Genomic DNA, 57,671 nt, shown 5'->3' on the forward strand with positions numbered 1-57,671 from the left:
CAATGTGCTTTCTTGCAATCCGACATCCAGAATATTCACCATAAAACTCATACAGCTCTGACAAATGTCCAATTAAGACATCCTTAACTTCTTGAATAGATGGTGCATCCAAATGCTCACCATGCTCTAAATAATGAGCAATTTCTCTAAAAATCCATGGACGTCCTTGAGCGGCGCGCCCAATCATCACCGCATCTGCCCCAGTATAATCCAATACATATTTTGCTTTTTCAGGACTGTCGATATCCCCATTAGCAATCACAGGAATAGCAATGCTTTGTTTAACTTCTTTAATTAATTGATATCGAGCAGTATTTAAATACATATCTTCGCGCGTTCTGCCATGCAGCGCCAAAGCGGCAATTCCTGCCTGCTCTGCACGTTTAGCAACGCGTAAGATATTCTCGTGACCATTTAAATAACCCAGTCGTGTTTTTAAGGTTACAGGCACATCTACAGCTTCAACCACTTTATCTAAAATTCTGGCAACCAGATCTTCATCTTGTAGTAAAGCTGAGCCTGCCAATTTATTGCAGACTTTTTTTGCAGGACAGCCCATATTGATATCAACAATTTGTGCGCCATTGGCAACTTGGTATTGGGCAGCTGTTGCCATCTCAAAAGGGTCTGAACCTGCGATCTGTGCAGAAATAGGCGCAAGCTCACCATCAAAATTTGCCCGATATAAGCTTTTTTTGCTCATCCGTAAGGTTTGATCTGAAGTCATCATTTCACTGACTGCATGTCCAGCACCAAAATACTTACATAGCGTTCTGAATGGGCGATCTGTTACACCCGCCATCGGTGCAACAATTAAATTATTGGAGAGTTGGTACGGACCGATATACATATATATTCATACAATTTACGACTGCCACAGTATACTTCATCCTATTGGCACAGCTCATCTATTTATCTGGGCATTTTTATTGTGTGAAAATTTTTAGCTTCAATTTCTATGCTTCAATTTCTATGCTTCAATTTTGTCTTTTATATTCAAAATGTATGACAAAAACGAATTCTTTGTAGATATTAAAATATAATTTATGATCAATGAATCGTTTACTCTATATGCGACTCCAACACATGGAGAAACCAATTCAGCACAACTACACTTTAAACATATAATTCAAACAAAAAATGAAAAATTTGACTGCTCAAGCTGAGCAATGTACATATATATTAATATTATTTTCGAGCAGCATAGTATACTCCGGCTATTGTTCTCGACCCACTCTTCTCTAAACGCGTTTCTACTCTATGAAAAAAAGTTTTCACCCAAATTTTATTTTTAAAGCGAGCACTATAGCTGCACTTAGTTTATGCATCAGTGCTTGTGATGATATTTCATGGTGGAATGATGATGAAAAAAAATTAGATGCGAAGCAAATCAGCACAATCATTCCAACGCGTGTAAAAGATCGTAAGTCCTGGGCTGAGGATATCTATTCTATTACTGATGAACTTCGCATTCCGCAGACCAAAGAAAATATTTGCTCAATCATCGCTGTGGTAGATCAGGAGTCTAATTTTGTTGCAGACCCTCACGTCCCCGGCTTAGGCATTAAAGCGGTTAAAGAAGTAGAAGATCGATTTGATGAGAAGTTTAAAGATAAGCTTGGCGAAAGTATTGGTGGCACTGTAGCTGAATATTTCCAACAAGTTTTACGTAACCAGCCTACGCCTGAAGACAACTATTTAAAACAAATGCGCAAAGTCTCTACAGAGCGTCAGTTAGATGAGCTTTATCGTGAAATATTTGCGCATATGTCTAAACACTATCATGTGAGCGCACTTACAGGTGCAGCAAAAATTATTGGTCAAGATATTGGTGAAAAATTAAATCCAATCACCACATTGGGTTCAATGCAGGTGCATATTAGCTATGCAAAAGATCATAAACGTCAGAGTGGCAATATTGCTGCACTCAGAACAGACTTATATAGCCAATATGGTGGATTATATTATGGAATACATCGTTTAATGATGTATCCAGCCCAATACGATAAATCGATTTATAGATTTGCGGATTATAATTCAGGTATGTATTCGAGCCGAAACGCTGCATTCCAAAGTATGTTAAATGATTTAACAGCCGCTGAATTAAGTTTGGATGGTGACTTACTGCTGTATAATAAAAATGGTGGAATACGCGCCGAAAAAAGTGAATCAGAACGTGAGTTAATTAATGTATTTGCTTCAAATAACGTTTTAATTACGCCGAGACAAATTCGTTCAGATTTAAAAAGTGAAAAAGAGGCGAAGTTTGAGAAAACCCAAACCTACAAAGCTGTGATTGATCTTTATGAAACAAAAATCGGAAAGAAGTCATTCTATGCCATCATGCCTGAAGTCATCATTTCTGGTCCTAAACTTAGCCGAGATTACAACACCAATTGGTTTGCCACACGTGTAAATGGACGTTATGAAACATGTATGCAAAAAGCGAAACGCATAAAAATTTAGCTTTATTCGACTTTGATGGAACACTGTGCACGAAAGACAGTTTCACAGGGTTTATTTTTTATGCTTTGTCTAAACGGCATATAGTTAAACAAGGTATTAAGTTACTCCCTTGGATTCAAGCCTATTATCTTAAAATCTATCCACCAGATGCAATGCGCATCAAGCTGTTTAAAGCCATGTTTTCTTACATGTCTTCAACTGAGATTCTAGATTTAGCGCTTGAGTATTCACATCAACTCCGTAAAAGCTTATCTCCTGATCTTTATCAGCAACTTATTAAGCATCAAAACAATAATGACGATGTGGTGATAGTCTCCGCATCCATCAACATTTATCTGAATGATATTGCACAGTTACTTGATGTCGATTTAATTTGTACAGAAGCTGAAATTCAGGATGATAAATTCACAGGTTTATTTGCGACGCCAGACTGTAGTTCTGAACAAAAAAAAATTCGTATTTTAGAAAAATATGATTTAGATCATTATAATTTAGTTTATGCCTACGGAAACTCTAAAGAAGATCTTGCAATGTTCTCACTGGCAGATCACACCTATATGGTCGGGGAACAATACCCTCTCCCTCAGATCGAAGTACAAAAAAAGCTCGCATAAGCGAGCTTTTTTTTAACAGTTTTAAGAAATCGCCATATGATTGCGATATATATACACTATAAGATATTTTTTTAATTTAATTAATAAAAAAGAATTTAACCCTTAACCTCCCATTTAACCTCTAAACAATGCTTACACCCCTTCTTTATGCCCTTAAACCAAGTAACCAAAAATAAAAACTAATCAAAGTATAGGTAAACTGATTACTTATTTACCCCTCCTCAATTTTGAGAACGTGATACTTGTCTTATTATTCATTTTATGACTTTCTCGTAAAAGTTTCTTTCATCACTTACGATTCGTACGCAAATAAGTGTGCACACTATCGTGCGCACCGAAATAGTATATTTCAATTGGTATAATTTATTCACCTTAATGGGATGAGTCAAATTTATTAAGTTCTCAAACTTTTGAAACACCACCAAGTTTTTAACTAAGCGTAATATCTTTATAAATAAGGGCGAAATTATTATTTTCACAAATGAAGGCTTGGCGAACTAAAATCTCTGGATCATCTGGTGAGAGTTTACTGTTTAAAGACTGCACAATATTGCCTATCAATTTCTTTTTATCCTCTGGAAATTGCAATCCCAAAGTAATGCTTTTAACCCTTGCATTAATTTTACTTCGATCAAGATTCAAGTAGTTAGATCTTGTGAATCCGACTTTATTTTCTAAAAAAGAAAATATCCTAACTTCATTCTCATAATCCCAGTCTTTATTTTTGGTTAATAAAAACTGATTAAAGACATAATTATCTTTTTCCTTAAGTCTTTTTTGATCAGTAGAATAGTTTACTGGACCTATCCCCACACTATTAGGCATTTCCCCAGCAAACCAATATTCGACCATAATTCCTTTGTGTTGTTCAGCATAGTGTGACCACATAAGCATTGAATTTTCATTCTTAGAAAAGGAACAAATATAGTAGTTTTGATAAATAAAGGTATTGGCACGAATCTTCGTTAAATCAGGCAATTCAATAGGATCATTTAGCTGTTTTTTACTTGGTAGATAAAAATATTGGTTAGATAGTGAATCAATTATGTTGATATTAAAAGGTGAGTATTTAAATAAAGTTTTGGAGCCACCTGACCATGAATAATCCCATTTAAAATCACTCACTAAACATAGATTATATTCATGTTTTAGTTTTTCGAACTCCTCAATAAGAAGTTTCTCAATAGGAAGTTTCTCAAAAGGAAGTGTCCTATAACAATATAAATAGTTTTGGATAATCTGAAAATTTATTTCCTTTGAAGAATGCATGATATCTAAAGAATTCTTATAATGAATAACCGCATTTTCATAGTCTTTTTTATGTTCATAGCAAACACCAAGACAATTCATGGTATTCATCGAAGGGGGATTTTTCTTATGAAAATGAAGAATGGTAGCGATCACATCATCGTATTTTTCAACTTTAATGTATGTATTACAGTATTCGTTTAAATCTGAATAATTTGTAATAAATTCTGGTTGAAAATTTTTGAACTGATCTAGTGCAAGGCTGCCTCTATTAAGAGTATTTTTTTCTCGCAAAGATAAAAGTTGTTGTTTTAAATCGTCATATAAGTTGTGTCCCACTATTTCAGGTTTATCTAAAATTTCTAATGCTTTTTTATAGGGACGGCTGATTTTTAGTGAAAAACCTACTTTATTATCTGAATAATTTTTTTCTATATTTATACAATGCAATTTGAATATCAATATTAAATTAAGAGCATCTATCTCTTTATCAGAATGATTAAATACTGATAAATATAAGTCTTCTTTGATATATTCATAAATATTCTTGTCAATTTCTTGCTTAAGTGCAATTTGACTCAGTAGGTAATGCAAGGATGGTTTTAGTTTATTAAATATGTCCGTTGCTTCTTGATAGTATGTTATGACATCCATAAATTCATCAGCTAAGAAAGCTTTATGAATTAATACATCCTTTATTGGGTTAGTTTTACTCTTTTTTGCTTCTTCTTTATAAATTTCATAAATTCTTTTATGATCTCCTGATAACAACCTTTCTCTGTTATAAAAGCTAACTTTTGACAAAGCTAGATCTAAATCAATTAAACCTCCGTCTAAATATTTCTTTATAATCTCAAAATCTAGTTCATCTGAACTTACAATAATTTCTCTACCTAAATCAGATTCATCAAGATAAAAATAAAGCGAGGCAAGTATATTCTGTTTCTTTGTATCTTCTGGTAAGTCGGGAAGCGTATATATTTCTTTTAAAAAAAGTAGATCCTCCTTCGACAACTTATCCATACCAATCGCACTAAAAGTTTGACTTACTTGCATTATATGTTCATTAATATTATTTTTTTTAAATTCAACTTTAAGAAGTTCAACTAAATACTTTAGACTGCGCGTATAGTAATAAAGCTGAAAATAAGCCTCAGAGTTTTGGTCATCTTCCTTAACAGCCTTGCTGAAAAACTCCAAAGAAATATATTTCAACTCAATATCAGTAAAAATATCTCTGGCAATATTCCCTAAGTACAAGTAAGCCTTTGATAAAGATCCTTCCCGATTGATAATTTCATCAAAAACATGCTTATTATTCTCGTCTTTTAGATGCAAAATAAAATAATAAAAGCCAATATAATCCTTATTGTCAGAAGTTGACCAAACATCATCTAAAAACGAAAGATGTGATAATTTTTTATTCCTAATAAATTCTTTAATTTTACTCTGCTCTTTGTCAAGCATCTTTTTTTGACCTATTGCTATAATCTAATCATTCAATAATATAGCTAATTACATTAAAAATCATATAATTAGCTATTTATAATTTTAGATAAAGCAGATCTTATTTTGCATCTATCTAAGGGCGATAGATTTCACAACCGATTGATCCATTTAACTATCTAGAATTAAATATAAAAATTAATAAATTATATTATGATATAAAACAATCACTTTATGTTAATGATCTATTTATTATCAATAGATCTCTTTCATAACTCAAAAAACAGTCATCTTTTTGGTGATTATATGTACCCTTAACTTTGTGAAATTGATGCATAATTTTAGTATGAAATATATCGACTCAAAAAAGCTTTCTGACCCGCAGTTTAAGCGTTATACAGGCACCTCGCATTTGCACTTCATCTTTAATCTCATACTAAAACTATTGCATGTTCAATAAACACACAAAAAAGGCTCAATCCCTTGCAGAATCAAGCCTTAATATTATGTTTTGTTATGGTGTGTATTTGCTAATATATCGCCATATGGTTGCGATGAATCATTTCCAACGATCGTGCCTCACCTAAAACTTGATGTACTTTGTCAGAAGATAAGCCTTTGACGATTTCTGCTGAGCGCGAACTAAAGTTCACACGCCCTACAGCAACTCGACCACCTTGAGTATCAACACATTCAACCACATCACCACGTTCAAAATGACCTTGAACTTCTTTCACACCAACTGGCAATAAACTACGATGATTATCTTTGATTGCCTTAACTGCGCCATCATCAATAACCAATCGCCCAGCTGTTTGAAGGTGTGCTGCCAACCATTGCTGGTGTGCAGTGATGCGATCATTATCGGTAATGAACAAGGTTCCCAGCATTTCACCAGACATCAAGCGAGCAAGTACATGGTCACTTTCTCCACTGGCGATCAGTGTTGGACAACCTGATTTTGCAGCTAAACGAGCAGCTCGAACTTTGGTCAGCATCCCCCCACGCCCGAACTTTCCACCACCACCCGCCATATCAAATAGACTTTCATCTAAAGCGCGAACAGTCGAAAATAATTTAGCGTTGGGGTTTGAGCGAGGATCAGAATCAAACATGCCTTCTTGATCTGTCAAAATAATGAGTAAATCCGCATGTACTTGACCTGCAACCATTGCAGCTAAAGTGTCATTATCACCAAAGCGAATTTCATCCGTAGACACGGTATCATTCTCATTGATGACTGGAATTACCTTCCAATCAATCAGATTTTGCAGCGCATCGCAGGAATTTAAATAACGACGACGATCAGCGAGATCGTCATGTGTTAACAGTACTTGCGCAGTTTGAATTTGATGCTTTTCTAATACACTTGACCATGTATGGATTAAGCCCATTTGTCCAATAGCTGCACACGCCTGAAGACTGGGTAGATCGGTGGGTCGATGCTCAAGTTTCATGCGAACCATACCTTCAGCCACAGCACCAGAAGACACTAATATAATTTCATGTCCTGCTTGGTATAAATCTGCAATTTGTTTCGCCCAATGCGAAATTGCATTTAAATCCAAACCTTTTCCATTTGCTGTGAGTAAAGATGATCCGATTTTAACAACGATTCTTTTGCAAGCCTTAAGCTGCCGCTGCCCATCTACCACTTCTATCATCTTGTCCTCAGTAACTCTTTTTCAAGAGCTTAACGTACGTATAACACTTCCATATCGCCATCATCACCGTCTTCATCTTCATCGTCATCACCCAACAACCCTTCAAGGCGTTGTTTACGGCGCATTTCACGATAAGCTTCTTTCGCTGCAATGGTTTGTTCACGTGTTTCAGCTTCGAGCTGATCACGGAATGCTTTCATCTCTGCTGCGTATTCAGGATCTTCATTTTCACGTTCAAGCTGTTGCTCGATTTGATCCATCAAATAATAAACAACATCTTTTGTTCCTTCAGACATTAAACCTGAAGTTTTGAATACTGGACCATCCCACTGAATTTCATCAAGAATATGCTGACACCACTCATCACGAGTCGAATCTTGTAATTGATCTACTTTATTCAACACCAATACAATCGGAAGTTTAGACAATGTTGGTGAGAATTTTCTTAATTCTTCAACAATTGCTTTCGCATTATAAGCTGGATCTGAACCGTCAATCGGTTGTACATCTACAATGTGCAAGAGAATACGAGTACGTGCCAAATGTTTAAGGAAACGAATACCAAGACCAGCGCCGTCAGAAGCACCTTCAATTAATCCTGGAACATCTGCCATCACAAATGAACGATGACTATCCGCATCGACAACACCAAGGTTAGGCACCATAGTTGTAAATGGATAATCAGCTACTTTTGGTTTTGCTGCAGAGACCGCACGAATAAAGGTAGACTTACCTGCGTTTGGCATACCCAACAAGCCGACATCAGCAAGTACTTTCAACTCTAAGCGAATTTCTCGGTATTCACCTTTAGTACCGGTTGTGCACTTACGCGGAGCACGATTGGTCGATGATTTGAAATGGGTATTACCTAGACCACCTTCACCACCAGCAGCCACTTTAACGCGCTGACCTGCTTCAATTAAATCCCCGATAATATCGCCAGACTCTGTATCTACAATCGTTGTACCTACAGGAACTAACAAGATTGTGTCATCACCGCCACGACCTGCACAGTTTGCACCACGTCCATTTTTAGCACGTTCAGCACGGAATCGACGTGTATAACGGTAATCTACCAGTGTACTGGTGTTCTCATCTGCTTCAACATATACGTTACCGCCACGGCCACCATCACCACCATCAGGACCACCAAATGGTACGAATTTTTCACGGCGAAAACTGGCTACGCCATTGCCACCGTCGCCAGCCTCTACGGTAATGACTGCTTCATCAACAAAGCGCATGCTGCCAATCCTCTAAATACTTTAAAACCGCATATTATGCCATATTTTGAAGAATTTCTCGAATAGTATTATTCAGCTTATGCTAAATATATCTCATCATTTCCAAATAATCGTGTGAATTTATATCAATCCTCTCGCCTAGGCATCAAATCCACATCAATGAAGCGGATCAAACGGACGATCAGCTCAGGATTATTTTTCTAAAGTTTGTTTATTTTCTAAAATTTCTGGCAAATTCTTTTCAATCCAACCCACGAGCGCCACCATTTGATGCGCTGCTTGTGAACCCATGAGCGTGAGTTGATATTCAACTTTTGGCGGGACCACAGGATAAACCGTTCGAATAACAAAACCGTCGCCTTCAAGTGTCTTTAAAGTCTGTGAAAGCATTTTTTCACTGACGCCTTCAATACGCTGCTTCAGCTCACTAAATCGATGCACCCCTTCGCTTAAGCAACGCAATACCAATACAGACCACTTGGTGGTCAGGTGTTCTAAAATTTCACGAGAAGGACATTCATTTGAAAGTACCTGTCCTAACAACTCGCTATTTGCATATCGACTATTCATCAACACTCCAAATTAAAATATTAATTTAATTCTAAAATAATAAAACTTACCTTTAGGTACGTACTTACTTTTTGTAAGTCTATATAATAAGATGCGTTTGGTAAGTATACAAATTAAACAATCAAATAGGTATTAAAAATGAAAATTGCAATTACTGGCGCTACAGGTCAACTCGGACAATTCGTAATTGAGGCTTTATTAAAAGAAATAAATCCATCAAGTATTGTCGCATTGGTTCGTCATGAATATAAAGCAGCTTATTTAAAAGAAAAAGGAATCGAACTTCGTCATTTTGATTATGATCAACCCGAAACTTTAATTCCTGCATTACAAGGCATCGATAAAGTTTTACTCATTTCTGCCAATGAAATTGGCCGCCGCACCCCACAACATAAAGCGGTGATTGAAGCAGCACAAAAGGCGGGCGTAAAATTTATTGCCTATACCAGCCTACTCCACGCTGACACCTCACCATTAGGATTAGCAGAAGAACATCGTGAAACTGAAGCACTCATTAAACATAGTGGTTTAGCCTATACTTTTTTACGTAATAACTGGTATAGCGAAAACTATTTAGCAAGTATTGCACACACTGCTGAAACTGGAACTTTATATGGTTCAGCGAACAACGGTAAAATCAGTTCTGCTTCACGTCATGATTATGCTGAAGCTGCGGCTAAAGTCTTAATCACTCAAGGTCATGAAAATAAAATTTACGAACTCACTGGCTCGAATAGTTTCACACTAACTGACCTCGCGTCTTATATTGCAAATGCATCAGGTAAAGATGTGAAATATCAAAATATCAGTCCAGCTGATTACACAAAAGCGTTGAATGATGCAGGTTTACCAGCAGGTTTAGTCGAGGTGATTGTAGATGCCGACATTCAAGCTGAACAAGGCGCAATGTACAGCGATAGTAAGGATCTTGAACAATTAATTGGTCGTCAATCCACACCAATTGAATTGGCTATTCAGCAGTTATTAAATCACTAAGAGCTTTGTTCTAATGTTCATAGATACGAGTTTCATGTTTTAGGATTTATGTTTTAAAATTTACGTTTTAAGATTTACATTTTAAGGTTGATTTTCTAAACATTTATTTTAGCAACTGTGGAATTTAAGATACAAGCTGATGATGCATTCAGCTTGTATCTTAAGGATGAATATTTTTGATTGGTAGATTCATCTTCATATCTAAGTTAGCCTTAGTATCCCGCTCACTGTTGTACATCGTTGCTTTAAAAGTCGCGATCTTTTCTAAGGTAATTGGGTCTTTCAAATTAAGTCGCGGTTTAAATTGATGTACGACATTCAAATTAACTTTTTCATTGAAAGCCAAATCGACTGGACCATTAAAATTTATTTTAATTGGTACACGATACGTTTCCTTCAAATGAAAAGGCACTTTCAATTTGACTGGAATGTCTATATTTAAAGGAAACTTGGGCAACCATTTCTTTTGATAAACCAGATCAGTAGTGGCACTCAGTGGCATTAGTTGATCGATTATCACCTCTGTTTTGTAATCCACTGAAACCTCAACAGGCACTTCAACACTGAAGGTCAAGTTAGCCAGATATTTTCCAGTCAGAGGTAATTCTAGATTTTCATTCACGTCAATTTGAGTGTCTAAGACCCCTATGGCTTGTGCTTCTAAAAAATTACCTACCTCAATTTTGGTCGGTAATGAATGCGAAAGTTGAATATCTGCTTGTTGTGCAGATACCTGCATTGAGGCCACGACATTGAGATATAACCAAAAAAGTATCGCCACCAAAATAACGATCAGAAAAAAACTCATCAAAAACCATTTTAATGAATAATAAACTTTCATTCACTAACCTGCTTGGAAGCTGTATTTTTCTTCACATTATTCGACTTTGAATCTTGTTCAATATGACTGCTTTCTGCAAAACTACTTTCTGACAATTCCTCTTGTTCACGCTTTAATTGAACACTATTGAGCGGAATAACCAATTCACCCTTTTTAATTTTAACTGGCAACGTATTTTGAACATCAACTGACGCATCTAGCGCTGTCTTAATCGGGACATTTAGATGCCCTTGAATCGGAATATTGGCTTTCAGAGATGTATTTAAAGGGATACGTAAATTTTCTTTTAATACCGTTTTGATCGGCGCATCAAATTTTAAGTGAATATCTTGTTTCAGTGGTACATCCATCTGAATAGGAACATTCAACTTAATCGGAATAACCCCTTTCAACGGTAATGTAATATCCCTGCCCAAAACTTTAATTTTTACTGTTGTATCTACAGGCATATCCTGATTTACAATCAATGTTTCGCGTACAGGAATAGTGGTTTGAATCGGCACCTGACTATCAAAATAAACCCGCGGAGTTAAAGTTTGTGTAAGCGGAATATCGAGAACCTCATTAATCGGAATCTCAGTATTAATTCTTCCCGTCACATCAACATCTAAAGCATCATGAATTTGAACTTTGGCTTGCAAGGGTTCTTGAAGATCAATATTGACCTTTTGATCTTCCAAAGGAATATAGATATTGAAATGTTTGAAAACCCAGATCGCGAGTAAGACACCACACACAGTAGCGATGACAATAAAAGTCAATCCAATGACGACATGTTTGAGTTGCAATTTAACGATCCTTATCCACTATTATTTTTATAACTGTTTATTCACATCAACTGATAAAAGCCAATATGAATGAATATTAAATCACTTAATTATTCAAACTAATATAACCATTTGAGAGATATTTGTTAACTATTAGGCAAAAAAAAGCGCTTCATCAGAAGCGCTTTTACATAATTTGAACCGTTATGCAGTCGTTTCAGCAGGAACTTTTGGATAGCTTACGCCACCCATTTGCTCAGCGATACGTAATACTTGGCAACTATAACCCACTTCATTGTCATACCAAACATATGCAGTTAAGCGGTTACCAGAAGTGATCGTTGCTTGTGCATCAAATACACCCGCTGTACGAGAACCAATAAAGTCAGAAGATACAACCTCAGTAGAGTTGGTATAACCAATTTGACCTTGAAGGCTTGAGCTGATTGAAATTTGACGAATATATTCGTTCACTTCTTCGCGATCAACTTCTTTATCTAACGTTAAGTTAAGAATAGCCAATGAAACGTTTGGTGTAGGTACACGAACAGAGTTACCTGTCAATTTACCTTGAAGTGCAGGAAGCGCTTTAGCAACAGCTTTAGCAGCACCTGTTTCAGTAATCACCATATTTAACGTTGCAGCACGACCGCGACGATCTGCTTTATGGTAGTTATCAATTAAGTTCTGATCATTTGTGAATGAGTGAACTGTTTCAACGTGACCATTCAACACTGTATATTTGTCATGTAAAACTTTCAGTGTTGGTGTAATTGCATTTGTGGTGCAACTTGCAGCAGAGATAATCGTATCTTCATCTAAAATATCTGTTTGGTTCACACCAAATACAACGTTCTTCATCTCACCTTTACCAGGTGCAGTTAGAACAACACGCGCAGCGCCTGGGCATTTAAGGTGTTGTGCAAGACCTTCAGCATCACGCCATTTACCCGTATTATCAATAACTAAAGCATTGTTAATACCATACGCTGTATAATCAACTTCGGCTGGGCTTGATGCATAAATTACTTTAATGAATTGACCATTTGCAATAATCGCTTCATTTTCTTCATCTACAGAAATCGTACCTGCAAATGGGCCATGAATTGAGTCACGGCGTAGCAATGATGCGCGTTTTTCTAAATCACCTTCAGATGATTTACGAACGACGATTGCTTTCAAGTTTAAACCACGACCAAGACCAGATTGACCAATGATTAAACGAGCAAGAATACGACCAATACGACCAAAACCGTAAAGAACAACATCTTTATGTTCTACAGAAGTCGCGTTACCTTCTAAAGACTGAACAGCGTTTGCAACAAATGCATTGATATCGCCGCCTTTTTCTTTAAATTCAACAGCTAGCTTGCCTAAATCAACTTCAGCAGAACCAATGTTCTCAACTTTAGCCAATGCTTCTAAGATTGGGAAAGTATGAACAACTGAAAGTTCTACATCCATCATACGAGTACGACGGTGAGCTTTCAGAATTTGAATTACTGAACGGTTAATTAAAGAGCGACCATAAACTGAAGCCACAATGTTTTTTTCACGATATAATTGACCCAATAAGGCAATCATACGTTCCGCAAGTTCTTCGCGGTTTTTCCAGCGACCTTGGTGCTCTGCATGTAGGGCAACGATAGTGTCTTTGCTCACAGATACTTCCTCTAGTTTATATATCTAGGCGTAAATTTTTAAACCCGATAATTGTAATGGAATTAGCTGAGAGTTGAAATCAAAACTCAGCTTATTTTTACGCTATCGGTCTTTAATGCACTTAAATCAAACTTAAGTCTTTGATACATTATAAAATTCAAAAAATAAATAACATCATTTTCTAAAACTATTAATGCTTACACCTTAACACTAATTAAGAATAAGCTGATCACACCGACCTTAATCCATTATAAAACTCTCTCTATAACTTTTATTGATTTCTCATTTACAGTAATGCAGTTATTGAGCTCAATTCAAAACCTGCTTTATAAACTCATCTGTAAAATAAATTCATCTGTAAAATATAAATTAGTAGATCTCTTTCATAACTCAAAAAACAGTCATCTTTTTGATGATTATATGTACCCTTAACTTTGTGAAATTGATGCATAATTTCAGTATGAAATATATCGACTCTAAAAAGCTTTCTGACCCGCAGTTTAAGCGTTATACAGGCATCTCATACTCAACTTTTTATTTAATGGTTGAGCAATTGAAAAAGCATTTACCAACTACGGGTAGACCCGCTAAATTAAGCTTAGAAGATCAAGTTCTTTTGAGTCTAAGCTATTGGCGTGAATATCGAACCTTATTTCATGTTGCGACCAGTTATGGTGTTTCAGAGCCGACGGCTTCAAGAATTGTTCGGCATGTTGAAGACTGCTTAATCCAGTCTAATCTTTTTAATTTACCGAAGGATTTGCCTCAAGGTGAAGGCATTGATTGGAATGTTGTCATCATCGATGCAACAGAAATACCCATTCAACGGCCCAAAAAAACAGAAGAAAAGCTATAGCGGTAAGAAAAAGACACATACCTTTAAAGTACAAGCGATTATTCATGCTAAAACACGAGAAATACTCAGTTTATGTATGTGTAAAGGTGCGGTGCATGATTTTGAGTTATTCAAAAGAAACTTAAATTTAATTCCTAAGCATTCATTTGTATTAGCGGATAAAGGCTATCAGGGTATTCATAATATTTACGCAAACAGTTTGCTTCCGTTGAAAGCAAAAAAAGGCTGTACATTAGATCCTGAACTTAAAAAGTACAATCGAGAAATCAATAAAAGAAGAATCCTTGTTGAACATGTTTTTGGTGCGCTGAAGCATTTTAAAATACTTGCTGAACGTTACAGAAATAGAGGAAAAAGACTCGGCTTAAGATTCAATTTAATTGCTGGAATTTACAACATGGAATTGAGTAAAAGTGACTTATGAAAGAGGTCTAGTAATCATTCATTCTTTTCAATCAATTTTTTAATTTTTTCAGCTTTGATTTGAAGTTCTGCACGTTTGTTTTTCTCTTTAACCAGATAAATAACACCTTCAATGATTAATAATAAAACAGCAATCCAAATTGGAATATAAGTAAACCACTCCGCGCCTTCTACACGCTCACCCAAGGCCATAGATGCAAAGGCCAACAATATCGGTTCCAAATAACTGAGTAAACCAAAAATCACAAATGGTAAATATCGACTCGCAAGAATATAACTCCCCAGCCCCAGTGCACTCAAGAAACCAAGTCCAATAATAGCTAAAATAAGATGAGGAAAATCAATAATCAACGATATTGAATCACTATGCAGCAGAGCCAAATAGACAGCAATGGGTAAAATGATACATAGATCCCACCAAAATCCGCCTAAATGATCTGTTTGAAACTTACGTCTTAGAAAAAAATAAATTGGATAAGCAACCGCGACATAGGCAGTTTCCCAAGCAATTGCACCTATACGCCAAATTTCATGCCCTACCCCAATAACTGCAAATAGAACTGCCGCCATCTGCCAGTAGCTCAGCTTTTCTTTGTATAAAACACAACCGAATAAAACCATAACGAGAGGAAGTAAAAAATACCCCAATGAAACCTCTAGTCCACGCCCATTAATAGGTCCCCACAAAAACAACCAAAGCTGCGTCGTACATAAAAAGGAGCTGATGAGCAACCAAATAAAAAGACTTGGTTTCTGTATTATTCGCTTAAAAATTGCAGTGATATATTTTAAATCACCTGACCACCACATAAATAACGTCAAAAATGGCAATGTGGACAGCATCCGCCAAGCAAACGTTTGCTCACTATCCAGCGGCTTTAAAAAATGGGTGAAAAAATACAACACACCAAAAGTCACTGATGCTAAAACAGATAATGCAACACCTTTATACATTTTATATTCCAACATCAGTCGAAAAGGCATTATACCGATTAGGCTTTAATGATGTTTTATAAAAAGCATTTTCGGCTTATCACTTCCATAAAAAAAGCCATGAAAACATGGCTTTTACAACTCTCATCTCTGTTATTCAGTGGTTTGTTTGGTATTAATGACATCTCCTAAATCATAACCCACTGATTTTGCATAATCTAGATACTCTTTGACCACTTTTTCATTGGGCTGATTTGTTCTAGACAGTACCCACATATACTTTCGGTCTGGCTCGCCCACCAATACAGTTTGATAATCTTCATCTATTTTCAAGATCCAGTAATCACCCCGACCAAATGGCAACCAGCGAATTGCACTCGGTAAAAAACTGACTTTCAATTTCGTATTAAACGGCGAATTTTGAATATATGCTTCGCCTAAAGATTGAGTTAAGGTACCATCTTTCATGACACATTTATTGTCTACATTTACGTTGCCATTTTCATTCAAGGTATAAGTAGCAGTTACATTACGATCACATTTATTTTGAAAGGAAAGTGGTTTTCGTGCGACTTCATACCAAACACCCAAATACCGATCTAATTCTACTTTATCGACTGTTTTTAAAGGTTTATCTTTCGCATACACCATCGTCGCAGCACCCAAACCGATGAGCAGTGCGCCACCCAATGCAATTTTACTCACCCTAAAGCTCGCTTTTGGGAGATTTTTAATCGTCATTATAGAACCCCTTTATGTTTATGCTTAAAAGTATCGAACAATAAATAAAGTAACGGCAAACAAAATTGAGAACTGTTGCCGTTATGTAATGATTTTGAAGCATTATTTTTAGAATACTATTGCAGCATTTGTGCTTTCAGGCGAACAATTTCATCTCGCAAGCGAGCTGCTTCTTCAAATTGAAGTTCTTTCGACGCCTTAATCATTCCCTTTTCAAGTTTTGATAAATGCTTCGACAATAGTTTAGGATTTGACAAAATATGAAGCTCATCAGCACTTAAAGCTTTACTTTGATCGACGATCTGACCTTCAATCTGATCATCAGTTAAATCTTCACCTGTATCAAATTCTTTAACCGCTTGTCTAACGGTCGAACGAGGGGTAATGCCATGCTCTAAGTTAAATTGAATTTGCTTGGTTCGACGACGATCAGTTTCACTGATCGCTCTTTGCATTGAATCAGTAATACGGTCCGCATACAAAATTGCCTTACCATTGATATTTCGAGCTGCGCGACCTATCGTCTGGATCAAAGATCTTTCTGAACGTAAAAAACCTTCTTTATCTGCATCCAAAATCGCGACCAAAGAAACCTCGGGCATGTCTAAACCTTCACGCAGCAAGTTAATACCGATAATGGCATCATAAATACCCGTACGAAGATCATGGATAATCTTCACACGCTCAACGGTATCAATGTCTGAGTGTAAGTAAGCAACTTTAATTCCATATTCCTTTAGATATGACGTTAAGTCTTCCGCCATACGTTTGGTTAGCGTAGTCACCAAGACACGTTCATTTTTTTCACGGCGATTATTAATTTCCGAAAGCACATCATCAACCTGCGTTAATACAGGACGAATTTCGATGACAGGATCAATCAAGCCTGTAGGTCGTACCACTTGCTCTGCGATTTGTACTGATTTTTCAAGTTCATATTTTGCAGGTGTCGCACTCACGAAAATCGTAGTCGGAATAATTCGTTCCCACTCTTCAAATTGCATTGGTCGATTATCTAATGCACTCGGCAAACGAAAACCATAATTAACCAAGTTTTCTTTACGTGAACGATCACCTTTATACATTGCACCAATTTGTGGAACTGTCACATGTGACTCATCAATAATGAGCAAAGCATCTTCTGGTAAATAGTCAAATAACGTCGGTGGCGCCTCACCTGAAGGACGACCCGATAAATGTCTTGAATAGTTTTCAATACCGTTGGTATAACCGAGCTGCTGCATCATTTCTAAATCATAACGGGTACGCTGCTCAATGCGCTGCGCTTCGAGTAACTTATCATTCGTTCTAAAGAATGCTAAGCGCTCTTTTAATTCAGTTCGAATCGTACCGATCGCACGCTCTAAATTATTCTTCGGCGTTACGTAATGGCTTTTAGGATAAATGGTAATCCGAGGAATTTTACGAACCATTTTTCCAGTTAATGGATCAAACCAACGAATAGAATCTACCTCGTCATCAAACAACTCAATACGCACTGCATTCTGGTCTGACTCTGCAGGGAAAATATCGAGGATTTCGCCTCTTATACGATAAGTCCCGCGTAAAAATTCCAATTCATTTCGCGTATATTGCATTTCCACCAAACGGCGTATGAGTTCATCACGGCTGATTCTGTCACCCACCACAATATGCAATAACATATTCATATAGGCATTTGGATCGCCCAAGCCATAAATCGCTGAGACGGAAGCCACAATAATAGAGTCTTTACGCTCTAACAATGCCCGTGTCGCAGATAAGCGCATTTGGTCGATATGATCATTGATGGCAGAATCTTTTTCGATAAACGTATCAGAGGAAGGCACGTAGGCTTCGGGCTGATAATAATCGTAATAACTGACAAAATATTCGACAGAATTATTCGGAAAAAATGTTTTAAATTCACCGTATAGCTGGGCTGCCAAGGTTTTATTATGCGCCATGACGATGGTAGGACGTTGTAATTGTTGAATGACATTCGCCATGGTGTAAGTCTTCCCAGAACCCGTAACACCCAAAAGCAATTGGTCGTGATACCCCTTCTTTACACCTTGCACAAGTTTTTCAATGGCCTGAGGTTGATCACCCGCAGGCTTATAATTGGTGACCAATTCAAAAGGAAGGCTATCGCTCACAAATGCAATCTCACAAATAATTTAAGTTTTATTTTAACAGAACTCTAATCAGCTACTGTTGAACTACGTTAAGAATATGGGGGTGTATTGTTCGGAATCAAATAAATAAGCTTGACCCTAACCGTTTTCAACTGCAACATGAAGTTAAACCGACTGTATTTGTGAACGCATATGTCTTATCAATATCATGATGAAAGTATCATTAAAAGTTTAACCGAAGACACTGTATTTGTTTTTGGAAGCAACTTGGCTGGCACACATGCAGGAGGAGCTGCAAAAACTGCACTACTCCACTTTGGTGCAATCAAAGGTGTCGGCCGTGGATGGTCAGGTCAAAGTTATGCCATCCCAACGATGAACGAACATTTGCAACAAATGCCTTTATCTCAAATCCAACATTATATTGAAGACTTTAAAATCTATACCAAAAACCATCCTAAAATAAAATATTTTATCACCTCGCTAGGTTGTGGCGTCGCAGGCTATAAAGTTGAAGAAATTGCACCAATGTTTAAAGGAATTTCTAAAAATGTGATTTTTCCTGCTAGTTTTAGACCTTTTGTGGAAAGAACTCTACCTCGATTAACGCAAAACTTATTACACGCGTTTATTTCAGAAGATGTAATTTTCAACACTGAGCCCAATGACGTCATTCAACAACTGCCATTAACCGATGCAGAAAAGAGTTTAGCAACAATAGTTTTAAATACGCCGATGTATCCAATTGACAGTAATGGTCGTGACAGAGTCTTTGAAATTCAAGATATTCTTTACAAACTGGAATCTAAAATGATCCAACTTGAACAAAACCCAGATGGATCAATCATCTTCGGTGGCGTCATTTTGGCATTACTCGAACTCTACAATATTAATGAGCAGGATTTTATTGATGTTTGGCATGGCAAGAAAACGATTGCAGCCCCTAGAGCAGAGCATCGTGCTAAAAAATAATCGCGCTTAAAAATGATATTATTTGCTCATCTTGGTGTAAATCTATTATATTAATCAAAATCTTGTTCAATTATTGATTAACACCTTAGCAAATTGAGTAGAAATATGGAGCAGTTGGATCTACGTATATTTGATTTATCTCCAATTCCAATGTGGATTCAAGATTATAGTGGTGTCAAAAAAATCTTTGAACAATGGACAGCTCAAGGCATCGTCGATATTCGATCCTACTTACTTGAATATCCAAATCGAATGCTACCCTGTTTAGCCACGATTAAAACATTGAGTATTAATCAGAGCACTTTAAAACTTTATGAAGCCAAGAATTTAGAAGAAATTTTAGCTAATTTTGCAAAATTTCATTTTGAAGAAATTACAATTCCTCAGGTTCATTTTTTTACAGGTTTATGGCAAAAAATACCCGATTGTGTTTTTGCTCCTGTCAATTACACCTGTACTGGCAAGCAAATTGATGTCCAATTAAAAGCCAACATTATTCCTGGTTATGAGCAGTCTTGGGAAAGGATATTATTAACAACTGAAGATATCACGCCTTATCAAAATGCTAGACGTTATGCCGAGTCAATTTTCACATATAGTCCAACCTCATTGTGGATTAATGATTTTAGTAAAATAAAACAGCGCTTTAACACGCTACGTCAAAATAATATTTTAGATTTAAAACAATATTTGACAGATCATCCTGAATATTTACAGCAATGTTTTGATGACATTACCTTTATTGATATTAATCATTCAGCGCTAAAATTATTTAAAGCAAGAAGTAAAACTGAGTTCTTAGACAATATTCATCAAATTTTCTCGATCTATAATCATCAAACATTTACTGAAAAATTATTAAAGCTTTGGGATGAAAATTACGATCAGCAACATGAATGTACTTACTACACGATGGATGGTCAAACGATTCATGTCGTCGAGCAATTTAATATTTTCCCACAAAACAAAAATGACTGGCGTGTGACTCAAGTCGCTTTAACTGATATTACAGAACGCAAATTTATGGAAAGTCATTTAGAGTTTCTGGGTAAGCATGACATCTTAACCAAACTTTATAATCGAACATTTTTTAATGAAGAAGTTTCTCGCTTAGCTAAAAATTCAATTCATCCTATATCTAGTATTTATTTAGATGTGAACGGCCTGAAGGCTATCAATGATCGTTTTGGTCATGGAGCTGGTGATCAACTCCTTGAACGATTAGGTGAAATATTAATTAAGAGTACTGTAAATACGGAGTATTCTGTTTCCAGAATAGGTGGTGATGAGTTTGTAATTTTGATGCCTCAGGCGGGCAAAGCGCAAGTACAACACATCGTTCAACTTTTAAATCAATATATTCTTGATGACAATCATCAAAATGAAAATTTTCCAATCAGTGTTTCAATTGGACATTCCACCATACAATCTAATGAAAGCATTGAAGATTTAATCCGTAGAGCTGATCAGACGATGTATGATGAAAAGCATAAGCATTACCAATTAAATACTCATCCTGAAATTTCAATTGAAGTGTAAAATTGATATTTCCAACACTCAAATTAATGCGACAAAATTAACAAATATTCAGTATTTGACATTATGAATCACGATACTTAATATTATATTATACAAATAATTACGAATGAATATACATAGGATGAGGTTATGGAGTTGTTGGAGTCATCAATTTTCGAGCTATCTCCTATTCCAATGTGGCTAGAAGACTATAGTGAGACAAAAAAACAATTAGATATTTGGAAATCTGAAGGCGTAACTGACTTAAAAAAATTTCTAGAAAAAGATCTTTCTCGCGTAACGCTCTGCGCACATAAAATTAAAATTCTAAAAGTAAATCAACAAACATTAAAATTATTTGAAGCTCAAAGCCTAAAACATTTAACTCAAAATTTAGATATTGTTTTTCAACAAGATATGTATAAGTCTCATCTTGTAGAGTTAGTTGCACTCTGGGAAGGTAAAACTGAATTCAGTAGCACTGCTGTCAATTACACACTGTCTGGAAAACGCTTAGATATAAAGCTAAGAGCGATTATTCTACCAGGTGCTGAAGAGAGCTTGGATCGTTTATTAATTACCACCGAAAATATTACAGACTATATCAATGCCAATCGCTTAGAAGAAAAAAACCGACTTTTAGCTGAGGCACGATTTGATTACTCACCCACTTCTCTGTGGGTAGAGGATTTTAGCCGTGTCAAGAGTCGTATGGATTACCTTAAATCCATAGGGATTGAAGACTTTAGAACTTTTCTTGATGTACACCAAGACTTTGTAGGCCAATGTGTTGAAGATATTATTTTACTGGATGTAAACCAAGCAACTTTGGACTTGTTTAAAGCATCAGACAAAGATGTGATGTTTAAAAGTTTAAAGCAAATTTTCTCTAAAGAGATGCATCAGACGTTTAAAGAACAGTTAATCGAGCTTTGGAATGGAAAAATCCATCACAGCCGAGAAGCCATTAATTATGCTCTAGACGGCACCATCCGTCATGTATTATTGCAATTTACCGTATTCCCAGGTTATGAACATGATTGGGGGCTGGTGCAATTGGCTTTAACCGATATTACAGCACGTAAAAAGGCTGAAAATTATTTAGAATATTTAGGTAGCCACGATGTTCTCACCAAACTCTCTAATCGTTCATTTTTTACAGAAGAACTCAATCGTTTAGAACGTTCACTGGTTCGTCCAGTTTCTGCAATTTTTATCGATATGAATGGCTTAAAACGCATTAATGATCATTATGGACATGATGCTGGAGATGAAATTTTACGTAGAATGGGCAATATCTTAAATCGAACCATTAACAAAACAAATTTTACTGCCTCTCGCATTGGAGGTGATGAATTTGTCGTGTTGATGCAAGGTGCCACTGATATGACAGTTCAATCTACGCTGCTCACCATTCAAGAATTACTGAATATTGATAATCAATACTATTCTGGTCATTGCATGAGTTTATCCATGGGTTATGCATCAACTTATGAACATGAATCAGTTCAAGAAATGTTAAAACGAGCTGATCAAGCCATGTATAAACAAAAAAAAGACTATTATGATTATTTTAAGCAACAAGACAGTATGGCACCCACAACACCTTAGTTAGGGTCATTTCGCCTATTATCGAATCCAATGAAAGTAATTCATTTTTTATTCAAAGCATCTAGGCTCTCAATTTTCAATGAATGTGAACTGGCTTTGAGAAAGTTAATTTTATCGGGAAAAATTTCATTACCCAGTAAAGTGTGATAAAAATCACTTTTAAATTTTAAACAATTTTTATTTATAAAAAGTCATTCGTAAATACCAAAACAATCATGAAGAGACCAATAAACAAGAGATAAAAATAATGGCCTTATTCAGTTTTAAATCTTTAAACTTTCTTCCCAACTTTAAATTTAGCTCAGTACTGTCTATTCCTGCTCAACTGATTGGCAATGGATTAGTGACCGTTGCCAATGTTATAAAAACAGCCGTTGACGACGTTGTTGCTCCTATGACTTTAGTTGGAAATGCTCTTGTGGGTAAGCCCTTTGATATTGTGCATGCGCTTGCGGACACTATCATTGATACCGTCACATCAACATTAAGTGATGTCGGCAGCACTTTAGGTGCAACGGTCAATCTAAATGATAGGCGTCTCAAGAGTGAGACGATTAATACTGAGTTAAAGCTTGATCATCTATCGAAAATTACGAATTTTAAAACATCTCATCAAATTGATGATGCAGTTACCGATCAACCATCAGACACTTCAATCACTTTAAGCCAAGGACTGAAAGTAAGCGCTAAGAACGATCCTGTGTCTCCTCGTCATGATTGGCAAAATTTTAATCATAAAACAGCACCATCATCTTTCTCAAAAGCTTTCCATGCAGTTGAATTAAGTGGTCAAAAAAGTTATCGGGTGAGTGACGATACTTTCCGTCAAGTCCAAGAGTTGTATCAGCAGTTTTCTGAAGCGCCATCACTTCAAGTAAAAAATCTCTGGCGTCCAATTTATAGCGCGATTAAAAATGATCTTTTATCAAATAATGCTGTTGATAAAGGCACAAGAAACTGGTTAAAAGTAGCTGAGGCTGTAGCAACAGCAAATCCAAAGAGTTTCCTTTATCAATATGTGCGTTTAGGTACAGAAAAATCATTGGCTGAAAAAGGTATTCACTTTAGCAATGAAGATTTTTATCAAGCATCCAACATTCTAATTAAGACATTAGCAGACAACTTCATTAACGTTGTCAAAGACGCAGCAGGAAATATTGTCGTACCTATAGGCTATTTACCTAGCTCTGATGGTCAATATGGCCTCGTTCATATGGATGCCACACAAGCACTGAATAATTTAGGTGGTACTTTGGCAGATTGGTCGGGTATTACACCTGCGGGTCTTTTAGATCACTATTTAGGAGTAGATACGTCTAAATTGAATGGTGGAGCAAGTCGCCCATTTTCTTGGTATTTGGAATTATTTGGCGATGTGGTTAAAGCCAACTTTAAAGCTGGTGCAAGTTTAATAGATGTGGTCAGTCAAATTGCTAACGAAGGTCTTAATTTTATAGGCCAATTCATCAATGGTGAATTATTCCATCATGGATTTTCTTCTAAAGATCAATTGGTCAATACCTTGACCCAGCTCGCTTATACCTACGCAGGTGATTTTGCAGGCTCCGTTGCGATTGCTACTAATTTATTTAATCCCAAGACCAATATCATTACCACTCTTATTCCTTTCGGAACCACATTACATGGTAAGGCGGGCAACGATGTCATTAAAGGTGGGATGGGTCACGATAAAATTTATGCTGGCAATGGTGATGATCTGTTATTCGGTGGACTGGGGAATGATATTTTAGATGGCGGTGATGGTATTAATGTTTTGGTTGGGGGTCGTGGCAATGACACCTACTATGTGAATTCAAACCATAATTTTGTTCTAGAACATGCTCAGCAAGGAATCGATACCGTTTTAAGTACGGCAGAACACTTCCATCTTAGCAAGAATGTTGAAAATCTCATCTTGAGTGGTCAAGCAAACATCAGTGGTACAGGGAATGCTGAAAATAACATGATCACAGGTAATCTGGGGAATAACAGCCTATTTGGGGGCGCTGGAAATGATACTCTTGAGGCGAAAGGTGGACTGTTTAATCTTCTCAATGGTGGAACAGGGAATGATACGCTCATTGGTAGTTTAGGCAATGAAACCTATGAGTTTGAACTTGGCTTCGGTCAAGATCTCATTCAAGAAAAAGGCGGTAATGACATTATCAAATTTGGACAAAATATCAATATCGATGATTTACTCATTAAAAACACTGGCGTAGATAAAATCATTTCAATTCAAGGTACGACTGATCAAATTAAGATAAAAGACTGGGAATTAAGTGTGAGTCATCAAATCGAATCGATTCAATTCCATAATGGTGATCGATTTGACTTACAAAAACTCGAATACCATACCAATTTCTACGCTTAACTCATTAATATCTACACTTAAATCAACGATTCTTGTTAAAAAATAGGTGCCTATGCACCTATTTTTTATTTAACCATTAACGCTTACCAAATGAACGTCTTGTACCACGCGGTGGCATCCAAGTACGATCAGCATAAGGTTTTGGTTTTGGGCGTAAATCTTCTACTTCTTCATCCGCAGCTTTCGCATCATTCACTTGCTTTACTGGAAATGGAAGTTTAAACATCGGTTTTTTTTGCGGAGGATTTTGCGCACTCATTAGCCATAACTCAATTCAATCTTTCTCTATTGTACGAAAAAAACGATGTTTTTGCGAGTCTATCCAAAATACAATAGCTACAAGCTTTAACGTTTTTCAATATTTTAATGTTTTTTCGATATTTTGCGCAAATATTGAACGACGCTGTCATCAAAATTGAGCTAAGATAGTGTGCTTTTTTATTTTTTTAATCCCCCATAAGAAGGAATACTGCCGTGGACGTACGTCTCTCTGATCGTGTCAATGCCATCAAACCGTCCCCAACGCTTGCTGTAACAAACAAAGCGGCTGAACTTAAAGCTGCTGGCAAGAATGTAATTGGTTTAGGTGCAGGCGAACCGGATTTCGACACCCCGCAACACATCAAAGATGCTGCAATTGCAGCAATTAACAACGGTTTTACAAAATATACTGCTGTTGATGGTACGCCAGGTCTAAAAAAAGCAATTATTGCCAAATTCAAGCGTGACAATAATCTCGATTATGCTGCAAACCAAATATTGGTCTCTTGTGGTGGTAAACAGTCGTTCTTTAACTTAGCTTTGGCTTTGTTGAATAAAGGCGATGAAGTAATCATTCCTGCACCATTCTGGGTAAGCTATCCAGATATGGTCATCATCGCTGAGGGCGTGCCTGTTATTGTAAAATGTGGTGAAGAACAACGCTTCAAAATCACGCCTGCGCAATTAGAAGCGGCAATTACTGATAAAACACGTTTAGTGGTTTTGAACAGCCCATCAAACCCTACAGGTATGATTTATACCAAAGCTGAACTTGAAGCTTTAGCTGAAGTTTTGCGTAAATATCCTGAAGTTTATATTGCGTCTGATGATATGTATGAACCTATCCGTTGGGATGACGAGTTCTACAACATCGCCACTGTAGCGCCTGATTTATATGAGCGCACCATCGTATTAAACGGTGTGTCTAAAGCTTATGCAATGACTGGCTGGCGTATTGGCTATGCAGCGGGCCCTGCAAAGCTCATCGGTGCAATGAAAAAGATTCAATCTCAATCGACTTCAAACCCAACATCTATTTCACAAGTTGCTGCTGAAGCTGCATTGAATGGTCCTCAAGATGTACTTGAGCCGATGATTGAAGCATTTAAACGTCGTCATGATTTAGTGATGGCAGGCTTAAATGACATCAAAGGTATTTCTTGCTTACCTGCTGATGGCGCGTTCTATGCCTATGCCAACATCAAACCGTTAATTCGTGCCAAAGGCTTAAAATCTTGCACAGAATTTTCTGAATGGTTACTTGAAGAAACAGGTGTTGCTGTTGTTCCTGGCGATGCATTCGGTTTAGGTGGTTTCATGCGTATTTCATATGCAACTGCTGATGAAGTGCTTGTAGATGCCCTTGCGCGTATTAAAAAAGCTGCTGATTCAATCGAAGGCGTTGACGCTGCGATTGCATCAATTGCTGCTGAAAAATAATTTAGCTTGATTCCCAAGAAAAACCCCACGAATTTCGTGGGGTTTTTTTATGAAAATATGAGTTATTAAAACCAAATAACACAATATTAAATTTTAAGCTTTAATAACGCTACTTACTTAAAAACCAAAATAAATATTAATAAAATCAAAAAACTAACACTTAAATATTTTTTTATTTATGAATGAGATTCAATACAAACCGATTAAACACAATTCAAAAAAGAATCATTAAGCTCAATATAAACACTCAGTGGCAATTTTAAATCATGATGTTTAAAGTTTAGTATCAATATTATATTTTAAGCGCGAATAGCATCAATAAACACATCAGGTATTTCAGCTTCCGTCCAATCCCCACCCCACTTCACCATCGCTAAGAGAATAGGTTTCAGCGCTACACCTTTTTCAGTCAATACATATTCAAATCGCTGTTGACGCTCTGTATATGCTTGTTTCTCAAAAATACCTTGTGCAACCAGCCGTGATAGACGCTCAGCCAATACATGCCTAGTTACACCTAGATTTTGCTGAAATTGCTCAAAACGAGTCATACCTAAAAAAGCATTGCGAATGATTAACAATGTCCAGCGATCGCCAAAAACAGCTAAACCTTGTGCAATCGGGCAATTCTGCCCTGTAGCCTCATTCCATTTCATGACGACTCATTCCAAAATTTAAGAAATATTATATTGACTATAGTTTATACAAGTCGCTAAGATATTAACAAGTTCTTTTTTGGAACTTATTGATCTAGCATTTTAAATAGATATCCCATTTTGAATACAATAAGATGTAAAGGAAAAAAGATGAATCCAAAAGAAATGACAGGATTGCAACTTCTTCAGGCTATGGCTGCGGGCCATATTCCCCCTGCCAGTATCAGCCAAACCATTCCCATGCAACCTAGCGAGATTGAAGATGGAAAAGTCATCTTTAAAGTTCAAGCAGATGATCGTCATCTAAATCCGCTCGGTGGTGTTCATGGTGGTTTTGCAGCAACTGTGCTCGATACTGTCACAGGATGTGCAATTCATACTGTTTTGGAGGCAGGTGTAGGATATGGAACAATCGATCTGAATATCAAAATGTGCCGACCGATCCCTAAAGATAAATCTTTAACTGCTATTGGCACAGTGATCAATACCAGTAAAAATTTAGCCATTTCTGAAGGCAAAATTATTGATGAGAACGGTAAACTCTATGCACATGCAACAGCGACATGCATGATTATCCGTGGATAAGCCTAATTAAAATGATCTATAGCACCCTACTGGGTGCTTATGTTCATTCAAAAAAATCAGACAGTTTAAATCGTTGAATTAATCGATTTAAACTGTGAATTTTTCGGTTTTACGGAGCATTGGCAGGCTTTGAACGTACAGTAGTTTTGAAGCACATTATCTATGCTTAAGATTTTACTTTGTTTATTTTTGACAGACCAAGCCTGTGTTTCATTACGACCAGTTAATACATTGCCGGTAATTGCATAAAGATAGAGATCTTTCTCTTGATCTACATTGTCATCTTCAGCATTTAGAAATAATTCAAAATGATATCCGATCGGTGCTTTTGCCAACCATTTTTGTGCAAACCACAGTTGTAATAAGTCACCTAAACAAAGCGCTTCTTTTTTGAAAGGCCAAACTTCAATATAAGCCTCAGCCACAGGGGTTTGATACTGATTTGGATCAGAAAGAATGACGAGATAGTTTTCTTTGTAAAAAGAAAAATTAGAAAATATTTGAGAAATGCTAAGCGTATTCATTCGCTGTCTCCGAGTTTAGCCATTTTAGTGCTGGCAAGTTGGTTTAAATCCACACTGTTTAAGCAACCGCTTAAACGCTCTGTTATGAATTTAATCTAACAAGCTGAATCGGTTGGTGCAAGTTTTTTTCGCATTTTTTGGTATTTTGACCAAATAAAGAGCATATAAGCGCAAAGTGACGTCTTCGTGACAATTTAAGCTTGACCCTTGCTAAAATCCCCTTATAATCGCATTCAGATTCTCCAATAGCTCAGTCGGTAGAGCGACGGACTGTTAATCCGCAGGTCCCTGGTTCGAGCCCAGGTTGGAGAGCCAAATACTAAAAAGCCCACTCATTACGCAGTGGGCTTTTTTTATATTCGAACTTTTTACAAATACGTTCATGTATTAACATGTTCAAGTATTATAAAAATGAATAATATGAAGATGAGTACGTAATCAGTCTTTTTAAGAACATTGCAATGAAAGTAAAATAATCATCAAAGATTGAGATTTTTATCATTATCAAAACTAAAATATCAAAACTAAAACAATAGACTTTTTCAAAAGCCATTATTTACAAAACACTCTCATCAATAGTATTCCCTCATCCTGAACTCCTCCGACAGGGAGAAGGGATTTTTACGTATTAATTTATTGCTTTTTAATGAACATTTTTTGACTCATGAAAGAGATCTAATTAAATCTCCTTTTAAGCAATCATGCAGAATCATCAACATACTTGCATTCAAAGTAATATCAACGAGCCACACAACCAAGAGCAATCACTTGAAAATAGAAATAAAAAATCCTCCATTAAGGAGGATTTTTTCAATTAAGCGGCCTTTAATGGCGTTCCACTATGAAATCTAAATAATTCATCTGGAGCCAAAATTAGATTTTTTTCTACTTCACGAAAATGTGCAATACGCGCTTGTATATCTTCTGCAGGATTTTTCAATTTTGAGCTTTTGGCTACATCCAAAGCTAAAGATAGATAATCCTCAAAATGTCGAGATTCAGATTTAAGCAAGTAACGATAATAACGTCCTAGCTCTTCATCGACGATAGGTGCCAGCGCATAAAAACGTTCACAAGAACGCGCTTCTACAAAAGCACCAATCACCATAATATCAATTAAGGCCTCAGGCTCATAAGTACGAACTTCCTTACGTAAACCACCTGCATAACGCCCTGCACTAATTGACTGCCATTCCTGACCGCGCTTCTGCATTAATTCAAGGACTTGCTCATAGTGCAGCATTTCTTCACGTACTAATTGAGCCAGTTTAACCTGTAAGTCCGTGTAGAAATTATAGCGAAACATCAAATTCATCGCAGTACTGGCTGCTTTTTTCTCGCAGTTAGCATGGTCTTGCATCAGAATATCAAGATTGTCTTTTGCAGCATCTAACCAGGCTTGCGGTGTTTCACAGCCTAAAAAAGCAATGACTGGCTGAATCAATTGATCGTATTTAGTATTTGACATCATTTCACTTTCATTAAGATATAGCTTGAATCGCTGCTTTCATGTCTTTTACGGCTTGATCCAATCCCACAAAAACACTTTCTGCAATAATTGAATGCCCAATATTCAACTCATGAATGCCCGAAATAGCCGCAATAGGTGCGACATTTTTAAGGTTTAAGCCATGACCCGCGTTAACCACTAACCCTTTAGAGATCGCATAAGCCGTGCCTTCAACAATCCGCTGTAATTCAGCCTGTTGTGCTGCTGGCGTAGCTGCATCAGCATAAGCACCTGTATGAATCTCAATAGTCGGTGCGCCACATGCTACTGCCGCATCAATTTGTGCAAAATCAGCATCAATAAACAATGACACATCACAACCAATTGCAGTCAAAGTTTGAGTGGCTTTTTGAACATTTTCAAAATGGGTCACAACATCCAACCCACCTTCAGTCGTTACTTCTTGACGCTTTTCAGGCACGAAACACACATGATGTGGTTTGATTTCTTTAGCGAATTCGACCATTTCATCCGTGACTGCAATTTCAAGATTCATTCGAGTTTTTAAGACAGGACGCATACGACGCACATCATCATCTTGAATGTGACGACGATCTTCACGTAAATGCAAGGTAATACCTTCCGCGCCTGCTTGCTCACAAATGATTGCAGCATCTACAGGGTCAGGATAAGTCGTTCCACGGGCTTGTCTTAGAGTTGCAACATGATCAATGTTTACACCAAGCAATACAGCCATAACATTTTCCTAATTCGATTAATTTTTAGATTGAGAGCTTTGGATCCAAAGTTGACGGCTCTTTAAAGGACGATCACCCAATAAAGACGTGATCATTTGACGATAAAGTTTAGTTAACAATTGTAACTGTTCAGCATTAAAATCGACACTCTTTTCATAGCCCAACATGCTGTGAATTTGCTCGCCCGAAAGTGTTGACCCACTTGAATGCGCGACTGGAATAAATCCCTCACTAAGCTGGAATTGGTAACGCATATGAGGAAGAATTTCATTTTGTTTAGAGTCATTATTAAAATCTATGGCATACCCTAATTCTTGCAATAAAACATATTCAAACTTTCTCAGAATTTGTTTTAAAAAATAATTGGGATTTTCCTGCTTAGACAATTCCTGCAAATGTAATAACGTAATGTGATACTGCTGAAATGTTTCAGGCATCGCCTCTTCTAATGGGCATAAGCGTAAAATAATTTCATTTAGATAAAAGCCTGAAAAAAAGGCATCACCATAAAAAAATATTGGATGATTGAGTATTTCTAATTTGGTGAAATTTTTGAGTTCAGATTTACCCGTCGCCTGTAAGGTGATCGGCTGATATTGCGGCGGCGGCATCTGTCTGAGTATGCCGTCCACTCGACCATATTCTTCAGTAAATAGATGAACGATATGACTGCGATCACGATATTTACGATGATGTATTAAATACCCGTGTAGGATTTCATTACGCATTAATAAATCGCTGAAGTATCTTAATCATCCTTCTTTTTTTTCTTTTTATCGGAATCATCTTCCTCATCATCCCCACCTGGAATGACTGCACCAACAACAGCCGCAGTCCCTTTCACTACACCTTTTGTGGTTTTATAGGCAACTTTAACAGGAACTGTAACAACTTTATGGATACAACCTTGCAGTACGAACATACATGCCAATATCGCTACAACTTTAATCATTACAGTTCCTTCTTAAATTAATTGTTTAGATATCACTATAACCTAAACTTTTTAATGCACGCTCGTCATCAGACCAACCACCTTTCACTTTCACCCAAAGTGTCAGCATGATTTTCTCTTCAAACATTTTTTCCATGTCTGCACGGGCATCCATACCAATTTTTTTCAACTTCGAACCTTTATCACCAATCACAATGGCTTTTTGACTAGCTCGATCGACATAAATCGTGGCATCAATATAAGTACATGCTGGCTTCATACGACCGGTTTTTTCATTTAAGGTCGCATCTTCAGTTTTAAAGGTTTCAATTTGAACAGTTAAGTCATAAGGCAACTCTTCACCCAACTGACGCATAATTTTTTCACGAATGATTTCACTCGCTAAAAAACGCTCTGAACGATCAGTCAATTGATCCATTGCATAAAGTGGTGCTTGAAAAGGTAAATACTTTTCGATTGTATCTCGTAAATGATCGAGATTTGCGCCACGTAATGCTGATACAGGTACAATTTCAGCGAAATTCATCAACTTTTCGCGTTCAAGAATCAATGGCAATGTGCTGTTTTTATTTTCAAAAGTATCAATTTTATTGATAATTAGAATGACAGGCATCTCAGCATTTTTTAGTTTTTCCAAAACGAGTTCATCGTTTTGTGTCCACTTGTCTGCATCGATAACGAAGAGTACCAAGTTCACATCACGTAGCGCAGAAGAGGCAGCACGGTTCATCATTTTATTGATTGCGCGTACTTCTTTCTTGTGCATTCCTGGCGTATCGACAAAAACAGCCTGTGATTTTTCACGGCTATCAATACCGACAATCTTATGACGCGTGGTCTGCGGTTTACGCGAAGTAATTGAAAGCTTTTGACCTAAAATGTGATTCATCAATGTAGATTTACCCACGTTTGGGCGCCCTACAATTGCAACAAAACCACTTTTAAAGTCAGCAGGAATCGTCATTCCTTGCGTACTGAAAAATTGATTTAATAAGTCATTATTTTCAGGGGTCGTTGGCTCATCAATATCTTTAGGATCATTTTGATTCGACATAATAGGTTACTGCTCCAATAGCTTTAAAATTTCCGCCGCAACTGCTTGCTCAGCAAAACGACGACTCAACCCTTCACCTATGCATTTGTTTAGGCCAACCACTGTGCACTCGACTTTAAAGTGCTGATTGGGCGCATCACCTTGTATATCTACAACCTCGTAAACAGGGAGAGGTTTTTTACGTGCTTGTAGATATTCCTGCAAACGTGACTTTGGGTCTTTCAGTTGGTCTGTGGGTTCAATATTGTCTAAATACGGTATGTACCATTTTAAGACAATTTTTTGTAGTAAATTTAAATCATGACAATCAATGTAAATCGCACCGATAATGGCTTCAACCGTATCTGCCAATATTGACTCTCTATGGTGACCACCTGATTTTAATTCACCTGTACTGAGTATTAAACTCTGACTAAGTTTCAAATCTGTTGCAATCTTACCTAAGGCTTCCTGACGAACCAAAGTCGCACGCATACGCGTCAATCGACCTTCATTTTCAGTAGGATAAGCCTCGTACAAATAATTCGCAATGATCATACCTAATAACGAATCACCTAAAAACTCTAGGCGTTCATAATTATATTTATGACTTACCGATCGGTGAGTCAGCGCAAGTTGAAGTAACTCTAGTTTTTGAAACTGATAACCGATGCGACTGAGTAAGCGTGGATCACTTACTTTGAACTGACCTTTGATCAAAACTTTTCTCGAATGTGAGGACTAAATCAATATTAAGTAAGAAAGGTTTTCTGACTTCATATTTCTTTGTCACTAGTAAACCATTTTTTCCAGTTACATGCGCAATTTCGTCAAATTGGATTTCACGAATATTGTTCATACTGAAACTTTGACTCATACGAGTCGAAAACTGTGCTGGCGTTATTTTCGCCGGACTGATAACCACTTGTTCTTCAATCAACTGATTAATTAAGCGGTCATCCCAATAGGGAGGCCACACAGCAACTAAAACCTTTAAAACAAATGCTGCAAGCACTACCCCAAGTAAAATTGCAGTATACGACGCACCTCTTTGTCTATTACCCATTTTTTATTGTCCATATTATCGTTAATCAATTCGTCCATTACGACTGAACGACGGTAACTTTAAACCAGACTCTTTATGCATCCATACATAAATTGCTTGTCCAGTTAAGTTTTCTTCAGGTACTAATCCCCAGAAACGGCTATCGGCACTCTGATCACGATTATCACCCATCATGAAATAATGTCCGTCAGTTACAGTAACTTCCCAACTTTCACCATTGGTTTTAACAAAGCGATCATTTGCCGTTGCCACAAAAGGTAAATCTTTCTTCGATTGTGCGTAATTAAACTGAGAGATCAATGTATTTTGACCTTCTAAATTACGTACCAGATGTTTGTGCTCACCCAGTTGTTCATAATGATAAATAGATTTAGGCGTATCTAATACATCTTTTTCACGTTGAAATTCAGTCGCTTCAAACGGTACATCCTGACCATTTACAGTCAATTTACCATTCGCATAAACAATCTGATCACCAGGTAAACCAATCACACGTTTAATATAGCTGATCGTAGGCTGAGGTGGATAGCGAAAAACTGCGACATCACCGCGTTCAGGTTCATTGATATTTAAAACCTTGGTATTGGTAATGGGTAAACGCACACCATACTGATATTTGTTTACCAAAATATAATCACCTGTTTCCAATGTAGGAACCATTGAATCCGATGGAATATTATACGGTTCAAAGAAAAATGAACGTAATACCAATACAACGGCTAAGACTGGCCAAAAGTCATATGCCCACGTAATAATGAAATTCTCATTGCCTTTTCCTTTCGTTTCACGTTGTTTAAGTACAATCTTATCCAACAACCACAAACCAAAAAAAATCAGTGTGGCAGGTACAAGGATCAAATTAAAATCAAAATCCATCAGGCATATATCCTTTATTTTTATCTATCTACTTTGAGTACAGCAAGGAACGCTTCTTGAGGGATTTCAACACTTCCCACTTGCTTCATGCGCTTCTTACCTTCTTTCTGCTTCGATAACAGTTTCTTCTTACGTGAAACGTCACCACCATAACATTTTGCGAGCACGTTTTTACGCATCGCTTTGACTGTTGAACGTGCAATAATTTGCGCGCCAATCGCGGCCTGAATCGCCACATCAAACATTTGACGAGGAATCAATTCTTTCATTTTTTCAACCAAGGCGATTCCGCGGTGACGTGCATCATTACGGTGACAAATCATCGCAAGCGCATCCACTTTCTCACCATTGATCAGTACATCAACTTTAACCAACGACGAACTCTCAAAACGCACGAAGTTATAATCGAGTGATGCAAAACCACGTGAACATGATTTTAAGCGATCAAAGAAATCCATCACAACTTCAGCCATTGGAATTTCAAACGTCAATGACACTTGTTTGCCTAGGAACTTCATATCTTTTTGAACGCCACGACGTTCAACACACAATGTCATTACATTACCCAAGTATTCTTGAGGTACGAGGATATGACACTCTGCGATAGGTTCACGTAGATCTTCAACTGTTGAACCATCCGGCATTTTAGATGGGCTATCGATATAAATCGTTTCGCCATTCTTCATCAATGATTCATAGATCACTGTTGGTGCAGAACTGATCAGATCTAAATCGTACTCACGCTCTAAACGTTCTTGTACAATTTCCATGTGTAGCATTCCTAAGAAGCCACAACGGAAACCAAAACCTAAAGCATCTGAGCTTTCAGGTTCAAAGAATAATGCTGAATCGTTAATTTGGAGCTTTTGAAGTGCATCACGGAACGGTTCGAAATCACTGGCATCAATTGGGAATAAACCTGCATAAACCTGCGGTTTAACCTTTTTGAAACCCGGTAAAATAGCAACATCAGGTGTACTTGCAAGCGTAATGGTATCACCCACTGGCGCACCAAAAATATCTTTGATACCCGCAATCACAAAACCAACTTCACCCGCTTCTAACTCGCCAGTTTCAGTATGTTTTGGGTTAAAGATACCCACAGAAGTCACAATGTGTGTTTGACCTGTAGATTTCATTAACATTTTGTCGCCCTTGCGGATGCGACCATCTTTCACACGAACCAATGAAACAACACCTAAGTAGTTGTCGAACCACGAGTCAACGATCAATGCTTGTAATGCTGCATCACGGTCACCTACAGGAGCCGGGATTACATTCACCAGTGTTTCTAAAACACCTTCAACACCAAGTCCCGTTTTTGCAGAACATGTTGGTGCTTCAGTTGCTTCAATCCCAATAATATCTTCAATTTCTTGAACAACACGCTCAGGTTCAGCTTGCGGTAAATCAATTTTATTTAAAACAGGCAGGACTTCTAGACCTTGCTCAAGCGCTGTATAGCAGTTAGCTACCGATTGCGCCTCTACACCTTGTGCAGCATCTACCACCAGTAAAGCGCCTTCGCAAGCAGCCAGTGAACGTGAAACTTCATAAGAAAAGTCGACGTGTCCTGGTGTATCAATGAAATTCAATTGATACTCTTCACCATTTGGATGGGTGTAATATAGAGTTACTGAAGTGGCTTTAATGGTGATCCCACGTTCGCGTTCAATCTCCATAGAGTCAAGGACTTGAGCTTGCATTTCGCGAGCTTGCAATCCACCACAAGTTTGAATAAAACGGTCGGCCAAAGTCGACTTACCGTGGTCAATATGAGCGATAATCGAAAAGTTACGTATATTTTTGATATCAACGGATTTTTTAGCTTGCGCCATGGGATACCTTAAACGATAAATTTGCGCCATGTATGAAAATCAGACTACATGGCAAAAGCTGTGTAATAAATTGCGCTGATTATAGCAGATGAGATTTTCAAAGTATTCATAATAATGATCTACTCAAGTGGAAATATTTATATCTCTCTTTAAGCATACAAATTCAGGACTGCTCACTTACTGGATTGAATATTTGAAAAATCGAGCGGATTGATTCCCTCTGTAATCGCTTGATAAGCGTTAATAAAGGTTGGAGATAAGCGTTTTGGCTTTCCAGTTGCGATTTCAACACATGCCCATTTGGTACTCGCATAAAACAATACTGCTCGATCTGAGGGTCTAAAGAAGACGTATTGTCGAAAAGAATACATGGCATTGATGTCACTCAACCAAGTTCTAAGTATGACCTCATCCCCCAGCACACTGGCTTTTTTGTACTGAACATGATGCTCCACTGCCACCATGGCATGTTTGAGCGCTAGATATTCTTTAATACCTAAACCAATATGATCTATATGTGCTGTAGCAACATCCTGCATCCACTGGACATACACCACATTATTTACATGCCCCAATATATCAATATGTTCAGGTTGTACTTTTATTTTTAAATCAAAAAATGTTGTCACAAATTAACCTTATCTTGAGAGATGAATATCGAAGCATTTCAATTTAACAAAGGCGCTGCTCGGTTGGAATCACCTGTATTAAAAAAACCACCCGTTATAGAGTGGTTTTAAGTTCGTTCAAACATTTATAAATATTTTGAAATTTTATAGCCGTATAGACAATGAACTTCATTCATAAGTCATTAACGAATACGTAATCCAATCACCACATTACGTCCAGCTCGAATAATGCCAACGCGTGCAACCGTATTGTTTTTCAATTCAGAAACTTGCTCTACAAAATCATTCGCTGTAAGTACAGCCTTACCATTAATTTGAGTAATTACATCTCCTGCTTGTATACGTGATTGCGCAGCCAATCCACCAGGTGTAACACTTTGAATCAAAATACCCCCTCGGATTTCAAGTTGAGTTTTCTCGGCATCAGACAGGCTTCGAATAGCCACACCAAGTACTGGTCCACGTTTTGCTTTATCGGCAACAGTATTGGATTTTGCAGGTGTATCATCTGGCGCTGTCGTTAATGTCGCAGAAATCACTCGAGACTTGTCATCACGTAGAACCTCTAACTGAATGGTTTGATTTGGCGTAGTACGGTTTAAATAATTCAGCAAATCAGAAGTTCGAGAAATCGCAGTACCATTGTATTTTAAAATAACATCGCCTGCCTTAAGTCCTGCTTTTGCTGCTGGTGATGTTGGCTCAATGTCAGTAATTAATGAACCTTCTGGTTTAGGCAATTTATATGCCTCCGCCAAATTACGATCAATATCCTGCAACTTCACGCCTAAGTAAGAACGAGTCACTTTGCCGTTCTTTTTCAACTGATCTGCAACATCCATAGCGACATCAATCGGGATGGAGAATGACAACCCCATGTAGCCGCCTGTACCACTAAAGATACGCGAGTTTACGCCAATCACTTGACCTTGATAGTTAAATAATGGCCCGCCAGAGTTCCCTGGGTTTAACGCAACATCCGTTTGAATAAACGGTACTGAGGTTTCACCTAACATATTTCTAGACTTGGCACTGACGATGCCTGCCGAAGCTGAATAATCAAACCCAAAAGGCGATCCAATTGCCAGTACGGGTTGCCCGACCTTCAATTGGTCGATATTTCCAGTACTCAATGCAGGGAAGTGTTGCCCTTCAACTTTTAATAACGCCACATCGGTACGTTCATCACTCCCAATCACCTTGGCATCAATTTCACGGCGATCATTCAACATGATCGTAACTTCAGAGGCATCTTCTACTACATGGTGGTTGGTGAGTAAGTAACCATCCTTACTGATAAAGAAAGCACTACCAAAGGCCGTTTTCTCTTGAGGCGCACGCTGCTGCGGAATAATAATTTGATTGCCAAAAAAGCGCTTTAACAGCTCAGGCACTTGTTGTTGCAGAAGATCTTCTTGTGTCATCTTTTTGACGACATTGACACTCACAACGCCCGGACTGACTTGTTCAACCAAATTAGAGAAATCAACAGCCGATGCCGCTTGTGTCTGCACTGCCACGGTAAATGCTACAGCGAATAAACCTGTTTGAATGGCTACTTTATTCATTGAATTTGGACTCACCTATTATGATTTTTGAATATTCTATTTTTTAGCATAAGGTCATTATTCATTACGTAAAAAAATGTTACTTAATTTTTTAAAAACAATACTTTAGTTGATTATTAACTAAATTATTCATTTCTGACTCATTTTATTGAAATTAGAAATTATTGACACTTGTATTTTTAAATAAAAAAGAGTCTGATGTACGGACTTTTTTTAATTCAATTAGCGAACGGAAATGCCTAATTTTATTAACCCTCAGCATTTTGATGTCATTATAGTCGGAAGTGGAGGTGCAGGTTTAAGTCTAGCCCTATCCTTACCTGAGCATTTTAACATCGCTTTATTGGCAAAATCACATTTAACCGATGCAAGCACCTACTATGCCCAAGGCGGTGTGGCTGCAGTATTAGATAAATCTGATTCTATTCAACAACATTTTGATGACACGCTAATTGCAGGTGCCTCCCTCTGTGAATCACAAGCTGTGCAGCAAACGGTTGAAGGTGGTCAATCTTCGGTTGATTTCCTACTTGATCAGGGTGTGCAATTCACTTTAGATCAGGATCAAAATCTACATCTCACGCGTGAAGGTGGTCATTCACAACGTCGAATTATTCATGCAGCAGACGCAACTGGCAAAGCCATTTCAACCACGTTGGTTGAGAAAACCAGAGCTAAAAAAAATATTCAAATATTTGAAAATTACATTGCCATTGATTTAATCACCTCGCAAAAAGTTTCAACTCTGGATCAGTCTAATCGTGCATTAGGTGCTTATGCGCTCGATGAGAAAACTGAACAAGTTCATACTTTCTTAGCACCTTTTACGGCATTGGCTTGTGGCGGGGCGATGAAAGCCTACCTTTATACATCTAATCCTGACATTGCCACGGGTGATGGTATTGCTATGGCATACCGTGCGGGTTGCCGTGTTGCAAATATGGAATTTAATCAATTTCATCCCACCTGTCTGTACCATCCGAAAGCGCGCTCTTTTTTAATTACAGAAGCGATGCGTGGTGAAGGTGCGTATCTACGTTTGCCAGACGGCGAACGATTTATGCTGCGTTTTGATGAACGTGCAGAACTTGCTCCACGCGATATTGTGGCACGTGCAATCGACTTTGAAATTAAGCGCTTAGGTATTCGCCATGTTTGGCTCGACATTACGCATAAATCTGAAAGCTTTATTTTGGAACATTTTCCAACGCTGCATGCGCATCTTTTAGAGTTAGGCATCGACATTACTAAAGATATGATACCTGTGGTGCCTGCGGCGCATTACACCTGTGGCGGTGTCATGGTCAATGAACACAGTCAAACAGATCTTGCGGGTCTTTATGCAATAGGTGAAACCTCGTATACAGGTTTGCATGGCGCGAACCGCATGGCGAGTAATTCACTTTTAGAATGTTTCGTTTATGGCATGTCCGCTGCTGAGCATATTCAATCGCAATATGACACATCATATATTCATCCTGAAGTACCAGCTTGGGATACATCGCAAGTAACGAATGCGGATGAAGATGTCGTCATTTTGCAGAACTGGGATGAATTGCGTCAAACCATGTGGAACTATGTCGGCATTGTACGCACCACCAAACGCTTAGAACGTGCGCTACACCGTATCGAAATGCTCAAAAATGAAATCGCAGAATATTATAATGATTACCATGTTTCTAAAAACTTGATTGAGTTAAGAAATTTAGTTTTGGTTTCAGAAATGATTGTACGCTGTGCGATGGAAAGAAAAGAATCCCGAGGTCTGCATTACACCCTGGACTATCCTGAGCAATCGAATGAGTTACGAAAAACCATTTTGATCCCACGTAACTTTCGTGTAGAAACGCCTTTGATTAATGATGAATAAACGATCAAGGTGTTAATTGCGACTACTTTTAAATGCCCATAAGCACTTATACGCATTGACAGAAAAGTGCTTTGGGAACACTTCAAAACTGGTGATCCGATCAGACAGTTTTGAAGTGTCTAAATTCCTTAAAAGCATCTAACTCTTTAAATTTCTATATATTAATAGACTTCTTTCAAAAGGCATTATTCACAGAAAATACTCATCATGAGTATTCCCTCATCCTACTCCCAAAGGTAGAAGGGATTTTTAAATATTAATCCATTGCCACTCAATGTATATATTTTGACTTATGAAAGAGTTTTAATGTGCTCTGACTCTCTTTTTGGCGGAATCGAATAAGTCCCTGTAACGTGAGCAATAGGCGCATCATGATCGACTGAATATAAATACACCTCACCCACGATCAACGCTTTGCCAACCTTCATTAATTTACAAACCCCTTTAATATTTTGACCACCAGCGGGTTTTCTTAAAAAATTAATATTTAAATTGGTCGTTACACTCAGCCCAACGATACCGATCTCCCCCAGAATCGCCACATATAAAGCATAATCCGCAGCAGTCATCATAGTCGGCCCCGACACTGTACCGCCGGGTCTTAAATCTTGCGCATCCACGCGGTAAATAACACTTGCACCCCCCTCAACCACTGATTCAATTTCACACTTATTTAAACTCTGAGGAAATTCTTGTTTTAAAAATTCAATAATTTCAGCTTTATTACTTTTCATGGTCCATCACAATAAAAAAATCCCTAATATTTCTCAATATAAGGGATCCAATCGAACTAAACAGTGATTTAAATGATCATTTTATTGACCATTCAAGATAAATCTTTGAGCTCAGTCAATGCATCTACAAAAACTTGCTCAGGACTTTGCGTTGCATCTAAACGCTTCATACGATTTGGCTCATTGCGATGAAGTTCTGCGAAGCCCGAACGCACTTTTTCAAAAAAGCTCACTTTTTCTTGTTCAAACCGATCTAATGCACCACGCTCACGCGCACGGGTCATTCCCAACTCAATCGGTGCATCAAGCCAAAAGCTAATGTCTGGCATTTTTTCGACAAAATTATCATTTAATAATTTTAATTTATCGCGACTTAAACCACGACCTGCACATTGGTAAGCAAAACTAGAATCACTGAAACGATCACAAAGCACAATTTTACCCGCAGCCAACGCCGGCAAAATGACCTGTTTTAAATGTTGCGCACGCGCAGCATACATCAGCAAAAGTTCAGTATCATGACTCATACTTTCTTCATGGTTAACTGACAAGAGCAATGAACGAATTTGCTCAGCCATGGGCGTCCCTCCCGGCTCTCTTGTCAGCACTACATCACGACCATTTGTTTGAAAATGATCAAACATTTTATGGATTAAAGTGGTTTTTCCTACACCTTCCGTGCCTTCAAAACTAATAAACATACTTACTCCTTAATTTTTTGCACGGATAACTGAAAGGTATTCTTGTACTGCACGATTGTGATCTTGCAAATTGGTACTAAAGGTATGCCCACCATTGCCTGTAGCCACAAAATAAATATTATTTGAGCTGTCAGGATGCATCGCAGCTTCAATCGCTTTAGAACTTGGCAGTGCAATTGGTGTTGGTGGTAACCCACTCATGGTGTAGGTGTTATATGCGGTCGGAGTTCGTAAATCTTTGCGGCTAATATTGCCTTTATACGCATCACCCATTCCATAAATCACAGTTGGATCCGTTTGCAAACGCATTCCCATTTTTAAACGGCGGACAAAGACACCCGAAACTTGTTCTAATTCACGGTCTACACTGGTTTCTTTTTCAATAATAGACGCCATGATTAAGGCTTCGTATTTATTTTGATAAGGCAAATCTGTTGCACGCTTTTCCCAAGCTGCATCCAATGCTTTCATTTGATATTGATAGAGATCCGTTAAGATTTTACGGTCTGTTTCACCTTTGGCAAAAAAGTAGGTATTCGGTGAAAATAATCCTTCAGGGTGATCATATGGAATATTTAATTCTTTGAGTAATTCTGAATAAGATAAGTGAACAACCTCTTTGGTCACCAAGTCATCTTTTTTAAGCGCTTCAATCAACTGTTTAAAGTTCGTGCCTTCGATCACCAGAATACGATTCATTTGCGCATTATCAGCATTCGACAACATATTCAAAACCTCACGAACACTCATGCCCTGAGTCACTTCATAAACGCCTGCTTTCATGGTGTCATGAATCATCACTTTATGATAAAGCTTCAAAACAATTGGAAAACTTATATGTTTATCTTTGGCCAAGCGCTCGATAAATCCTGAATAGGTATCTCCATTGCCTATTGCCAGCATTTGCTTTTGACCATCCACGGGATAGTTTTTAAACAAACTCGACCACAACACAAAAGTAAGCATCATTAATAGTCCGATGACAATCATCAACAAACCTTTAATTTTTGATGCAAACATCGTTTGTTTTTTCTTTTTGGATTGAGATTTAGGCATATTCAGACATTTGATTCAATTGAAGAGTTTGGAATAGTTCAAAACAAGGTTGAACATCTAAAGGCAGCACAGCTAAATCCATGACTGCTTTCATTGGACTTAATGCATTGCAAAAAAATAAGCTTTGAAATTTAGGAATTTCTTCCATATCAATATAACGCTGCTCACATGGAATCTGCTGCTGCTGCATGCGCTGTAAAATTTCAGCGCGCATTACCCCGTGCACGCCATTATAACGAAGTTCTGGCGTAATCCATGTATTGTTTATTCTAATGAAACAATTACTGCTCACTCCTTCAACCACCCCCCCTTGGACATCGGTCACCAATGCTTCAGCCCAGCCCTTATCTTGTGCTTCTTTTTTGAGTAAGACTTGTTCTAAGCGATTGAGACTTTTAATGCCGACCAACTGCGGCATGGTCAAACCCATAGCAGTATCTAGTACGCCACTCGATACTGTTTCACATTTAAAATCATTCGTTTCTTGCGGATAAAATATGACATAGACATCAGCAGGATGATCTGGCAAAGCATAGCCCCGATTCCCCTCACCACGACTGAGAATAATTTTAACAGTACCACTAATGTCTTTGAATCGCGCTGAAATCTGATCAATCGTCTGGTCGATCAAATTCAGATCGAAATTTAAATGCAAACGCTCTGCAGCCAAAGCCAACCGCGCAAAATGACGCTCTTTCAATTCAAAGCAACCCTGATGAATTCGTGCTGTGCTAAAGCAACCATCGCCATAATGGAAAGCGCGGTCTAATAGTGGAATGGTTTTAACTTCACCCGCATTTCTAAAACACAGCATATTGATCCTAGCTCGTTCAAATCACAATAAATAATGTAGATATTAAGATACAGCTCTTTATCTCTTTTATTCATATAAAATTCATTTTTTATTATTTTTTATGGATAAAGAGAACCGCTATTCTGCACGCATATTACATAAATCACATCTTCTTTGGGGATTATATACATGCGATTATCAAAATTAAAACTCGGATTGCTTGTTGCTTTAATATCAACATCTTCTTTAACCAGTGCAGCACGTGATTTACTCAACGTGTCTTATGATCCTACCCGTGAACTTTATACTGAAGTCAATAAAGAGTTTGGCGCTTACTGGAAGTCTCGCACTGGTCAAGACATTAATTTCCGTCAGTCTCATGGCGGTTCAGGCAAACAAGCGCGTGCTGTGATTGATGGCTTAAATGCGGATGTCGTGACACTAGCTTTGGCTGCCGATATCGATGCGATCGCAGAAAAAACCACTTTGCTTCCTAAAGATTGGCAAAAGAAATTTCCGCATAACTCGACACCATATACCTCTACCATCGTATTTCTGGTACGTAAAGACAATCCAAAAAAAATTAAAGATTGGGGCGATTTGGTAAAACCAGGCGTTGAAATTATCACGCCAAACCCTAAAACGTCAGGTGGTGCACGTTGGAACTATTTAGCTGCATGGGCATGGGCAAAACACCAACCTGCAGGTAATGATGCTAAAGCTCAAGAATTTGTCCGTCAAATTTATAAACAAACCAAAGTTCTTGATTCTGGTGCACGCGGTTCAACTACGACCTTTGCAGAACGAGGCATAGGGGATGTATTACTGGCATGGGAAAATGAAGCTCATCTTGCCCTTCGTGAACAACCAGGTAAATTTGAAATTGTCACACCAACTCTGTCTATTTTGGCTGAGCCGCCAGTGGCAATTGTCGAAAAAAATGCTGAAAAATCTGGAAATACCAACTTAGCTAAAGGCTATTTAAATTTCCTTTACTCACCAAAAGGTCAGGATATTGCAGCGAAGAACTTCTATCGTCCTCGCGATGCCAATGTCTTGAAAAAATACAATTCAACCTTTAAACCACTCAAATTAATTACCATTGATAGTGAGTTTGGCGGTTGGGCAAAAGTTCAAAAAGAGCATTTTGAAAATAACGGCATATTTGATCAAATTACCAAAGCCAATAGCGCGAAGTAATTTAGAGTTGATATAGGAGCAGACATTATGCATACGATTATTGTCCCAGGCGTAGGTGGTAGCGATTACAACCATTGGCAGTCTTGGTTACAGCGTCAGCTGGTGTCATGCTCCCGAGTTCAACAAAAAGATTGGAACAAACCACTTTTGAGCGACTGGATACATCAATTTAAGCAGACCATTGCTCAAGTTGAAATGCCCATTCAAGTCGTAGCACATAGTTTTGGGTGTTTAACCACGGTTGCTGCGATGAATCAGCATCCAGAATTGGCCACTAAAATTAAAAAACTCATTTTGGTTGCACCCGCCAATCCAAGTCGTTTTGGTGAAAATGGTTTCGCTCGAGACAGTGTAGATGGTGTTGCGAATTATGCAGCTTATTTTCATGCGCTCAAGGTGAAAATTCCTACAGATCTCATTATTAGCGAAAACGATCCTTGGTTATCTTTTGAGGATGCTCAAACACTGGCTCAATCTTGGAAAATTCGTCCGATTAACTTAGGTCGTGTTGGACATATTAATGTTGATTCTGGTTTTGGTGAATTTCCTGAAATTTTTGAATACTTGCTTTCAAAAAAAACCAATCGCTATATAAGCAATACTGATGACATCAAGTTGAATTATAAATTTGCAATTTAAATGATGCATCCTATGCTTGGAATATTTTTTAAATTATATGCTTACTGATTTCAGTAAGCTTTCTCTCTTTTGAGGAGTCGTCATGTCGCAGCGATCCCGAGTGCTGCCAGGTTTTGGTCTTTCTCTAGGCTTCACCCTAGCGTATTTATCGTTAATTGTTCTTATCCCTCTTTCAGCAGTCTTTATTAAATCTCTAGGGATTGGTTGGGATGGTCTATGGGAAATTTTAAGCTCAGAACGTATTTTAAAATCTCTTCAACTGAGCTTTAGTGCTGCCTTGATCGCCGCTTTAGTTAACGTTGTTTTTGGTTTATTACTGGCTTGGTGTCTGGTTCGTTATAACTTCCCAGGTAAACGTATTGTCGATGCTTTAGTGGACTTACCTTTTGCATTGCCAACAGCAGTTGCAGGTATTGCACTCACCTCGTTATATGCACCTACGGGCTGGATTGGTCAATACTTAGAGCCGATTGGTATTCAAGTCGCATATACGCCTATCGGGATTACCTTGGCTTTAATCTTTATTGGCTTACCTTTCGTGGTTCGAACGGTTCAACCTGTATTAAGTGACCTCGAAACTGAGCTTGAAGAAGCAGCAAGTGCATTAGGTGCAAATCGCCTTCAAATTGCGACTAAAGTTATTTTACCGATTTTATTACCCGCATTGATTACAGGCTTTGCTTTAGCCTTTGCACGCGGTGTTGGTGAATATGGTTCGGTCATCTTTATTGCGGGTAACCAACCTTTTGAAACTGAAATTGCACCTTTAATGATTATTTCGCGTTTAGAGGAATATGACTATGCAGGCGCAACAACGATCGCTGTGGTGATGTTGGTTCTTTCTTTTGTGATTTTATTTTTGATTAACTTATTACAAGCTTGGGCAAGCCGTCGTACAGGGAGAACTGCACAATGAGCTTAAATAACAACAGCAACGCATTGGCTGAAAAACTTCAGTCAAGAGATGCGACACGTGAACCTCTTTGGGTTCGTTATACACTGCTGACGATTGCGCTCATCTTCTTCCTGAGTTGCTTAATTCTGCCTCTAATTTTAGTGTTCGTAGAAGCCTTTAAACAAGGTGTCGGTGTTTATGCTCAAGCGTTGGTTCACCCAGATACACTATCTGCGGTAAAACTGACCTTATTAACCGCAGTAATTGCCGTACCTTTAAACGTTGTATTCGGTGTTGCGGCAGCATGGTCTGTGGCTAAGTTTAACTTCCGTGGTAAATCCATTCTGACCACCATTATCGACATGCCTTTTTCGGTATCACCTGTTATTGCAGGTTTAATGCTGGTATTAATGTTTGGTACACAAGGTTGGTTTGGCGGCTGGCTCATGGATAACGACATTAAAATTCTATATGCCGTTCCAGCCATTGTTCTTGCAACCATATTTATCACTGTGCCTTTTGTAGCTCGCGAACTCATTCCATTGATGGAAGCGCAAGGTACTGAAGAAGAGGAAGCAGCCATCGTACTCGGTGCTTCAGGCTGGCAGACTTTTTGGAAAATCACCCTTCCTAATATTAAATGGGGTCTTATCTACGGTGTGATTCTGTGTAATGCCCGCGCAATGGGCGAATTTGGCGCAGTTTCTGTGGTTTCAGGTCACATACGTGGTGAAACCAATACTTTGCCTCTACACGTAGAAATTCTCTATAACGAATATACATTTAGCGCTGCGTTTGCGGTTTCTTCCCTCTTGGCTTTATTAGCGATTGTGACCCTTATTTTAAAAACATGGGTAGAGATTCGCCAAGAAAACCAAAACAAACGTAACGAAGATTCAACAGTTTAAAGGAAACACCCGATGAGTATTCAAGTAAAAAATATTGAAAAACACTTTGGTGCTTTCCATGCACTAAACAACATTTCACTCGATTTTCCAGACGGCCAATTGGTGGCTTTACTCGGACCTTCTGGTTGCGGTAAAACCACTTTACTTCGCATAATTGCGGGTTTGGAATCTGCTGACGGTGGTCAAGTCATCTTGGAAGGTGAAGACTCTACCAATGTTCATGTCCGTGAACGTCAAGTCGGTTTTGTATTTCAACATTATGCGTTGTTCCGTCATATGACGGTATTTGAAAACATTGCTTTTGGTTTACGTGTGCGTCCACGTGCAACGCGTCCAAATGAATCTGAAATTAAAAAACGTGTTACGCGTTTACTTGATTTAGTTCAACTCGGTTTTTTGGCAGATCGCTATCCTGCGCAGCTTTCGGGTGGTCAACGTCAACGTATTGCTTTAGCACGTGCTTTGGCCGTTGAACCTCGTGTTTTATTGCTTGATGAACCCTTTGGTGCGCTAGATGCTAAAGTTCGTAAAGAGTTACGCCGTTGGTTAAGAACACTGCACGATGAACTTCACATCACCTCTATTTTTGTGACACATGACCAAGAAGAAGCATTAGAAGTCGCAGATCAAATCATTGTCATGAATAAAGGTAATGTCGAACAAATTGGTTCGCCACGTGAAGTTTATGAAAAACCTGCGACGCCATTTGTTTTTGACTTCCTAGGTCAAGCGAATCGTTTTGAAGGCCAAAACAACAATGGCATTATTCAAATTGGTGAAGATCGAATTCAAGTACCATTAGCCAAAGATTCCCCTGAAGGTGAGATCATTGCATTCGTTCGACCAGATGAACTTCGTATCCATGCACAACCGACAGAAAACTCATTCCAAGCGACCTTTATGCGTGAAGTTTGGATTGCAGGGAAAGTTGTGGCTGAATTACAAAGCCGACAAGGCAATTTGATTGAAATTTTACTCACACCAGACGAAGCCAAATTACATCAATTTCGACCAAATCAAACTGTTTGGTTAAGCCCTTCTAGTTTGCATTTATTTGCAAACCAAGTTGCTTAATGAATACCCGATGGGGCGATAAAACCCCATCCCTTTTAAGGTCTATATCATTATGAATTTCCAACAACTAAGAATTATACGTGAAACCGTAAGACAGAATTTTAATCTAACTGAAGCCTCTGCGGCCTTATACACCTCACAATCTGGGGTAAGTAAACACATTAAAGATTTAGAAGATGAATTAGGCGTACAACTTTTTATTCGTAAAGGTAAGCGTTTATTGGGTTTAACAGAGCCTGGACAATCGCTGCTGGGTATTGTAGAGCGTATGCTGGTCGATGCAGACAATATCAAACGTCTTGCAGATGATTTTAATAAAGTCGATGAAGGCACTTTGACCATTGCAACAACACATACACAAGCACGTTATGTATTACCGCCAATCGTTAATTCTTTTAAAAAGCTATTCCCTAAAGTGCATTTGATTTTACAGCAAGCCAGCCCAGTTGAAATTTCTGAAATGCTCTTGATGGGTCATGCAGATATTGGTATTGCAACAGAATCTTTGACGACTGAAGACAATCTTGCCAGCGTACCTTTTTATAATTGGAAACACAGTATCATTACGCCGCAAGGACATCCTCTAACACAAATTTCGCCTCGTGAAATCACTTTAGAGCGCTTAGCCGAACATCCAATTATTACTTATCATGGTGGATTTACGGGTCGCTCTAAAATTGATAGTGCATTTGATGAGGCTCAACTGGATGTCGATTTAGTGATGTCTGCCCTTGATGCCGATGTAATCAAAACTTATGTTGAGCTTGGCATGGGTGTCGGTATTGTCAACGATGTCGCTTATGATACTGAGCGTGATCATCGCTTAAAACAAATTGATACCGATCTGTTCGGGGTAAATACAACGTGGATTGCTGTGCGTAAAGGGCATTTATTACGCGGCTATGGTTACGAATTTGTGTCGCTTTGCGCACCAAGTGCAGATATTAAAGCGCTCAAAAAAGTCGCCTATCCTGATGATTAATCTTTTAATCTGTTAATTAAAACATCTAAAAATTTAGAGGACGATTTAGTCCTCTTTTTTTATTCTCATTAACACCGTCTCTTTAATCCAAATACTGTCCAATCGATTTCAATATCATATGTATTCAATACCAATTGATTTTCCATTAATAAAAGCTTTTATGATCGTATTATAGATCTTTCATAAACCCATAGTAGCTCATTGAGCAGCAATAAATTGGTATGCAAAAAACTCCATGTCTCTTGAAGAAGTTAACATTAGGGAAATATTGATTGTGCGTATGATGTGTAAAAAAGATTTATTAAAGTAATAGATTAGTTAAGTCATTAAACAACTGATGTAAAAAAACGAGCCTAAGCTCGTTTTTTTAACTGTAACTTTTTAAAATCTGTAATTCTATGAATTAGTTGATCTTAGAAATGGAAGCTTACGCCCACTTTACCAACTGGTAACCATTCATATTTATCATCATTACGGATTTTATCTTCTTCACGAATAATGTTATTTACTAATGAACCACCAGTTGGGTTATTAGCAGCTCCGCCACTAACTAAAGTTAAGTTAGCATCTGGATTACCTGTATAGTAAGCACCAACTTCACCAAATACACCAAAGTTTTTAGTGATTTTAGGTGCAAAACCTAAACCTACGTAAGGAGCAAATTCATTTTTGTAAACTTGTTTACCGCTAATTTGAGCACCATTAGTACCCGCAATAAAATCAGTATTATTTACAGTAAAGCCTTGTCCTGGTTTAACACGACGATCAAGAGCATACTCATTGTCAATATAGCCTACACCAGCTGCCATATATAGACCTTGTGCCCATACATTGTTGCTTGCACCCCAAGGACGAATCTCAGCATTTAAATAGGCAAGATTGTTATCCATATCAAGGTCATATTTTGAACCATTGATCGAAAGATCATCTGACCAAGAAATATCACCGCCATTGTAACCTAGAGCTATACCTACATACGGGTTTGCAGTCCAAAGTACCGCACCACCGTAACCAGTCGTACCAACTTCAGCACGTACACCTGTAGGAATAAGTTGGTTCGCTTCAAATACGTTACCAGAATGGACTACTTGAGTTTCAGCCATAGCTAAACCAGAAGCAGATACCGCAACGGCTACAGCAAGTAATTTTAACACTTTCATTTTTTTCTCCTCAAGAAAATGAGTTGTTCTTTAATCATGGGGCTGTAGTAGATTAGCTTTATGTTAGTCTACGAAAATGAAGATAATCAATTGTAAATTAAATAAAAAAGTACAGAAAAAGTTGCTGGAATATTTTGTACTTGAAGTTACTGCTCGTTCTGCTGCTGATTTACTTGAAATTCAGCCTAATAGTGCAGCTCTGTTTTATCGCAAAATACGTGAGGTAATCACCTACAATTTAGAGCTCGAAGCAAACGAAGTATTTGAAGGTACTGTTGAATTAGACGAGAGTTATTTTGGTGGTGTACGCAAGGGTAAACGGGGTCGTGGTGCTGTTGGTAAGGTTGCTGTATTTGGTATTCTCAAAAGAGGTGGTAAGGTCTATGTCAAAGTAGTTTCAGATACCAGAAGTTCTACCTTAATGTCTATTATTACTCGAAAAATAGCGCCTGATAGTGTGGTCTATACAGATTGTTATCGAAGTTATAACGCATTAGATATTGCGGGTTTTTACCATGAAAGAATTAATCATTCAAAGCAGTTTGGTATAGGTAAAAATCACATCAATGGTGTTGAGAATTTTTGGAATCAAGCCAAACGAGTATTAAGAAAGTACAATGGCATTGATCGAAAAACATTTCCCTTGTTTCTAAAGGAATGTGAGTTTAGATTCAACTATGGATCGCCCAAAGAGCAGCTAAAAACACTGCTAATTTGGACGAAAATTTAACCTGTTCTACTACAGCCCCTTAATCATTAATGTGTTCAGACTCAGGAGCATCATAAATGAATACTTGGCTACAATTAATACTGAAATTGATTATTTTTTGTTATTTTTTGATACAATTAGATATTAGTTGTTGTTTTTTATTGCTTTAAGCTTAATAAACAAGCATTCATTTTGCTTTGAGGCGTGTATCACTCAATTATCCTCAGTATTTTCTATTGCAATATATTTTTTTATCTAAATCAGCATCAATTTGGTGTAGAATCTTTAAAATTTTTTTGGAAATGGATGATCATGTCTCAGCTTTCGACAATTATTGAACAAGCCTTTGAAGACCGTGCTAATTTTTCTGCAGCAGACTGTTCTGCTGAAATTCGTCAAGCCGTTGAAGAAGTTATTGCAGGATTAGATAACGGTTCTTTACGTGTTGCAGAAAAAATTGATGGTGATTGGGTTGTTCATCAATGGGTGAAAAAAGCGGTACTGTTGTCATTCAAATTAAACGACAATAAACCAATGGAATCTGGCGACATTCGTTTCTATGATAAAGTTGATACTAAGTTTGCAGATTGGACTGAAGAACAGTTTAAAGCAGCAGGTATCCGTGTTGTTCCACCTGCTGTGGCACGTAAAGGTTCTTTCCAAGCTAAAAATGTGATCTTGATGCCATCTTATGTGAACATTGGTGCCTATGTAGATGAAGGTACTATGGTTGATACATGGGCAACTGTTGGTTCATGTGCACAGATTGGTAAAAATGTTCACTTGTCTGGTGGTGTTGGTATTGGTGGTGTTCTTGAACCATTACAAGCAAACCCAACAATCATTGAAGACAACTGTTTCATCGGTGCACGTTCTGAAATCGTTGAAGGCGTGATTGTTGAAGAAGGTTCAGTGATTTCAATGGGTGTTTTCATCGGTCAATCGACTAAGATTTATGATCGCGCTACAGGTGAAGTACATTATGGTCGTGTACCTGCGGGCTCAGTTGTTGTAGCCGGAAGCCTTCCATCTAAATGTGGTACGTACAGCTTGTATGCTGCCATTATTGTGAAAAAAGTGGATGCTCAAACGCGTTCAAAAACAAGCTTGAATGATTTGCTACGCGAAGATTAATGATGTAATCGACTGCGAAATTTAAGTCGTCTAGCGTCTCTACGGTTAGTCATAATCGTAGAGATTTTATTTTTTATATTTGTTGTGTTTTATCTCCCTGATTATATTTGGTTAACTTTGTTATGAGTACTTTAAGATCTTCTGCCATTCCTGTTTCTGATCCGTCTGCGGGTTTACGCATCACAGAGATCTTTTATTCACTACAAGGTGAAGCTGATGCTGCTGGTTTACCGACTGTATTTATCCGTCTGACGGGTTGTCCTTTACGTTGTACGTATTGTGATACCACCTATTCATTTGAAGGCGGCGAACGTCAGTCGCTAGATGACATTATTGAAACTACTCTCGCATTCAAAACTCCCTATGTTTGCGTCACAGGTGGTGAACCGCTTGCACAACCAAATGCTATTCCACTCATGACTCGTTTAGTAGATTTAGGTTGTGAAGTGTCTTTGGAAACCAGTGGCGCTTTAGATGTGTCTAAAGTTGACCCTCGTGTTTCAAAAGTATTAGATTTAAAAACACCGACTTCTGGTGAGGTTAGTCGTAACTTGCACAGCAACTTTGAGCACCTCACTTTAGATGATCAAATTAAATTCGTAATTTGTAATCGTGAAGATTATGAATGGTCAAAACTTCAAGTTGAGCAATTTCAACTGAATGAAAAAGTGAATACCGTGTGGTTTTCACCAGCTTTCGCTGTTGAGAAAGGTTTGGTCAAATTGCCTCAAATTGCGCGTGATTTAGCGCAATGGATTTTAGAAGATCATCTCCCCGTTCGCTTCCAACTTCAATTACACAAATTACTTTGGAATGATGAGACTGGACGATAATTTTCGCTCACTGTTCAGAATTTATTCCTTTTCATCTATTTATCAAATTTAGCATAACTCATTAAAAATTAGATATTTCGGGCTTAACCTTCATGTATAGGTTCGAATATTTAAATTTTAAAGATTCATATTTTGGAGTTTTCTTATGCGTACTCGTGCCATTGTCTTGTTATCTGGCGGTTTAGACTCAACCACTTGTTTGGCTTGGGCTCAAGCACGTTATGAATGTATCGCGATTAGCTTCATGTACGGTCAACGTTCAACCACCGAACTTGATGCTGCACGTAAGCTCACCCAAAATGCGGGTGTTGAACATCGTGTAATCAACATCGATTTAGGTAATCTCGGTGGCTCAGCGCTTACAGATCACAGTATCGACGTACCTGATCATGAGCAAGATGGTATTCCTGTCACTTATGTACCCGCTCGAAATACCATTTTCTTGTCTTATGCACTTGCAGCAGCAGAAGTGTTTGGTGCAGAAGCGATTGTCATTGGTATTAATGCAGTAGATTATTCAGGTTATCCAGATTGCCGCCCTGAGTTCATCGATGCTTTTGAAAAGATGGCACGCTTGGCAACAAAAGTAGGTGTTGAAGGAAAACCCCTTAAATTTGAAACACCTTTACTACAATTATCCAAAGCAAATATCATTCGCTTAGGCATAGAACATGGCGTAGACTACAGTCAAACGGTGTCTTGCTACCAAGCAGATGACCAAGGACGTGCATGTGGAACATGCGATAGTTGTCGTTTGCGTAAACAAGGTTTTATGGACGCAGGTATCGAAGACCCAACACGTTATATACCGTAATAACAGGGTGCCCCTATATGAAAAACTTAAAATCAAACATTCTTCTTTCTACATTTGTGTCTGCGATTGCTTTCGCTTCTACAGCAACGTTTGCAGATGATGCAAATAAAATGCAGCAAGCTTATAAAAGCACAAATGTTAAATCTGCATTAGTTAATGTTTGTAAAGATGAAACAGCGAAAAGCAAAAAACTTACCGCTGCTGAAGTCAGCAAATACTGTTCATGTGCTATCGATGCTGATGGTAAATTAACAAATGCACAAAAATGGGAAATCCAAAGTACCATTAACCAAAAGAAAAGCCCGACCACTTTAGCGTTTGTTCAAAAGCAAAATACTGATCTTCAAGCATGTTTTGGTCCTCAGTTAACAGGTAAATTAAAAACCTTAACTGAAGAAGCAATGAAAGCTGCTCAAGCGAAGAAATAATCGTTTTGCAACATCTGATGAGCCACTTTTAGTGGCTCATTTTGTATGTAAAATCTTATAAAGTTTGATCAATTTATAATTTTTATTATGTGGAGAAATACATGAGCACTGAATCTTTAGGCTTACCGAATCAAAGCTTTAACACCACAACAGGTGAAGTGAACTTAACTGAATTAGCAACCCCATGGTTAATCCTCTATTTCTATCCAAAAGATTCAACACCAGGTTGCACCACACAAGCAACTGATTTTTCCAGTTTGAAAAGTCAATTCGATGACTTAAATACGACGATTTTAGGTGTGTCTCGTGATTCTGTAAAAGCACATCAGAATTTCACTGAAAAACAAGAACTGACGATTAATTTAATCAGTGATAAAGAAGAAAAGTTATGTCAACACTTTGATGTGATTAAAGAAAAGAATATGTATGGAAAAAAAGTAATGGGTATTGAACGCTCAACGTTCATCTTCAATAATGGAAAACTCGTTAAAGAATACCGTAAAGTCAAAGCAGCAGGTCATGCAGAACTGGTATTAGAAGATTTAAAACAACTTCAAGCCTAAGCATTAAAATTTAAAGCTGACTAACAAAAAAAATACTCCCGTGAGGGAGTATTTTTTATTTAACCGAAGTGCTCTTTTCTTCGATTCGATTCAATTCAATGTTCTTTAACTCAAATCGCTTTTACTCACTTCAATTCATCTGAATTCTTCTCAATTCACGATCTTCTCAGGTGTTATAGATCAAACTAAATGCAATGATCCACATCACTATACCAATGAAAAAATCTAAAATTTTCCATGAAATTGGCTTTGAAAAATAAGGTAATAAAAATTTAGCACCATACCCTAAACTAAAAAAGAATAACCAAGACGCACAAACTGCACCGCTTGCAAACCACCATTGATAAAGTGAATATTGTGTTGACACAGAGCCGACCAAAACAACAGTGTCTAAATAAACATGTGGGTTCAACCATGTTAAAGCTAGGCACAATAGAATAACTTGCATAAAACTCTGAGGGCTTTGCTCAGTAGGCAGTAGTGATTGCGTTAGTTTAAAAGCACTATAAAAATGCTGAGCACCATAGGCCAATAGAAACAAGGCACCTAAATACTTGGAGATTTGTACAAGATTTGGATAATGCTCAACGACTTGGGCAAAGCCAGCAACCCCAAGCAAAATCAGTAATGAATCCGAGAATGCACAAACCAAACAAATCCAAAAAATATATTGTTGCTTTAAGCCCTGTTTAAGTACAAAAGCGTTCTGAGCACCAATCGCAACAATTAAACTCAAACCGACCATAAAGCCCGTCAGTATTGCCTCTAGCTCACCATTTAATAACTCAGCCCACATATTACTTCACTCAAATTTTGAATGAAGTGATTATCCCGAATCTTGAACCAAAATAACTAAAACTGAGTTAATATCAATATAACTAAAAAATACTCAATAACTAATCATGTTAAATCCTAAGCAAACAGATGCATTTTTGGCAGTGGCTCAAGTCGGTAGTTTTGATCTCGCCGCTCAAACTTTGCATATCACGGCATCGGCTGTGACACTTCGCGTACAGAATTTAGAAAAACATCTGGGGCATTTACTTCTGGTTCGTGATCGCCCCTGTCGACTCACTCATGCCGGTGAAACATTACTTCACTTCTTACAACATCAACAAAGACTCGAGGAATCTTTTATTCAAGATTTAGGCGGACAAAATCATCACGATGGATTTGTAAAACTCAATATCGCGAGCAATGCCGATTCACTTGCAACATGGCTATTGCCAGCGCTTCAGCACACACTGATTGAGCATAAAATCATTATCCATTTTCTTGTCGATGATCAATCACAAACACATCACTTATTGGAAGCAGGACAAGTCAATGCTTGCCTGACCACCCAAGCAGATGCAATGAAAGGCTGTGTTGCTGAATTTTTAGGAAAGATGAAATATCATTTGGTTGCGACCCCATTTTTTATGAAAAAGTGGTTTAACTCTGGATTTCATCGTGAAAATTTACGATCTGCTCCTGCTGTGATTTTTAATGAAAAAGATCGCTTACATACTGACTATATTCAGCAAAATTTTGGTTTAAATGCAAACCAATACCCGCATCACTCTATACCTTCATACAGTGCTTTTTATGATGCAATTTTTACTGGTTTAGGTTTTGGCTGGGTGCCCGAATTTCAAGCGAAATCAGCTTTAGAAAATGGTGAGCTGGTTCAAGTATTTCAACGAGCGAGTCTTGAACTAAACTTGTATTGGCATCACTGGAAACAACAAAGCCCCCAGCTCCACCTACTTACAGAGACACTTAAAGCAAAAGCTCAGTTGCATATGAATGACTTAGCTTAAATGGCTTGGCTTAAAATACTTCAATTAAATCAATTTAAATAAATCAATTCGTTTAAAAAAAGCTCTATCATTAATCAGAAAATGATCATTGAGTAGAAATAAACTGATATGTAAAAATTCCTTCTCCCTTTGGAGAAGGTGAGGAACAATGAATAATAATATTTTTTTGTGAACAATGATTTATGAAAGAATTCTAATCCATAAGTTTAAATAGCTTGGTTAAAAATCTAACTTAGTTAAATTAACTGAGCTCCAAAGTACTGAAAAAATCCTGAATACGATTAAGCAGGATTAATTCCTCAAAGATGATTTCTATAAACCAATGAATTGAAATTCTCTAATCTAGCTGCGTTAATCGAGGTTTGATTGATCCGCATTTTCAAACTTGATCTGTAGTTGTCGAAAGATAGGCGAACTTTGAAATTTTCTGAGAAAATCACTACTGCCGAGTGGCAATGCCGACTCTATAATTTCTCCACGATAGTACGCTTCACGTATTGGCGTAGCTGAAATCGAACCTTTAAGACTCTCTAACTCGAGCATTTCCCATTCTGGAAAAAACTTGAGGTAATATGATGAATCATCTTTAAAATGACCAATTAATCCAACATTATCACGCTCACTCACCTGCGCTGCGACCAAAGATTTCACTAGCTTTTGCCATTTTTGATCATCAT

At 37.7% G+C, this 57,671-nt stretch carries 56 protein-coding genes, 1 tRNA gene and 1 pseudogene (2 of these 58 only partly in view); 26 read left to right on the forward strand and 32 right to left on the reverse strand.

Features of this window, described 5'->3' with window-relative positions:
* A protein-coding gene (gene dusB, locus V5M36_RS09490) for a tRNA dihydrouridine synthase DusB (RefSeq protein ID WP_338558295.1) crosses the window boundary here: on the reverse strand, positions 1-850 show its 5' portion. The gene continues 173 nt to the left of window position 1, outside the view; 850 of the gene's 1,023 nt are visible here — the first part of the coding sequence; it begins with the start codon at positions 848-850; the stop codon falls past the left edge of the window.
* A 410-nt stretch (positions 851-1,260) separates the two neighbouring features.
* On the opposite strand from dusB, the gene V5M36_RS09495 reads away from it, so the two are divergent.
* Together V5M36_RS09495 and V5M36_RS09500 are read left to right on the forward strand one after the other, a co-directional pair.
* A complete protein-coding gene (locus V5M36_RS09495; protein ID WP_338558297.1) occupies positions 1,261-2,466 on the forward strand; it encodes a DUF1615 family protein in 1,206 nt (401 codons plus the stop codon).
* Positions 2,433-3,080: an HAD-IB family phosphatase gene (locus V5M36_RS09500; RefSeq protein ID WP_338558299.1), complete on the forward strand. Its 648-nt coding sequence runs from the start codon at positions 2,433-2,435 to the stop codon at positions 3,078-3,080. The genes V5M36_RS09495 and V5M36_RS09500 overlap by 34 nt, the downstream gene beginning before the upstream one ends.
* A gap of 429 nt (positions 3,081-3,509) precedes the next feature.
* Here the strand turns inward: V5M36_RS09500 and V5M36_RS09505 are convergent, their stop codons facing one another.
* The 4 genes from V5M36_RS09505 to V5M36_RS09520 all read right to left on the reverse strand — a co-directional run bounded on the left by V5M36_RS09505 (position 3,510) and on the right by V5M36_RS09520 (position 9,252).
* Complete coding sequence (locus V5M36_RS09505; protein ID WP_338558301.1) at positions 3,510-5,795, reverse strand: DUF2971 domain-containing protein; 2,286 nt, start codon at positions 5,793-5,795, stop codon at positions 3,510-3,512.
* Positions 5,796-6,304: 509 nt separating this feature from the next.
* Positions 6,305-7,438 (reverse strand): glutamate 5-kinase, encoded by a 1,134-nt coding sequence (proB, locus tag V5M36_RS09510; protein WP_338558303.1) that lies wholly within the window; start codon positions 7,436-7,438, stop codon positions 6,305-6,307.
* Between the two features lie 29 nt (positions 7,439-7,467).
* A complete protein-coding gene (cgtA, locus tag V5M36_RS09515) occupies positions 7,468-8,682 on the reverse strand; it encodes an Obg family GTPase CgtA (protein ID WP_338558305.1) in 1,215 nt (404 codons plus the stop codon).
* 192 nt (positions 8,683-8,874) lie between these two features.
* Positions 8,875-9,252, reverse strand: coding sequence for a winged helix-turn-helix transcriptional regulator (locus tag V5M36_RS09520; protein WP_338558307.1), 378 nt, complete (start codon positions 9,250-9,252; stop codon positions 8,875-8,877).
* Between the two features lie 138 nt (positions 9,253-9,390).
* Here V5M36_RS09520 and V5M36_RS09525 point away from each other — a divergent pair, with 138 nt between their 5' ends.
* Positions 9,391-10,248, forward strand: coding sequence for an SDR family oxidoreductase (locus tag V5M36_RS09525; RefSeq protein ID WP_338558310.1), 858 nt, complete (start codon positions 9,391-9,393; stop codon positions 10,246-10,248).
* Positions 10,249-10,408: 160 nt separating this feature from the next.
* Here V5M36_RS09525 and V5M36_RS09530 read toward each other — a convergent pair whose 3' ends face one another.
* The 3 genes from V5M36_RS09530 to V5M36_RS09540 form a co-directional block, all read right to left on the reverse strand.
* Positions 10,409-11,089, reverse strand: coding sequence for a hypothetical protein (locus tag V5M36_RS09530; RefSeq protein ID WP_338558312.1), 681 nt, complete (start codon positions 11,087-11,089; stop codon positions 10,409-10,411).
* Entirely contained in the window at positions 11,086-11,877 is a 792-nt protein-coding gene (locus V5M36_RS09535; protein ID WP_338558314.1) for an MFS transporter, read from the reverse strand. Before V5M36_RS09535 ends, V5M36_RS09530 begins: the two co-directional genes overlap by 4 nt.
* Positions 11,878-12,060: 183 nt before the next feature.
* Positions 12,061-13,518 (reverse strand): glyceraldehyde-3-phosphate dehydrogenase, encoded by a 1,458-nt coding sequence (locus tag V5M36_RS09540; protein ID WP_338558316.1) that lies wholly within the window; start codon positions 13,516-13,518, stop codon positions 12,061-12,063.
* A gap of 460 nt (positions 13,519-13,978) precedes the next feature.
* Between V5M36_RS09540 and V5M36_RS16090 the strand changes: the two genes are divergently transcribed.
* Positions 13,979-14,374, forward strand: a complete 396-nt coding sequence (locus V5M36_RS16090; protein ID WP_445206267.1) for a transposase family protein — start codon at positions 13,979-13,981, stop codon at positions 14,372-14,374.
* Positions 14,322-14,798: a transposase family protein gene (locus tag V5M36_RS16095; RefSeq protein ID WP_445206268.1), complete on the forward strand. Its 477-nt coding sequence runs from the start codon at positions 14,322-14,324 to the stop codon at positions 14,796-14,798. Before V5M36_RS16090 ends, V5M36_RS16095 begins: the two co-directional genes overlap by 53 nt.
* 14 nt (positions 14,799-14,812) lie before the next feature.
* On the opposite strand, the gene rarD is transcribed toward V5M36_RS16095, so the two are convergent.
* From rarD to uvrB, 3 genes are all read right to left on the reverse strand, one after another.
* A complete protein-coding gene (gene rarD, locus V5M36_RS09550; RefSeq protein WP_338558320.1) occupies positions 14,813-15,751 on the reverse strand; it encodes an EamA family transporter RarD in 939 nt (312 codons plus the stop codon).
* 132 nt (positions 15,752-15,883) lie between these two features.
* On the reverse strand, positions 15,884-16,471 hold the full coding sequence (locus tag V5M36_RS09555) for a lipocalin family protein (protein ID WP_338558322.1): 588 nt from the start codon (positions 16,469-16,471) through the stop codon (positions 15,884-15,886).
* 116 nt (positions 16,472-16,587) lie between these two features.
* Positions 16,588-18,609, reverse strand: a complete 2,022-nt coding sequence (gene uvrB / locus V5M36_RS09560; RefSeq protein ID WP_338558324.1) for an excinuclease ABC subunit UvrB — start codon at positions 18,607-18,609, stop codon at positions 16,588-16,590.
* A gap of 171 nt (positions 18,610-18,780) precedes the next feature.
* On the opposite strand from uvrB, the gene V5M36_RS09565 reads away from it, so the two are divergent.
* The 4 genes from V5M36_RS09565 to V5M36_RS09580 all read left to right on the forward strand — a co-directional run bounded on the left by V5M36_RS09565 (position 18,781) and on the right by V5M36_RS09580 (position 25,063).
* Positions 18,781-19,560, forward strand: a complete 780-nt coding sequence (locus tag V5M36_RS09565) for an A1S_2505 family phage non-structural protein (RefSeq protein WP_338558326.1) — start codon at positions 18,781-18,783, stop codon at positions 19,558-19,560.
* Positions 19,561-19,665: 105 nt separating this feature from the next.
* Complete coding sequence (locus V5M36_RS09570; RefSeq protein WP_338558328.1) at positions 19,666-21,099, forward strand: GGDEF domain-containing protein; 1,434 nt, start codon at positions 19,666-19,668, stop codon at positions 21,097-21,099.
* 129 nt (positions 21,100-21,228) lie between these two features.
* Entirely contained in the window at positions 21,229-22,689 is a 1,461-nt protein-coding gene (locus V5M36_RS09575) for a sensor domain-containing diguanylate cyclase (RefSeq protein WP_338558331.1), read from the forward strand.
* Positions 22,690-22,936: 247 nt separating this feature from the next.
* On the forward strand, positions 22,937-25,063 hold the full coding sequence (locus V5M36_RS09580; protein WP_338558333.1) for a calcium-binding protein: 2,127 nt from the start codon (positions 22,937-22,939) through the stop codon (positions 25,061-25,063).
* Between the two features lie 76 nt (positions 25,064-25,139).
* On the opposite strand, the gene V5M36_RS09585 is transcribed toward V5M36_RS09580, so the two are convergent.
* Entirely contained in the window at positions 25,140-25,322 is a 183-nt protein-coding gene (locus tag V5M36_RS09585; protein ID WP_338558335.1) for a hypothetical protein, read from the reverse strand.
* A 215-nt stretch (positions 25,323-25,537) separates the two neighbouring features.
* Here V5M36_RS09585 and V5M36_RS09590 point away from each other — a divergent pair, with 215 nt between their 5' ends.
* A complete protein-coding gene (locus V5M36_RS09590) occupies positions 25,538-26,764 on the forward strand; it encodes a pyridoxal phosphate-dependent aminotransferase (RefSeq protein WP_338558337.1) in 1,227 nt (408 codons plus the stop codon).
* Between the two features lie 341 nt (positions 26,765-27,105).
* On the opposite strand, the pseudogene V5M36_RS09595 reads toward V5M36_RS09590, so the two are convergent.
* Positions 27,106-27,420 (reverse strand): annotated as a pseudogene (locus tag V5M36_RS09595) (winged helix-turn-helix transcriptional regulator); the annotation flags it as partial.
* Between the two features lie 150 nt (positions 27,421-27,570).
* Between V5M36_RS09595 and V5M36_RS09600 the strand changes: the two are divergent.
* Positions 27,571-28,005 (forward strand): PaaI family thioesterase, encoded by a 435-nt coding sequence (locus V5M36_RS09600; RefSeq protein ID WP_338558340.1) that lies wholly within the window; start codon positions 27,571-27,573, stop codon positions 28,003-28,005.
* Positions 28,006-28,070: 65 nt separating this feature from the next.
* Here V5M36_RS09600 and V5M36_RS09605 read toward each other — a convergent pair whose 3' ends face one another.
* Positions 28,071-28,529, reverse strand: coding sequence for a hypothetical protein (locus V5M36_RS09605; RefSeq protein WP_338558343.1), 459 nt, complete (start codon positions 28,527-28,529; stop codon positions 28,071-28,073).
* A gap of 239 nt (positions 28,530-28,768) precedes the next feature.
* Here V5M36_RS09605 and V5M36_RS09610 point away from each other — a divergent pair.
* Positions 28,769-28,844 (forward strand) — tRNA-Asn (locus V5M36_RS09610).
* 499 nt (positions 28,845-29,343) lie between these two features.
* Here V5M36_RS09610 and V5M36_RS09615 read toward each other — a convergent pair.
* From V5M36_RS09615 to V5M36_RS09665, 11 genes are all read right to left on the reverse strand, one after another.
* Positions 29,344-29,997: a tRNA-(ms[2]io[6]A)-hydroxylase gene (locus V5M36_RS09615; protein WP_338558345.1), complete on the reverse strand. Its 654-nt coding sequence runs from the start codon at positions 29,995-29,997 to the stop codon at positions 29,344-29,346.
* A gap of 13 nt (positions 29,998-30,010) precedes the next feature.
* On the reverse strand, positions 30,011-30,736 hold the full coding sequence (gene pdxJ / locus V5M36_RS09620) for a pyridoxine 5'-phosphate synthase (RefSeq protein WP_338558348.1): 726 nt from the start codon (positions 30,734-30,736) through the stop codon (positions 30,011-30,013).
* A gap of 18 nt (positions 30,737-30,754) precedes the next feature.
* Positions 30,755-31,465 (reverse strand): DNA repair protein RecO, encoded by a 711-nt coding sequence (gene recO, locus V5M36_RS09625; protein ID WP_338558351.1) that lies wholly within the window; start codon positions 31,463-31,465, stop codon positions 30,755-30,757.
* A gap of 20 nt (positions 31,466-31,485) precedes the next feature.
* Complete coding sequence (locus V5M36_RS09630) at positions 31,486-31,689, reverse strand: NF038104 family lipoprotein (protein WP_338558353.1); 204 nt, start codon at positions 31,687-31,689, stop codon at positions 31,486-31,488.
* 25 nt (positions 31,690-31,714) lie between these two features.
* Entirely contained in the window at positions 31,715-32,743 is a 1,029-nt protein-coding gene (era, locus tag V5M36_RS09635) for a GTPase Era (RefSeq protein WP_445206269.1), read from the reverse strand.
* A 6-nt stretch (positions 32,744-32,749) separates the two neighbouring features.
* Positions 32,750-33,442, reverse strand: a complete 693-nt coding sequence (gene rnc / locus V5M36_RS09640) for a ribonuclease III (RefSeq protein ID WP_338558355.1) — start codon at positions 33,440-33,442, stop codon at positions 32,750-32,752.
* Positions 33,414-33,788 carry a DUF4845 domain-containing protein gene (locus tag V5M36_RS09645; protein ID WP_338558357.1) on the reverse strand — a complete coding sequence of 125 codons (375 nt, stop codon included), beginning with the start codon at positions 33,786-33,788 and terminating at the stop codon, positions 33,414-33,416. Before V5M36_RS09645 ends, rnc begins: the two co-directional genes overlap by 29 nt.
* 21 nt (positions 33,789-33,809) lie before the next feature.
* The gene (lepB, locus tag V5M36_RS09650) at positions 33,810-34,664 is read right to left on the reverse strand and encodes a signal peptidase I (RefSeq protein ID WP_338558359.1); all 855 of its coding nucleotides are present in this window, start codon (positions 34,662-34,664) and stop codon (positions 33,810-33,812) included.
* A gap of 20 nt (positions 34,665-34,684) precedes the next feature.
* A complete protein-coding gene (gene lepA / locus V5M36_RS09655; protein ID WP_338564140.1) occupies positions 34,685-36,502 on the reverse strand; it encodes a translation elongation factor 4 in 1,818 nt (605 codons plus the stop codon).
* A 173-nt stretch (positions 36,503-36,675) separates the two neighbouring features.
* The gene (locus V5M36_RS09660) at positions 36,676-37,131 is read right to left on the reverse strand and encodes an acyl-CoA thioesterase (RefSeq protein ID WP_338558361.1); all 456 of its coding nucleotides are present in this window, start codon (positions 37,129-37,131) and stop codon (positions 36,676-36,678) included.
* Positions 37,132-37,313: 182 nt separating this feature from the next.
* Positions 37,314-38,699, reverse strand: a complete 1,386-nt coding sequence (locus tag V5M36_RS09665) for a Do family serine endopeptidase (RefSeq protein ID WP_338558364.1) — start codon at positions 38,697-38,699, stop codon at positions 37,314-37,316.
* Between the two features lie 235 nt (positions 38,700-38,934).
* Between V5M36_RS09665 and nadB the strand changes: the two genes are divergently transcribed.
* Entirely contained in the window at positions 38,935-40,569 is a 1,635-nt protein-coding gene (nadB, locus tag V5M36_RS09670) for an L-aspartate oxidase (protein WP_338558367.1), read from the forward strand.
* A 290-nt stretch (positions 40,570-40,859) separates the two neighbouring features.
* On the opposite strand, the gene V5M36_RS09675 is transcribed toward nadB, so the two are convergent.
* The 4 genes from V5M36_RS09675 to pabC form a co-directional block, all read right to left on the reverse strand.
* Positions 40,860-41,303, reverse strand: a complete 444-nt coding sequence (locus V5M36_RS09675; RefSeq protein WP_338558370.1) for a PaaI family thioesterase — start codon at positions 41,301-41,303, stop codon at positions 40,860-40,862.
* A 92-nt stretch (positions 41,304-41,395) separates the two neighbouring features.
* Positions 41,396-42,004, reverse strand: a complete 609-nt coding sequence (gene tmk, locus V5M36_RS09680; RefSeq protein ID WP_338558373.1) for a dTMP kinase — start codon at positions 42,002-42,004, stop codon at positions 41,396-41,398.
* Positions 42,005-42,013: 9 nt separating this feature from the next.
* Positions 42,014-43,024, reverse strand: coding sequence for an endolytic transglycosylase MltG (gene mltG, locus V5M36_RS09685; RefSeq protein ID WP_445206331.1), 1,011 nt, complete (start codon positions 43,022-43,024; stop codon positions 42,014-42,016).
* A gap of 28 nt (positions 43,025-43,052) precedes the next feature.
* Positions 43,053-43,874, reverse strand: a complete 822-nt coding sequence (pabC, locus tag V5M36_RS09690) for an aminodeoxychorismate lyase (RefSeq protein ID WP_338558375.1) — start codon at positions 43,872-43,874, stop codon at positions 43,053-43,055.
* Between the two features lie 168 nt (positions 43,875-44,042).
* Here pabC and V5M36_RS09695 point away from each other — a divergent pair, with 168 nt between their 5' ends.
* From V5M36_RS09695 to V5M36_RS09720, 6 genes are all read left to right on the forward strand, one after another.
* Complete coding sequence (locus V5M36_RS09695; RefSeq protein ID WP_338558378.1) at positions 44,043-45,053, forward strand: sulfate ABC transporter substrate-binding protein; 1,011 nt, start codon at positions 44,043-44,045, stop codon at positions 45,051-45,053.
* A gap of 24 nt (positions 45,054-45,077) precedes the next feature.
* Positions 45,078-45,692, forward strand: a complete 615-nt coding sequence (locus V5M36_RS09700; RefSeq protein ID WP_338564144.1) for an alpha/beta hydrolase — start codon at positions 45,078-45,080, stop codon at positions 45,690-45,692.
* 82 nt (positions 45,693-45,774) lie between these two features.
* Positions 45,775-46,608, forward strand: coding sequence for a sulfate ABC transporter permease subunit CysT (gene cysT / locus V5M36_RS09705; RefSeq protein ID WP_338558380.1), 834 nt, complete (start codon positions 45,775-45,777; stop codon positions 46,606-46,608).
* Complete coding sequence (gene cysW / locus V5M36_RS09710; protein ID WP_338558382.1) at positions 46,605-47,495, forward strand: sulfate ABC transporter permease subunit CysW; 891 nt, start codon at positions 46,605-46,607, stop codon at positions 47,493-47,495. The genes cysT and cysW overlap by 4 nt, the downstream gene beginning before the upstream one ends.
* A 12-nt stretch (positions 47,496-47,507) precedes the next feature.
* Positions 47,508-48,569, forward strand: coding sequence for a sulfate/molybdate ABC transporter ATP-binding protein (locus V5M36_RS09715; protein WP_338558385.1), 1,062 nt, complete (start codon positions 47,508-47,510; stop codon positions 48,567-48,569).
* A gap of 52 nt (positions 48,570-48,621) precedes the next feature.
* Positions 48,622-49,551, forward strand: coding sequence for a CysB family HTH-type transcriptional regulator (locus V5M36_RS09720; RefSeq protein WP_338558387.1), 930 nt, complete (start codon positions 48,622-48,624; stop codon positions 49,549-49,551).
* Positions 49,552-49,964: 413 nt separating this feature from the next.
* Here V5M36_RS09720 and carO read toward each other — a convergent pair whose 3' ends face one another.
* Positions 49,965-50,711: an ornithine uptake porin CarO gene (carO, locus tag V5M36_RS09725; RefSeq protein ID WP_338558389.1), complete on the reverse strand. Its 747-nt coding sequence runs from the start codon at positions 50,709-50,711 to the stop codon at positions 49,965-49,967.
* Positions 50,712-50,787: 76 nt separating this feature from the next.
* Between carO and V5M36_RS09730 the strand changes: the two genes are divergently transcribed.
* From V5M36_RS09730 to V5M36_RS09755, 6 genes are all read left to right on the forward strand, one after another.
* Complete coding sequence (locus tag V5M36_RS09730; protein ID WP_338558390.1) at positions 50,788-51,441, forward strand: IS1595 family transposase; 654 nt, start codon at positions 50,788-50,790, stop codon at positions 51,439-51,441.
* 291 nt (positions 51,442-51,732) lie between these two features.
* Complete coding sequence (gene dapD, locus V5M36_RS09735) at positions 51,733-52,554, forward strand: 2,3,4,5-tetrahydropyridine-2,6-dicarboxylate N-succinyltransferase (RefSeq protein ID WP_338558391.1); 822 nt, start codon at positions 51,733-51,735, stop codon at positions 52,552-52,554.
* A gap of 122 nt (positions 52,555-52,676) precedes the next feature.
* Positions 52,677-53,387, forward strand: coding sequence for a 7-carboxy-7-deazaguanine synthase QueE (gene queE, locus V5M36_RS09740; protein WP_338558394.1), 711 nt, complete (start codon positions 52,677-52,679; stop codon positions 53,385-53,387).
* 145 nt (positions 53,388-53,532) lie between these two features.
* Positions 53,533-54,201: a 7-cyano-7-deazaguanine synthase QueC gene (queC, locus tag V5M36_RS09745; RefSeq protein ID WP_338558396.1), complete on the forward strand. Its 669-nt coding sequence runs from the start codon at positions 53,533-53,535 to the stop codon at positions 54,199-54,201.
* A 17-nt stretch (positions 54,202-54,218) separates the two neighbouring features.
* Entirely contained in the window at positions 54,219-54,629 is a 411-nt protein-coding gene (locus tag V5M36_RS09750; protein WP_338558398.1) for a hypothetical protein, read from the forward strand.
* A 101-nt stretch (positions 54,630-54,730) separates the two neighbouring features.
* Positions 54,731-55,192, forward strand: coding sequence for a peroxiredoxin (locus V5M36_RS09755; protein ID WP_338558401.1), 462 nt, complete (start codon positions 54,731-54,733; stop codon positions 55,190-55,192).
* 166 nt (positions 55,193-55,358) lie between these two features.
* Here V5M36_RS09755 and V5M36_RS09760 read toward each other — a convergent pair whose 3' ends face one another.
* Positions 55,359-55,988: a LysE/ArgO family amino acid transporter gene (locus V5M36_RS09760; RefSeq protein ID WP_338558403.1), complete on the reverse strand. Its 630-nt coding sequence runs from the start codon at positions 55,986-55,988 to the stop codon at positions 55,359-55,361.
* A gap of 106 nt (positions 55,989-56,094) precedes the next feature.
* Here V5M36_RS09760 and V5M36_RS09765 point away from each other — a divergent pair, with 106 nt between their 5' ends.
* Positions 56,095-56,994: a LysR family transcriptional regulator ArgP gene (locus V5M36_RS09765; RefSeq protein WP_338558406.1), complete on the forward strand. Its 900-nt coding sequence runs from the start codon at positions 56,095-56,097 to the stop codon at positions 56,992-56,994.
* A 351-nt stretch (positions 56,995-57,345) separates the two neighbouring features.
* On the opposite strand, the gene V5M36_RS09770 is transcribed toward V5M36_RS09765, so the two are convergent.
* A protein-coding gene (locus V5M36_RS09770; protein WP_338558408.1) for a nicotinate-nicotinamide nucleotide adenylyltransferase crosses the window boundary here: on the reverse strand, positions 57,346-57,671 show its 3' portion. 244 nt of this gene lie beyond the right edge of the window; the window shows 326 of its 570 coding nt (coding positions 245-570); the start codon falls outside the window, past its right edge; the stop codon is at positions 57,346-57,348.

Source organism: Acinetobacter sp. KS-LM10 (assembly GCF_036896575.1).
Classification (GTDB): Bacteria; Pseudomonadota; Gammaproteobacteria; order Pseudomonadales; family Moraxellaceae; genus Acinetobacter; species Acinetobacter avistercoris.

Excerpts from the sequence above, each read along its gene's own strand:
- V5M36_RS09495 (WP_338558297.1), top strand. The coding sequence starts at position 1,261 with ATGAAAAAAAGTTTTCACCCAAATTTTATTTTTAAAGCGAGCACTATA.
- V5M36_RS09500 (WP_338558299.1), top strand. The coding sequence starts at position 2,433 with ATGTATGCAAAAAGCGAAACGCATAAAAATTTAGCTTTATTCGACTTT.
- V5M36_RS09505 (WP_338558301.1), bottom strand. The coding sequence starts at position 5,795 with ATGCTTGACAAAGAGCAGAGTAAAATTAAAGAATTTATTAGGAATAAA.
- proB (WP_338558303.1), bottom strand. The coding sequence starts at position 7,438 with ATGATAGAAGTGGTAGATGGGCAGCGGCAGCTTAAGGCTTGCAAAAGA.
- cgtA (WP_338558305.1), bottom strand. The coding sequence starts at position 8,682 with ATGCGCTTTGTTGATGAAGCAGTCATTACCGTAGAGGCTGGCGACGGT.
- V5M36_RS09520 (WP_338558307.1), bottom strand. The coding sequence starts at position 9,252 with ATGAATAGTCGATATGCAAATAGCGAGTTGTTAGGACAGGTACTTTCA.
- V5M36_RS09525 (WP_338558310.1), top strand. The coding sequence starts at position 9,391 with ATGAAAATTGCAATTACTGGCGCTACAGGTCAACTCGGACAATTCGTA.
- V5M36_RS09530 (WP_338558312.1), bottom strand. The coding sequence starts at position 11,089 with ATGAAAGTTTATTATTCATTAAAATGGTTTTTGATGAGTTTTTTTCTG.
- V5M36_RS16090 (WP_445206267.1), top strand. The coding sequence starts at position 13,979 with ATGAAATATATCGACTCTAAAAAGCTTTCTGACCCGCAGTTTAAGCGT.
- V5M36_RS16095 (WP_445206268.1), top strand. The coding sequence starts at position 14,322 with ATGCAACAGAAATACCCATTCAACGGCCCAAAAAAACAGAAGAAAAGC.
- rarD (WP_338558320.1), bottom strand. The coding sequence starts at position 15,751 with ATGTATAAAGGTGTTGCATTATCTGTTTTAGCATCAGTGACTTTTGGT.
- V5M36_RS09555 (WP_338558322.1), bottom strand. The coding sequence starts at position 16,471 with ATGACGATTAAAAATCTCCCAAAAGCGAGCTTTAGGGTGAGTAAAATT.
- V5M36_RS09565 (WP_338558326.1), top strand. The coding sequence starts at position 18,781 with ATGTCTTATCAATATCATGATGAAAGTATCATTAAAAGTTTAACCGAA.
- V5M36_RS09570 (WP_338558328.1), top strand. The coding sequence starts at position 19,666 with ATGGAGCAGTTGGATCTACGTATATTTGATTTATCTCCAATTCCAATG.
- V5M36_RS09575 (WP_338558331.1), top strand. The coding sequence starts at position 21,229 with ATGGAGTTGTTGGAGTCATCAATTTTCGAGCTATCTCCTATTCCAATG.
- V5M36_RS09580 (WP_338558333.1), top strand. The coding sequence starts at position 22,937 with ATGGCCTTATTCAGTTTTAAATCTTTAAACTTTCTTCCCAACTTTAAA.
- V5M36_RS09585 (WP_338558335.1), bottom strand. The coding sequence starts at position 25,322 with ATGAGTGCGCAAAATCCTCCGCAAAAAAAACCGATGTTTAAACTTCCA.
- V5M36_RS09600 (WP_338558340.1), top strand. The coding sequence starts at position 27,571 with ATGAATCCAAAAGAAATGACAGGATTGCAACTTCTTCAGGCTATGGCT.
- V5M36_RS09605 (WP_338558343.1), bottom strand. The coding sequence starts at position 28,529 with ATGAATACGCTTAGCATTTCTCAAATATTTTCTAATTTTTCTTTTTAC.
- V5M36_RS09615 (WP_338558345.1), bottom strand. The coding sequence starts at position 29,997 with ATGTCAAATACTAAATACGATCAATTGATTCAGCCAGTCATTGCTTTT.
- pdxJ (WP_338558348.1), bottom strand. The coding sequence starts at position 30,736 with ATGGCTGTATTGCTTGGTGTAAACATTGATCATGTTGCAACTCTAAGA.
- recO (WP_338558351.1), bottom strand. The coding sequence starts at position 31,465 with ATGCGTAATGAAATCCTACACGGGTATTTAATACATCATCGTAAATAT.
- V5M36_RS09630 (WP_338558353.1), bottom strand. The coding sequence starts at position 31,689 with ATGATTAAAGTTGTAGCGATATTGGCATGTATGTTCGTACTGCAAGGT.
- era (WP_445206269.1), bottom strand. The coding sequence starts at position 32,743 with ATGTCGAATCAAAATGATCCTAAAGATATTGATGAGCCAACGACCCCT.
- V5M36_RS09645 (WP_338558357.1), bottom strand. The coding sequence starts at position 33,788 with ATGGGTAATAGACAAAGAGGTGCGTCGTATACTGCAATTTTACTTGGG.
- lepB (WP_338558359.1), bottom strand. The coding sequence starts at position 34,664 with ATGGATTTTGATTTTAATTTGATCCTTGTACCTGCCACACTGATTTTT.
- lepA (WP_338564140.1), bottom strand. The coding sequence starts at position 36,502 with ATGGCGCAAGCTAAAAAATCCGTTGATATCAAAAATATACGTAACTTT.
- V5M36_RS09665 (WP_338558364.1), bottom strand. The coding sequence starts at position 38,699 with ATGAATAAAGTAGCCATTCAAACAGGTTTATTCGCTGTAGCATTTACC.
- nadB (WP_338558367.1), top strand. The coding sequence starts at position 38,935 with ATGCCTAATTTTATTAACCCTCAGCATTTTGATGTCATTATAGTCGGA.
- V5M36_RS09675 (WP_338558370.1), bottom strand. The coding sequence starts at position 41,303 with ATGAAAAGTAATAAAGCTGAAATTATTGAATTTTTAAAACAAGAATTT.
- tmk (WP_338558373.1), bottom strand. The coding sequence starts at position 42,004 with ATGTTTATTAGTTTTGAAGGCACGGAAGGTGTAGGAAAAACCACTTTA.
- mltG (WP_445206331.1), bottom strand. The coding sequence starts at position 43,024 with ATGTTTGCATCAAAAATTAAAGGTTTGTTGATGATTGTCATCGGACTA.
- pabC (WP_338558375.1), bottom strand. The coding sequence starts at position 43,874 with ATGCTGTGTTTTAGAAATGCGGGTGAAGTTAAAACCATTCCACTATTA.
- V5M36_RS09695 (WP_338558378.1), top strand. The coding sequence starts at position 44,043 with ATGCGATTATCAAAATTAAAACTCGGATTGCTTGTTGCTTTAATATCA.
- cysT (WP_338558380.1), top strand. The coding sequence starts at position 45,775 with ATGTCGCAGCGATCCCGAGTGCTGCCAGGTTTTGGTCTTTCTCTAGGC.
- cysW (WP_338558382.1), top strand. The coding sequence starts at position 46,605 with ATGAGCTTAAATAACAACAGCAACGCATTGGCTGAAAAACTTCAGTCA.
- V5M36_RS09715 (WP_338558385.1), top strand. The coding sequence starts at position 47,508 with ATGAGTATTCAAGTAAAAAATATTGAAAAACACTTTGGTGCTTTCCAT.
- V5M36_RS09720 (WP_338558387.1), top strand. The coding sequence starts at position 48,622 with ATGAATTTCCAACAACTAAGAATTATACGTGAAACCGTAAGACAGAAT.
- carO (WP_338558389.1), bottom strand. The coding sequence starts at position 50,711 with ATGAAAGTGTTAAAATTACTTGCTGTAGCCGTTGCGGTATCTGCTTCT.
- V5M36_RS09730 (WP_338558390.1), top strand. The coding sequence starts at position 50,788 with ATGAAGATAATCAATTGTAAATTAAATAAAAAAGTACAGAAAAAGTTG.
- dapD (WP_338558391.1), top strand. The coding sequence starts at position 51,733 with ATGTCTCAGCTTTCGACAATTATTGAACAAGCCTTTGAAGACCGTGCT.
- queE (WP_338558394.1), top strand. The coding sequence starts at position 52,677 with ATGAGTACTTTAAGATCTTCTGCCATTCCTGTTTCTGATCCGTCTGCG.
- queC (WP_338558396.1), top strand. The coding sequence starts at position 53,533 with ATGCGTACTCGTGCCATTGTCTTGTTATCTGGCGGTTTAGACTCAACC.
- V5M36_RS09750 (WP_338558398.1), top strand. The coding sequence starts at position 54,219 with ATGAAAAACTTAAAATCAAACATTCTTCTTTCTACATTTGTGTCTGCG.
- V5M36_RS09755 (WP_338558401.1), top strand. The coding sequence starts at position 54,731 with ATGAGCACTGAATCTTTAGGCTTACCGAATCAAAGCTTTAACACCACA.
- V5M36_RS09760 (WP_338558403.1), bottom strand. The coding sequence starts at position 55,988 with ATGTGGGCTGAGTTATTAAATGGTGAGCTAGAGGCAATACTGACGGGC.
- V5M36_RS09765 (WP_338558406.1), top strand. The coding sequence starts at position 56,095 with ATGTTAAATCCTAAGCAAACAGATGCATTTTTGGCAGTGGCTCAAGTC.